The sequence below is a fragment of the Streptomyces ziwulingensis genome (genome assembly GCF_039542605.1).
Taxonomy (GTDB): Bacteria; Actinomycetota; Actinomycetes; order Streptomycetales; family Streptomycetaceae; genus Streptomyces; species Streptomyces ziwulingensis.
On record NZ_BAABIG010000023.1, the window covers coordinates 56,999 to 107,696 of the forward strand.

Consider the following 50,698-nt stretch of genomic DNA (forward strand, 5'->3'; position numbering starts at 1 on the left):
CCCCGGCCCGGAACGAACCCGTCCGGCCGTACGCGTCCTTCCCGGGCGCCCGTTCCGGTGGCTTACCCCGCGGCCCGCCGGGAAACTGGGAGGCGTGCGCACTCTCACCGCAACGACCGCCGCCGTCACCGCGGCCCTGGCCGCCGGAGCGGCGAGCGTCGCCGCCGGCCGCCTGGCCGGCGACGCCGCGCTCAAGGCGTCCCCCGGCCGGCCCCTGCCCACCGAACCCCGGCTCAGGGTGCACGGCACCGCCGCCGGGCAGATCACCCTCACCCGCCACCTCGCCGCGCTGCGACCCGGCCGGTACGGCCTGGCCGGCGACGGCTCGCACGCCGTCGTGGGCCCCGTCCTGACCGCCGCCCCGCACCCGCCCGACACCGTCGTACGCCGCCTCGAAGGCGTCACGCACGGCACCCTGGCGGCCGGCGAAAAGGCGTGGCTGACCGCCAACGTGCACGTCGGCGACCCCGGCACCGCCCTCGGCCTGGCCCACACCGACGTCGAGGTCCCCGGCGACCACGGCCCGCTGCCCGCCTGGTTCCTGCCGGGCGCCCGCGCCACCTGGATCATCGCCGTGCACGGCCTGGGCACCACCCGGGAGCACGCCCTGAACCTCACCGGCCTGCTGCACGGCCTCGACTTCCCGGTCCTGGCCCTCGCCTACCGCGGCGACCTCGGCGCGCCCCGGTCCCCGGACGGCCTGCGCCACTTCGGCGAGAGCGAGTGGCACGACCTGGACTCGGCCGTCCACCACGCCGTCGCCCACGGCGCCCGCAAGGTCGTCCTGCTCGGCTGGTCCACCGGCGCCACCATGGCGCTGCGCACCGCCGCCTCCTCCCGGCTGCGCGACCGCATCTCCGGCCTCGTACTGGACTCCCCGGTCCTCGACTGGCAGGCGAGCCTGCGCGCCCTCGCCGCGGCCCGCCGCACCCCGGGCGCGCTGCTGCCGCTCGCGGTCCGCGCCGCCCAGGGCCGCACCGGACTCGACGCCGCCCGGCCCGTCGACCACGACCGCCTCGACGTCCCCGCCCTCGTCCTGCACGGGCCGGCCGACACCGTGGCCGACTGGCGGCTCTCCCGCCGGTTCGCCGCCGCCCACCCCCGCCTGGTCGCCTTCCACACCGTCGAGCACGCGCCGCACGGCGCCATGTGGAACGCCGATCCCGCCAAGTACGAGCAGACCCTGCAACGCTTCCTGACCCCGCTGATGTGACGGCCGGCCACGGTGCTCCCCGGCGGTCCTCCGGTCCGCCGCGCCCCCGCCGCCGCGGCACCCCGGCCGGCCCGCCGGAGGCCGCCACCGGCCCGCTGTGCCATTCCGTTTGGGTTTTCGGACGGTCAACCGGAAGACTGCACCCGTGACGTCCCGTATCCCGCGCGACTCCAGGCTTCGACTCGTCCGCCCGCGACCCCTGGCCGCCGCCCCCAGAGCGATGAACACCCAGCGCCCGCGCCGCGCCGCCCCGCGCCCCCCGGAGGGCACACCGGTCCGCTCGGAGCTGGCCCGAATGGCCCGCTCCGGCCTGGCCGGCGCGGCCCGTGTCGCCCGCTGGGCCGACACCGAACTCGGCCCCGGCCGGGAGAGCGGCACCACCGACGGCACCGCCACCCTCTCCGACGCGACCGCCGAACGCGCGGGCCGCGAACTGGGCCTGACCACGGCTCAGATCCGCGCCGACTGGGACACCGCCCGCCTCGCCGGACTGGTCGAGGTGCACGGCGACAGCGCCCGCCCCGGCTGGCGGCTGCGCGCCTGGAACCGCGACGACAGCGCCGTCCTGCGCGGCTGGGTCGCCCTCTTCGACGCCTGGTCGCTCGCCCACCCCGAGCCCGAGGGCCACGAGGCGGCCGGCGTCGCCGAGGTCGTCTCGGCCATGCCCCAGGTGCTCTCCTTCCTCCAGCTCTCCGCCGGGCCGGTCCCGGTCGCCCAGCTCCTCGACCTCCTCCAGCAGCGGGTCACCGAACTGCGCACCGAGCGCTGCGAGGTCCCGCTCGGCCCCCGGCCCGAGCCCCTCCCGCGCCCGGTGACCGACGACACCCCGCTCGGCCCGCTGCTGGAGTGGGCCCTCGAAGCCCTCGCCTCCGTGGGAGCGCTCACCTGCGGCGACGGCCAGGCCACGCTCACCCCGCTGGGGAGCTGGGCGGTCTGGGTCAAGCTGGAGCAGATCTGCGTCGCCGCCCAGAGCCCGGCCGGCAACATCGAGCAGGCGGCCGAGGACATGCTCCGCGGCTGCGCCCAGCTCCGCCCCAACGCGGCCCGCGCCGAGTACCGCGCCTGGCTCGCCGCCCGCCCCGTCGGCAGCGCCGTCACCGAACTCCTCGCCGCCGCCCGCGGCGAGGACGCCCTGCTGCGCGGTCTCGCCTTCGAGGCGCTGCGGGTGGTCGGCGCCCCCGCCGAGCCCGACGTACGGGCCGTCGCCGAGGAGTCCACGCTGCGGCCGTACGCCCTGCTGTGGCTGGCCGAGCACGACGGTGCCGACCCCGAGGACGCGCACGAGGTGCTCACCCGGCAGGAGGCCACCTGGCTGTGGGTGGACACCGCCGCCGCGGTCGCCGACCACGGCGAGGCCCCGCTGCTCGTGCGGCACCTGGAGTCCGCGGTGCAGGCGACGGTCCCCGCCCTCCTGGACGAGGTGCGGGCGGTCGGGCATCCGCGCACCGTGCAGGTCCTGGTGGCGCTGGCCGCCGCGCACCCCGACCCGGCCCTCGCCAAGGCCGTGCGCCGGGCGGCGTTCCAGGTGCACACCGGACGCGGCTGAACCGGCGGCCGGCTCGGGGGAGGGGCGCGGAGCGGAGGCGGGAAAAGTGCTTGCATGCCCCCGTTAGACTGGCCCCATGGCCATTCTCCTCGCGCATTAGACGGCGGGAACGCCCTCAGCCGTCCATCCCGCCACCCACCTGCCCTGGAGTCTGTCCGTGATCTCCGCCTCCGGCATCGAGCTGCGCGCCGGTGCCCGCGTCCTCATCGAGAACGCCACCTTCCGCGTCGCCAAGGGCGACCGCATCGGCCTGGTCGGCCGCAACGGCGCCGGCAAGACCACCCTCACCAAGTGCCTCGCCGGCGAGGGCGTACCCGCCGGGGGCACCATCACCCGCTCCGGCGAGGTCGGCTACCTCCCGCAGGACCCCCGCACCGGCGACCTCGACGTCCTCGCCCGCGACCGCATCCTCTCCGCCCGCGGCCTGGACACCCTGATCCGCAAGATGCGCGAGAACGAGCAGCGCATCGCCAACGGCCAGGGCGGCACCCGCGACAAGGCCATGCGGCAGTACGAGCGCCAGGAGACGGAGTTCCTCACCAAGGGCGGGTACTCCGCCGAGGCCGAGGCCGCCACCATCGCCGCCGCGCTCAACCTGCCCGACCGGGTGCTCGGGCAGCCCCTGCACACGCTCTCCGGCGGTCAGCGCCGCCGGATCGAGCTGGCCCGCATCCTCTTCTCGGACGCCGACACCCTGCTGCTCGACGAGCCCACCAACCACCTCGACGCCGACTCGATCATCTGGCTGCGCGACTACCTCAAGACCTACCGCGGCGGCTTCATCGTGATCTCCCACGACGTCGACCTGGTCGAGACGGTCGTCAACAAGGTGTTCTACCTGGACGCCAACCGCTCCCAGATCGACGTCTACAACATGGGCTGGCGGCTCTACCAGCAGCAGCGCGAGGCCGACGAGAAGCGCCGCAAGCGCGAGCGGCAGAACGCCGAGAAGAAGGCGTCCGCGCTGCACTCGCAGGCCGACAAGATGCGGGCCAAGGCGACCAAGACCGTCGCCGCGCAGAACATGGCCCGCCGCGCGGACAAGCTGCTGGCCGGCCTGGAGGCCGAGCGCAAGTCCGACAAGGTCGCCAAGCTGCGCTTCCCCGAGCCGTCCCCGTGCGGCAAGACCCCCCTCATGGCCGAGGGCCTGTCCAAGTCGTACGGCTCACTGGAGATCTTCACCGACGTCGACCTGGCCATCGACAAGGGCTCGCGGGTCGTCATCCTCGGCCTCAACGGCGCGGGCAAGACGACTCTGCTCCGCCTGCTCGGCGGCGCGGAGAAGCCCGACACCGGCCGGGTCATAGAGGGCCACGGCCTCAAGCTCGGCTACTACGCGCAGGAGCACGAGACCCTCGACCCGGAGCGCACGGTCCTGGAGAACATGCGTTCGGCCGCCCCCGACCTGGACCTGGTCGAGGTCCGCAAGACGCTCGGCTCGTTCCTCTTCTCCGGTGACGACGTCGACAAGCCGGCCGGGGTCCTCTCCGGCGGCGAAAAGACCCGGCTGGCGCTGGCCACCCTCGTGGTGTCCTCGGCCAACGTGCTCCTCCTCGACGAGCCCACCAACAACCTCGACCCCGCCAGCCGCGAGGAGATCCTCGGCGCGCTGCGCACCTACAAGGGCGCGGTGGTCCTCGTCACCCACGACGAGGGCGCCGTCGAGGCGCTCCAGCCGGAGCGCATCATCCTGCTGCCGGACGGTGTCGAGGACCTCTGGGGCTCCGACTACGCGGATCTCGTCGCCCTCGCCTGACCGTCCACCTCGCCTCACCGTCCACCTCGCTTGATCGAATGGATGATCCACGGCGTATGGATCATTCGGCCGATCCGTGATCCACCATCTGTGTGAGATCTCCTCGTACCGAGGTGTGTCCTACATCGATTTCGCGGCCGGGCCCCCGTTCCTCGGGGGCCCGACCGTTTCGCCGTCCTGACCAGGTACTTCGTGAAAGAACCCGTTCGGGTGTACGGACGCGACGCGCTGGAATGCGGGGTTCCGCTTGTGCGGACGGACTCCTGTCGTCACCACGTCGTCTCACCGACCTTGCCGAATGGGTGGCCATGTCGGCCCGGAGGGGTGATCATGAGGAGAACCAGAGCGCACTTCCCACGAGGAGGCACGGGTGGCCGAGACTCTGAAGAAGGGCAGCCGGGTTACCGGCGCCGCGCGCGACAAGCTCGCGGCAGACCTGAAGAAGAAGTACGACTCCGGTGCGAGCATCCGGGCGTTGGCCGAGGAGACCGGCCGCTCGTATGGCTTTGTGCACCGCATGCTCAGTGAGTCGGGTGTCACGCTGCGAGGGCGTGGCGGGGCGACCCGGGGCAAGAAGGCCACGTCGGCCTGACTGTCCCGGGTGGCCCCTCGGCTCCGAGGCTCCGATGGTGGCCACCCGGTCGGACGTGTGACCGACCGGGTGGTTACTGTGCAGTCACTTAGGGGTGGCGTACGGGATGTCGACGTCCCGTGCGGCACGCAGAGGACGATTGCACCCATCGGAGGCGCCCCATGGCTTCGCCCGCCCAGGACCACGGCACGGCAGGTCCCGCTCCCGCTCTCGACCGGGACGGTGTACGGCTCACCGTCGACGACGCGTTCGCCACGGTGACCCTCACCAACCCGGACAAGCGCAACGCGCAGAGCCCCGCTCTGTGGCGGGCGCTCACCGAGGCCGGGCGACTGCTGCCGGGCTCCGTCCGGGTCGTCGTGCTGCGCGCCGAGGGCAAGTCCTTCTCGGCCGGGCTCGACCGGCAGGCGTTCACCCCCGAGGGCTTCGACGGCGAGCCGTCGTTCCTCGATCTCGCGCGCGGCGGTGACGCGGAGCTGGACGCGGCCATCGCCGGATACCAGGAGGGGTTCACCTGGTGGCGGCGGAGCGACCTGGTCTCCATCGCCGCCGTGCAGGGACACGCCATCGGCGCGGGTTTCCAGCTCGCCCTCGCCTGTGACCTGCGGGTCGTCGCCGACGACGTGCAGTTCGCCATGCGCGAGACCAGCCTCGGCCTCGTCCCCGACCTGACGGGCACCCACCCGCTGGTCGGCCTGGTCGGATACGCCCGTGCGCTGGAGATCTGCCTGACCGGCCGGTACGTCCTGGCCGAGGAGGCCGTGAGCAGCGGCCTCGCCAACCTCGCCGTGCCCGGGGACCAGCTCGACGGCGCGGTACGGGACCTGGCCTCGGCGATCCTGGCGGCGCCGCGCGACGCGGTCGTCGAGACCAAGGCGCTGCTCCAGGGCGCCTCGGACCGGGACCTCCACGCCCAGCGCGCCGCGGAGCGCGCCGCCCAGGCCCGCCGCCTGCGCGACCTGGCCGGCCTCGGCGAGTAAGCGCCCCAGCAGCCACCGCAGCAGCCACTTCGGTCACCACCTCAGCCCGTACGGCCTGCCCCGCCCGCCCGGTCGACGGCGGTCACCAGTACCGCCACCGACGGGTGGTCCGGCAGGGCCTGGGAGACGGCCGTGCGCAGGCGCCGGGCCACCTCCACGGTCCGGCGCTCCGCGTCCACCGCGCACTCCAGGCGGACGTGCCGGCGGGGCAGCGCCGCTCCCTCGCGTCCGGGTGCCGAGAGGTCGACCGGGCGGCCCAGCGTGTCCGTCAGCCGGGTCACGCCCTCGACCTCCAGCGCGGCCCGCGCCACCCGGCCCTCGTCGCCGTCGCCGGCTCCGGCCGCCCGTACCGCCCGCGGCTGCGGCTCGGGCGTCGGCTCGGGGGCCGACTCCAGCAGCGCGGTCACCCGCAGATCCACGTCGGTCACGGTCAGCCCGAGCCGGAGCGCCGCGGCCTCGGCGAGGGTGACCCGTACCCGCGAGGCCGCCGCCGGAAGCGGCTCCGACGCCGTCGCCGCGAGATCGGCCGTCAGCCGCAGCGGGCCCGGCGGCAGGGCGCTCGGCGGGGCCGGCACGGCCGGCTCGCAGGCCGCCGCCGGATCGGCGAGCGCGAGCCGCAACCCGTCCAGACGCACGCCGGGCAGGGCGCGCGCCGCCTCCAGCAGCACCTCGCGCGCCGCCCGCTCGGCGATCCACGCACCGTCCCGCTCCCCGCCGAGCGGCAGGAATCTGCCGAGTGCCAGTTGCTCCCGCACCGTCCGTGTCCACCGGTCAGCCGTCGTCATTCCTCCAGCCTGCCGTATCCCTGGCGCGGGATCGCGCAGCCGCACTTACGGTGGGGGGAGGACGACGACCGAAAGGGACGTACGGCGATGAGTGAGACAACCGAACGCAACCGCCCCGGACAGGACATCGGAACGGAAGGCGGCCTGGGCAAGGGACAGTCGGGCAGGCGCGGTGGCGGGGACCCGGGTTCCCGGGGACGGACCACCATCGCCGACGGCGTCGTGGAGAAGATCACCGGAATGGCCGCCCGCGACGTGGCGGGCGTGCACGCCATGGGCAGCGGCGCGGCACGCACCTTCGGGGCCATGCGCGACCGGGTGCCCGGCGGCACCAAGTCGGTCACGCGCGGCGTCAAGTCCGAGGTGGGCGAGACGCAGACCGCACTCGATCTGGAGATCGTCGTCGAGTACGGCGTGTCGATCACCGATGTCGCCCGCGACGTGCGGGAGAACGTGGTCGCGGCGGTGGAGCGGATGACCGGACTCGAAGTGGTCGAGGTCAACATCGCGGTGAGCGACGTGCACCTGCCGGACGAGGAGGACGAGGAGGAGCCGGAGCCGCGGATCAAGTGACGCGTCCCCGACACCCCCTGCCTGCTCCGACTCCTCCGACTCCTCCGCCTACTCCGACTCCTCCGACTACTCCGACTGCTCTGACTGCTCCGACCGAGGAGAGCGCACCATGAACATGGCCGTGGTCGGCATGATCGCCGGCATGGCGCTGGGCTTCGCCGGTTACTTCGGCGGGTTCGGTGCCTTCTTGCTGGTGGCGGCCCTGGGGGCCGTCGGTTTCGTCGTCGGCCGGTTCGTCGAGGGCGACCTCGAACCGGGCGACTTCTTCCGCAGCCGCGACGACCGCCGGCGGTGACCGCGGTGAGCAGTACGGCCACCGCGCCCGCTGAGCCGTCCGGCTCCCCGCCCGCCGTCCCGCCCGGCGACCGCGGCGCCACCCGGATCGCCGACCGGGTCGTGGCCAAGGTGGCCGCACAGGCGGCGCGCGAGGCGGTGGGCTCGCTCCCGGCGGGCGCCACCCGCCCCCACGCGAGCGTGGCCGTGCACCACGGGGCCGCACGCGTCCGCGTCCACCTCGAACTCGACTACCCCTGCGACGTCGGCGCCCGCTGCGCCCGGGTGCGCCGCCGGGTCGCCGAGCGGGTCCGCGCCCTGGTGGGCATGTCGGTGCCGGAGGTCGCCGTCCAGGTGGAACGGCTGCACCCGGCACCGGAGTACGGCGCGCCCCAGGGAAGGACGCGATGAGCGAACCCGAAGAGCCCGAGGGCGCCACCGCCCGGCTGCCGCTGCTCGACCAGGACACCGGCTCGCACTCCGGCAAGGACTCCGACCCGGCATCCGACCCGGCGTCCGGCGTGGAGTCCGGCCCGGAGACCGGCGCGCGGCAGAAGCCGCCGCCCGGCCCGGCGGGCAGGAAGGGACGGGCCGGCCGTTTCTGGTCGGCGCGCCGCGTTCCCGCGGGCATCGTCGCCCTGCTGCTCCTGGCCCTCGCCGGTGTCTTCCTCTACGACGTCGTCTCCGTCCGGGCCGGCCGCGAGGCCCTCGCCCCGCGCCGCGAACTCGCCCGCCAGCTCGCCCAGCGGCCCCTGGACGACACCTGGGTGCTGGTCGGCGCCGGCCTCGCCGCGGCCCTCGGCCTCTGGCTGCTCCTGCTCGCCCTCACCCCCGGGCGGCGGCGGGTCCTGCCGATGCGCCGCACCCATCCCGACGTACGGGCCGGACTGCACCGGGACGCGGCCGCCACGGTGCTGCGCGACCGGGCCATGGAGGTCGCCGGGGTGCAGTCGGCGCGGGTGCGCGCCGGCAGGTCGAAGGCGCGCGTCCGCGCGGTGGCGCACTTCCGCGACCTGGACGACGTACGAGGCGACCTGCACGCCGTGCTCTCCGACACGGCCGGGAGGCTGGGGCTCGCCCGGCCGCCCAAGCTGTCGGTACGGGTGCGGCGGCCCGGACGGAAGGGATGAGGACGGCGATGCGAACCCTCAACCGCGTACTGCTCACCGTCGTGAGCCTGGTCCTGCTGGCCCTGGGCGGCTCCGTGCTCGCCGTGGGCCTCGGCGCCCCGGCGCCCTCCTGGTGGATCCACGACAGCAGGCACGACGTACTGCTCAGCGAGGCCGAGCGGACCCGGTGGCGGGCGGAGGGCTGGTGGTGGCCGGTGGTCATCGCCGTCCTCGCGGTCCTGCTGCTGCTCGCCCTGTGGCGGCTGGTCGCGGTCCTGCGCCGCCGCCGGCTCGCCGAGGTACTGGTCGACACCGGTGACGGCGAGGGCGCCGTGGTGCGCGGACGGGCCGTGGAGGACGCCTTCGCCCAGGAGGCGGAGCACATCGACGGCGTGCGGCGCGCCCGGGTCCGGCTCACCGGCCGCCGCACCGCCCCCGGGGCCCGGGTACGGCTGCTGCTCGAACCGCACGTGGACCCCGGGACCGCGCTGGAACATCTCACCGACGGCGCGCTGGCCCACGCCCGCGGCTCGGCCGGTCTCACGGAGCTGCCGACCGAGGTCCGCCTCACGGAGGCCAAGCACGAGGCGGAACGGGTGAACTAGGGCCGGTGGTGGCCGGGGGAGGCGGGGCTCAGAAGCCGTGCCGTACCCCGCCGTCCACCGGCAGCATCACGCCGGTCACGTACGACGCCGCCGGCGACAGCAGGAACGCCGCCGCGCGGCCGAACTCGGCCGCGGCGCCGTAGCGGCGCAGCGGGATGCGGGACTCGGCCGCCGTACGGGTGGCCACCGGGTCGGCGGACAGGCCGTCCAGCTCGCGGACCCGGTCGGTGTCGATCCGGCCCGGCAGCACCCCGACGACACGGATGCCGCGCGGGCCCAGCTCGTCCGCGAGGGACTTCGCGAACCCGGCGAGCCCCGGCCGCAGGCCGTTGGAGATGGTCAGGCCGGGCAGCGGCTCGTACACCGAGCCGGAGAGCACGAAGCCGATGACCCCGCCTTCCGACAACTGCGCCGCCGCCGTGCGGGCCAGCCGCACCGCGCCGAGGAAGACGGACTCGAACGCCGCCTGCCACTGCTCGTCGGTGTTGTCGGCGAGGAAGCCGGGCGGCGGGCCGCCGACGCTGATGAGGATGCCGTCCACGCGGTGGAAGTGCTCACGCGCGGTGGCGACGATCCGCTCGGCCGCCTGCGGGTCGGCGTTGTCGGCGGCCACCCCCAGCGCGTTCGGTCCCAGTTCCCGGGCCGCCTCGGCGACCCGCTCCTCGTCCCGTCCGGTGACGATCACCTTCGCGCCGTCGGCGACCAGTTCACGCGCGGCGGCGTTGCCCAGCCCCCGGGTGGCTCCGGTGACGACGTACACCCGGTCCTTCAGTCCAAGATCCATGGTCCCTATCCTGCCTCGTCGCCGTTGTCCGCGTCCGGGCCGTTGTCCGCGTCCCCGTCCCCGGAGAGCGCCAGGGCGGTGTGCACCAGGCCGATGTGGCTGAACGCCTGCGGGAAGTTGCCGAGCTGCCGGCCGGCCACCGGGTCGTACTCCTCGGAGAGCAGGCCCACGTCGTTGGCGAGCCCCACCAGCCGTTCGAACAGCTCGCGGGCCTCCTTGGTCCGGCCGGACATGTGCAGGGCGTCCGCGAGCCAGAAGGAGCACACCAGGAAGGTGCCCTCGGCGCCCGGCAGCCCGTCCACCGCGTCCTCGGCCTCGTCGTCGTCCGCCGTGCTGTAGCGCTGCACCAGGCCGTCCCGGGTCAGCTCCCGGGCGACCGCGTCGATCGTGCCGACCACCCGGGGGTCGTCGGGCGGCAGGAAACCGACCCGGGGGATGAACAGCAGCGCCGCGTCCAGCTCCCGTGAGCCGTAGTACTGGGTGAAGGTGTTCCGCTCCGGGTCGTAGCCCTGCTCGCAGACCTCGCGGTGGATCTCGTCGCGCAGCGCGCGCCAGCCGTCCAGGTCCCCTTCCAGCTCCGGATGGTCCTCCATGGTGCGCACCGCCCGGTCCGCGGCCACCCACACCATCACCTTGGAGTGCACGAACTGCCGGCGCCTGCCGCGCACCTCCCACAGCCCCTCGTCCGGCTGCCGCCACGCGTCGCGCAGGAAGTCCAGCAGCGCCCGCTGCAGCTCCCACACCTGCGGCACGGCGGACATCCCGGCCTCGCGGGCCAGCGACAGGGTGTCCATGACCTCCCCGTACACGTCGAGCTGGAGCTGGTTGACGGCGTCGTTCCCGATCCGCACCGGCCGGGACCCGTCGAAGCCGGCCAGCCACGGCAGTTCGTACTCCGGCAGCCGGCGCTCACCGGCCAGGCCGTACATGATCTGGAGGTCGGCCGGGTTTCCGGCGACCGCGCGCAGCAGCCAGTCGCGCCACGCCTCCGCCTCGTCGACGTAGCCGGCCGCGAGCAGGGCGGCCAGGGTGAGGGTGGAGTCGCGCAGCCAGCAGTAGCGGTAGTCCCAGTTGCGCACGCCGCCCGGCTCCTCGGGCAGCGAGGTGGTCGCGGCGGCCACGATGCCGCCGGTGGGCTTGTACGTCAGCGCCTTCAGGGTGATCAGCGAGCGGACCACGGCGTCCCGGTACGGGCCGTCGTAGCGGCACCGGGCGGCCCAGGCCCGCCAGTCGGCCACGCTGTGCTCCAGCGCCTCGTACGGGTCGACCAGCGCCGGCCGGGGCTCGTGCGAGGGGTGCCAGGTGAGGACGAAGGCCACCTTCTGGCCGGCGGCCACGGTGAACTCCGCGTGCGTCCCGAAGTTTTCGCCCCAACTGTGCACCTCGGGCTCGCTGCGCAGCCACGCCGAGTCCGGCCCGGCCACGGCCACCCGGTGCCCGTCGGTCCTGCGCACCCAGGGCACGACCGAGCCGTAGTCGAAGCGCAGCCGCAGCGCGCTGTGCATGGTCACCTCGCCGCGCAGCCCCTCCACGACCCGGACCAGGTCCGGGGACCGGTCGCGCTGGGGCATCAGGTCGGTGACGCGCACCGCGCCCTCGGCCGTCTCCCACTCGGTGTCCAGGACGAGGGTGTCGGGCCGGTAGGCGCGGCGGGTGCAGCGGTCGGCGCCCTTCGGCGCGAGCCGCCAGTGGCCGTTGTCGTCGTCGCCGAGCAGCCGGGCGAAGCAGGCGGCGGAGTCGAAGCGGGGCAGGCAGAGCCAGTCCACGGAGCCGTCCGTGCCGACCAGGGCGGCGGTCTGCTCGTCACCGATGAGCGCGTAGTCCTCGATACGGGGGTGCACGGTTGTCCGTCTGCCCTGCCGGAGCCGGGGGCAATCAAGGCGCGCGGGAACGGCCGGGGGCGGTACCGGTCCTGCGGCTAGACCGCGGTCGCGGACGCCGCCGCGGCGCCTTTCCCGCCGCCACCCCCGCCGCCACCTCCGCCGTCGCCCTCGCCCTCGCCCTGCGCCCGGTCGCGGACCTCGCGGCGGACCAGGAACCACCAGCCGACCGGGACGGCCGCGGAGAACAGCCACCACTGGACGGCGTACGCGAAGTTCAGCGCCGCGTCCTCGTCGCCGGGCCGGCCGATGAGCTGGGGGGTGCCGTCCCTCGGCTCGGGCGCGGTGAGCACGACGTAGCCGCCGAGCACCTCGGCGCCCAGCCGGTCGGCCTCCTGCGCGCTGTTGATGAGCATGACCTGGCGCTCGGGCAGGCCCTTGAGGTTCTTGATGCCGCTCGCCTCGGTCGTCTCGTCGGGCATCATCCGCCCGGTGACGGTGAGCTCACCGGCGGGCGGCGCGGGGACCTTCGGGAACGAGGTCTGGCTCGGGGCGTCCGCGGCGATCCAGCCCCGGTTGACCAGCAGCACCTTGCCGTCGTCCAGGACGAACGGGGTCAGTACGTGGTAGCCGACCGCGTCGTCGGCGTTGGTGCGGCGCCGGACGACGACCTCGCCGGCCGCGTCGAAGTGCCCCTTCGCGGTGACGTTGCGGTACCGCTCGGTGGTGGTGATGCTCGCGCCGGGCGAGGTCAGCCGCTCCACCGGCACCGGGTCGGCGCCGAGCGCCTCGGCGACCAGGTCGTTGCGGGCGGTGCGCTCCTCGTAGCGATGCATCTGCCAGAAGCCCAGCCTGATCATCGTGGGGATCAGGAGGAGGGCGATCAGCGTGAGGATCACCCACTGCCGGGACAACAGGAAGCGGTACACCCCACGACCGTACAACTCGGTCGCGGGGCGCTCTCCGGCGGGTGCGGGCCGGTCACCGGCCTGTCGCCCGGGTCACACCTTGTCGATGACGCCCGTCCTCCCCTCCGAGCGGGCGCAGTGGGCGCCGCAGTACCAGTGGCCGTCGACCTCGACGCCCTGCCCGATGATCTGCACCCGGCAGTGCTCGCAGATCGGGGCCATCCGGTGGATGGCGCAGGAGAAGCAGTCGAAGACGTGCACCGCGCCCTGCGCGTGCACCTCGAAGCTCATGCCGTAGTTGTTGCCGCAGACTTCACAGGTCGCCATGGGCCACAGGGTGGGCCGTCGCCGGGGTGCGGGCGAGCGGGTGCCGGGCGAGTCGTCCGGCATTCACCCGTCCGACGCCCGGACAAGTGTGACGAACGGGCGGGCCCGGATCAGCCGTCGGCCGGCGTGGCCGGTTCGACGTCCCGCAGCAACTGCCCGAACCCCGCCTCGTCCACCACCGGCGTCCCGTACTGCCTCGCCTTGACCACCTTCGACGTGCCCGAGTCCGGGTCGTTGGTGACCAGCAGGCTGGTCAGCCGGGAGAGGCTGGTGGCCACGTGCAGACCGGCCTCGGTGGCCCGGTCCTCCAGCAGTTCCCGCTCGGTCGACGTGTCACCCGAAAAGGCGATCCGCATGCCCTGCTTGAGCGGTTTGCCGTCTACGTACCGACCTGGGTTGGGATGGGGGCATGCGGGCCTTTTGCGGGACGGGCGCCAACCACCGCCGCGATAGCCGCCGGAGCCCGCCTGACGGCCGATCCTGGCGGTCGGCCGGTCCGTCCACTCGGTCAGCGGCAGGCATTCGAGCAGCGGCAGCCGCAGCCTCCCGGCCGCCGCGGCGAGCAGGCTCGGCCGGAACGCCTCGGCGAGCACCCGCGCGTCGTCCAGCGCGTGGTGCGCCCGCTGCTGCACCACGCCGAAGTGCGCGGCGAGCGACTCCAGCTTGTGGTTGGGCAGTGGCAGGGCCAGTTCCTTGGCGAGCGCGATGGTGCACAGACGCTGGCGGACCGGGGCCTCACGTTCGGCCCGCGCGTACTCGCGGGCGATCATCTGCCAGTCGAAGACGGCGTTGTGCGCGACCAGCACCCGGCCGTCGAGCCGGGCCGCGAACTCCTCCGCCACGTCCCGGAAGAGGGGCGCCCCCGCCAGCACGTCGCTCGTCAGGCCGTGTATCCACACCGGCCCCGGGTCCCGCTCCGGATTGACCAGGGTGTACCAGTGGTCCTCGACCTCGCCGCGCGCGTCCAGCCGGTAGACGGCCGCGGAGATGATGCGGTCGTCGCGGGCCAGGCCGGTGGTCTCTACGTCAACGACCGCGTATCCCTGCGGATACGCGGCCGGCCACGCTGTGGAGGAGGACGCCTCGGTCGTCGTGTGGTCTTCGAGCATGGTCACTGAGGATACGGCCCAGCACTGACAGCCCCGCCCCGCAGGGCACCCGCGCCGCTCACCGGAACCGGTCACTCCGTCAGCTCCGGGCGCGGCGGCGCGGGTTCGGGGACGGCGGTTCCCGCACGTCCGCCCGCGCCACCGCGGTGACGCGGGCGGACAGGGCGGGGCGGCCACCCGGCCGCCGTCACGCGGTCGCCGCTACCCGGCCACCGCTACCCGGCCGCCGTCACTTGGCGACCGTCACTTGGTCACCGCGTCCAGGGCGTCCGCCGTGCCCCAGCCGTAGAACCCGTTGCGGTTCTTGGAGCCCTCGCAGACCGCGTCCACCTCGCCGTCGCCGTCGATGTCGTACGGCTCGGTGCAGGCGGTGGCGTCGGCCTCGGCGTACAGCAGGGCCTTGACCAGGGCCGGAGGCGCGTAGGGGTGTGTCGACTTGATGAGGGCGGCGACCCCCGCGACGTGCGGCGACGCCATCGACGTACCCGCCATGTAGCCCCAGTTCCCGCCGGGCAGGGTGCCCAGGATCAGGCCGCTGGTGGCGGGCGGGGCGGGGGTCTGGTAGGCGGTCGAGTCGCCGCCGGGCGCGGCGATGTCGATGACGCCGAGGCCGTGGTTGGAGAAGGACGACTTGATGCCCTTGGCGCCGGTGGCGGCGACCGTGACGACACCCGGGAGCTGGGTCGGGATGTCGTAGCACTCGGACGGGTCGATCACCCGGTCCGAGGGCGTGGAGTCGTTGGGGGAGACCGGGTCGGTGATCTCGTCGGCGGCGAGGTCGTAGTTCTCGTTGCCGGCCGCGGCGACGTTGACCGCGCCCTTCTTCTCCGCGTACCGCGACGCCCGGGTGACCGCGTCGACGAGCGCCTTCTGGTCGGGGTCGTTCTTGCAGTTGAAGTACCACGGGTCGGTGTAATAGCTGTTGTTGGTCACGTCGACGCCGTGCTCGGCCGCCCAGACGAAGCCGCAGACCACGGCCTCGGTGTAGAAGAAGCCGTCCGGGTTGGAGACCTTGATGCCGGAGACCTTCACGCCGGGCGCCACGCCCGTCATACCGATGCCGTTCTTCGCGGCGGCTATCTCACCGGCGACGTGGGTGCCGTGCGGGCTCTCCGCCGCGCCCGGCCGCCAGGCGCCGTCGGTGGTGTCCGGTTTGCCCGTCACGCAGTTGACGGACGCGGCGCGGTCGAAGTTGGGCGCGATGTCCGGGTGGGTGTCGTCCACCCCGGTGTCGATGACGGCGACGGTCACCTTGCTGGAGCCCAGCGACTTCTCGTGCGCCTTGTCCGCCTTGATGGCGGGCAGGTCCCACTGGAGGCCCTCCAGCGGGTCCTGGCCCGCGGCGGCCTCGGCGGCGGCCAGTTCCTTCTTGCCGAGCACCCTCGGGGTGCCCTCGTCGGTCGTCGCCGCCGACGGCAGCGGCGCGGTGCGGGTGGCACCGGCCGAGTCCACGCCGCGCACCGTGCGGACGGACGCGGCGAAGGCCGGGTTCGACGAGTGGACGACGATCACGCCGATACGGTCGTACGACGTGACGATCGTGCCGCCCGCCTCGGCTATCGCGCGCTTCACCTTGGCCGAGGGCTTGCCGGAGGCGACGTTGACGACGTAGCTCAGCGGGGTCCCGTCGGCCGCCGAGGCCGCCGCGGGTGCCTCGGCCACCGCGGCGGCCGGGACGTCGGGCAGGAGGGCGAGGGCCGCCGCCACGGCCAGGCCGGCCGGTATCGCGAGCGCGCGGCGGTGGCGCGGGAGGAACGCAGTCATGGATGAACTCTCCGGTTTCTTCCGTGGCGCACGTGTGCGTGTGCTGCCAGTGGTGCGCGTACTGCCTGTGGTGCCGGGTCGCGGGTGCCGGGTCCGGTGGGCGGGAAGGTCACTTCACCGCGCGCAGCGCGTCGACGATGCCGGAGCCGTAGAAGCCGTTGGCCCGCGCGCCGCCCTCGCAGACCGCGTTCGGTGTGCCGTCGCCGTCCGGGTCGTAGGAGGCCGGGCAGGCGTGGTCCGTCGCCTGGGCCTTCAGCAGCGCCTGGAGACGGGCCGGCGAGGCCGAGGGGTGGGTGGACTTCAGCAGGGCGGCGACGCCCGCGGCGTGCGGGGAGGCCATCGAGGTGCCCTGGAGGAAGGCGTACTGGTTGTTCGGCATCGTGGACAGGATGCGGCCGTCCTTCGAGGGCGTGTCCGGGATCTGGTAGAGCCGGTCACCGCCCGGCGCGGCGACGTCGATGACGCCCGCGCCGTACGTCGAGTAGTACGACTTGGCGTCGTTCACGCCCGTCGCGCTGACCGTGACGACGCCCGGGAGCTGGGTGGGCACGTCCAGGCACTCGTGCGGGTCGACGGTCCGCGGCACCGGCGTGGAGTCGTCGGGGCTGGACTCGTCCACGAGGGCGTCGGCGGCCAGGTCCTGGTTGGAGTTGCCGGCCGAGGCCAGGTGCAGGGTGCCCTTGCGCTGGGCGTAGAGCTGGGCCCGGTTCACCGCGTCCACGATGGCCCGCTGGTCGGGGTCGTCCAGGCAGTTGTAGAGCCACGGGTCGACGTAGTAGCTGTTGTTGGTGATCTCCACGCCGTGGTCGGCGGCGAAGACGAAGGCGCAGACCACGCTCTCCGGGTAGAAGAGTCCGTTGTCCGGGTCGCTCACCTTGATGCTGGACACCCGCACGCCCGGGGCGACGCCCGCGACGCCGACGCCGTTGCGGGCCGCGGCGATCTCACCGGCCACATGGGTGCCGTGGTAGTCGGCGGCGGTGTAGGGCCGCCAGGCGCCCTCGCTGGTGTCCGGGCGGCCGCCGACGCAGTTGGCGGACTGGGACGCGGAGAAGTTCGGGGCGAGGTCCGGGTGGGTGTCGTCCACGCCGGTGTCGATGACGGCGACGGTCACCTTCCGGCTGCCCGGGTCGACGGCCGCGGCCCGGTCGGCGCCGATCGCCCGCAGGTCCCACTGGTCCGCCTCCAGGGGCTCGCTCGCCCCGGCCGCCGCGGAGGCCCGCGCGGTCTCGGCGGCCTGCTCCCGGGTCAGGATCTCGGCGGCGCCCTCGGCCGTCGCGCCGGCGGCGGTCAGCGGCGCGGTGCGGGTGGCGCCCGCCGAGCGCACCCCGCGCACCGCGCGCATCCGCGCCGCGAAGCCGGGGTCGGCCGAGTGCGCGACGAGGACACCGATCCGGTCGTAGACGGCGACCACGCTGCCGCCGGCCGCGACGACGGCCCGCTTCACCGAGGCGATCGTGCGGTGGTCGGTCCGGGTGTTGACGACGTACGCGAGCCGTGGCGCGTCCGCGGCCGCGGCCCGCGCGACGGGCGCCGCGGCCGGCGCCGCCGACGCGGCGGCGGGCAGGAAGCCCAGCGAGGCGGTCAGCGACAGCACGACCGGTACGGCCAGGGCCAGCCGACGTCTGGAATGAGGCATGGGATCTCCACATCATCCGGAAACGAGACCGGCCCGAGACACAGGTGGTGATCGGGCAGGTACATGTCGGGTGGTGCAGGCTGAAGCTATCCCCCGAAGTCGCTGGCCAGCAATGACCGGCCGGGGGTGACTTCGGAAAGTCCCGGGAGAGGGTGAACCGGGCCCCGGGGGGCGCCGTGTCGTTGGTCAGGCAGCACACCCGTCCGGCCCCCTGTCGGATCACGTCCGGAACGCCTACCATCGCGGCTTCGGATTGTGTGATCCAGATCACTTCGAGGTATCAGCCGTCATGTCCGTCGTACGAGGAGACTCCGTGGCCGCCGACGCACCGCCCCCTTCGCAAGAGCAACACCGGCTTCCCTCTCCCGAGGAGTTCGCCGAGGTGCAGCAGAGCGCGGACTTCGGTGAACTGCGCCGTTCCTTCCGCTCCTTCGCCTTCCCGCTGACGATCGGTTTCGTCGCCTGGTACCTGCTCTACGTGCTGCTCTCCAATTACGCGGGCGGCTTCATGGGCACCAAGCTGTTCGGCAACATCAACGTCGCCCTCGTCTTCGGCCTCGCCCAGTTCCTCACCACGTTCCTCATCGCCTGGTGGTACTCGCGGTACGCGGCCGCGAAGCTCGATCCCAAGGCGGCGGCCATCAAGTCCCGGATGGAGGGCGGCGCATGAGCCCCGCAGCACACCCGTTCCTCGCCACCGACCTCGCCACCGGCCTCACCACCGATCTCGCCACCGGCCTCGCCGCCAACGAGGCCAGCGAGCACCGGCCGCTGATCATCACGCTCTTCGCGGTCTTCGTGGTGGCCACCTTGGTGATCACCGTCTGGGCGGGCCGCCAGACCAAGGACGCCGCCGACTTCTACGCGGGCGGCCGCCAGTTCAGCGCCTTCCAGAACGGCCTCGCGGTCTCCGGCGACTACATGTCCGCCGCGTCCTTCCTCGGCATCGCCGGCGCCATCGCCATCTTCGGCTACGACGGCTTCCTGTACTCCATCGGCTTCCTGGTCGCCTGGCTGGTCGCCCTGCTCCTGGTCGCCGAGCCGCTGCGCAACTCCGGCCGCTACACGATGGGCGACGTCCTCGCCTACCGCATGCGCCAGCGCCCGGTGCGCACCGCCGCCGGCACCTCCACGATCGTCGTCTCCATCTTCTACCTGCTGGCCCAGATGGCGGGCGCCGGCGTCCTGGTCTCCCTGCTGCTCGGCATCACCTCCGACGCCGGCAAGATCCTCATCGTCGCCCTGGTCGGCATCCTGATGATCGTCTACGTCTCCATCGGCGGCATGAAGGGCACCACCTGGGTCCAGATGGTGAAGGCCGTGCTGCTCATCAGCGGCACCCTGCTCATCACCTTCCTGGTGCTGCTGAAGTTCGACTTCAACATCTCCGACCTGCTCGGCACCGCCGCCGAGAACAGCGGCAAGGGCGCCGCCTTCCTGGAGCCCGGCCTCCAGTACGGCGCCACCGGCACCTCCAAGCTCGACTTCGTCTCGCTCGGCATCGCCCTGGTGCTCGGCACGGCCGGCCTGCCGCACATCCTGATCCGCTTCTACACGGTCCCCAACGCCAAGGCCGCCCGTAAGTCCGTGAACTGGGCCATCGGCATCATCGGCGCCTTCTACCTGATGACCATCGCCCTCGGTTTCGGGGCCGCGGCGCTCATCTCGCAGAAGGAGATCATCGAGTCCAACCCGTCCGGCAACACGGCGGCGCCGCTGCTCGCCCTGCACGTCGGCGGCGTCGACTCGGCCTGGGGCGCGATCCTGCTCGCCACCATCTCGGCGGTGGCCTTCGCCACCATCCTCGCCGTGGTCGCGGGCCTCACCCTCGCCTCGTCCTCGTCCTTCGCGCACGACATCTACGCCAATGTCATCCGCCGGGGCCGGGCCACCGAGAAGGAGGAGATGCGGGCGGCCCGCTGGGCGACCCTCTTCATCGGGATCGTCTCCATCGGCCTCGGCGCCCTGGCCCGCGACCTCAACGTGGCCGGCCTGGTCGCCCTGGCCTTCGCGGTCGCGGCCAGCGCCAACCTGCCGACCATCCTCTACAGCCTGTTCTGGAAGCGGTTCACCACCCAGGGCGCCCTGTGGTCGATCTACGGCGGACTGGTCGTCGCCGTCGGCCTGGTGCTGTTCTCCCCGGTCGTCTCCGGCGACCCCAAGGCGATGTTCCCGGGCGTCGACTTCGCCTGGTTCCCCCTGAAGAACCCGGGCATCATCTCCATCCCGTTCGGCTTCCTGATGGGCTGGCTCGGCACGCTCCTGTCCAAGGAGGAGCCGAACGCCGCCAAGTACGCGGAGCTGGAGGTCCGGTCCCTGACCGGCACCGGAGCCCACTAGAGCAGTCAACCGGAGCAGTCAACCGGAGCAGTCCACCGGAGCAGTCCACCGGAGCAATCCACCGGAGCGAACCCTGATCCCCCCGGCGCGCCGGCCCCGTCGTAGCTCCCTACGACGGGGCCGGCGCGTTCCTGGTGGCTTCGGGCCGCTGTCGATGTCGGCGGGGTCACGTAGGCTCGGAGGAGTCGGGGGACAGCAGTTCCCGCCGATCCGCGTCGAGGGAGGGGGCCCACGTGCTCATCGACACCTACGGCCGAGTGGCCACCGACCTGAGGGTCTCGCTCACCGACCGCTGCAACCTGCGCTGTACCTACTGCATGCCCGAAGAGGGCCTGCAGTGGCTGGCCAAACCCGATCTGCTGACCGACGACGAGATCGTCCGGCTGGTCGGCATCGCGGTCACCTCGCTGGGCGTCACCGAGGTCCGCTTCACCGGCGGCGAGCCGCTGCTCCGCCCCGGCCTGCCCGGCATCGTCGAGCGCGTCACCGCCCTCGGCCCGCGCCCCCAGACCTCCCTGACCACCAACGGCATCGGTCTGAAGCGCACCGCCGCCGCCCTGAAGGCCGCGGGCCTGGACCGGGTCAACGTCTCGCTGGACACCCTGCGCCCGGACGTCTTCAAGACCCTCACCCGCCGCGACCGCCACAAGGACGTCCTGGAGGGTCTGCACGCGGCCCGGGAGGCCGGTCTGACCCCCGTCAAGGTCAACTCGGTCCTGATGCCGGGGCTCAACGACGACGAGGCCCCCGACCTGCTCGCCTGGGCCGTCGCGCACGACTACGAGCTGCGCTTCATCGAGCAGATGCCGCTGGACGCCCAGCACGGCTGGCAGCGCGAGGGCATGGTCACCGCGGGCGACATCCTGGCCTCGCTGCGCACCCGCTTCGAGCTGACCGAGGAGGGCGCCGACGAGCGCGGCTCGGCCCCGGCGGAGCGCTGGCTGGTCGACGGCGGGCCGCACCGGGTCGGCGTCATCGCCTCGGTCACCCGCCCGTTCTGCGCCGCCTGCGACCGCACCCGGCTGACCGCCGACGGCCAGGTCCGCACCTGTCTCTTCGCCCGCGAGGAGACCGACCTGCGCGCCGCCCTGCGCTCCGGCGCGCCCGACGAGGAGATCGCCCGCGTCTGGAAGCTGGCCATGTGGGGCAAGAAGGCCGGCGCCGGCCTCGACGATCCCACCTTCGTCCAGCCGGACCGTCCCATGTCGGCGATCGGCGGCTAGCCCGCCCCGGCCCCGGCCCCGGCCCCGGGGCCGTCGCCCCTCAGCCCTGCTGCTCCTGCCCCTGCTGCCCGTCCCCCTGCCGCTCCCGCTCCGCCCACTCCTGGAGCGGTACGACGTCCTTCAGGAAGCTCCGCACGCCGAGGAACTGGGAGAGATGCTCCCGGTGCTCCTCGCACGCGATCCACGTCTTGCGCCGCTCCGGGGTGTGCACCTTCGGGTTGTTCCACACCAGCACCCACACGGCGGTGGCCCTGCAGCCCTTGGCGGAGCAGATCGGGGTCGTCTCGTCACTCACAGGTCGGTCTCGTCACTCACAGGTTCGGCTCGCGGCTCGCGGCGCGGAGAACGGCTCGGCGGCCGACGCGGGAAAAGGCGACGCCGAGCAGCCACGGGGGGAGCTGCCCGGCGTCGGTCCGTCGCTCCGACGGGGGATGCGGAGCGCGTACGAAGTATGTCACGGGAGGCCCACCGGCCGGGACCGGAACAACATGATTGATCTGAGGTTTTCCTGAGCTTGGCGAAGAGCTGACCCTCGCCCGAACGCGCCGTGTCCGCGCACCCGGTGGCCTGGAACGATCACTGACGGTCGCGTGGTTCACTTCGTGCGCCCGTCACCCGGTCGGACGCGACATCTTCCGGGACGGGTTCCGCGAAGCCGCCGTCCTTGCGCGGCGCCTCGATCATCGGCGGCAGCGGCGCCGAGACGAACGTGCTCGGCAGCCCCGGCGCGTTCTCGCGCCCGGCGTTGGCGATGACCACCGCGACGTAGGGCAGCACCACGCCGAGGACCAGTGCCACGATCGCGACGTGCCGTTCCACGTTCCACAGGGTGGCCGCGAGGATCACCGACAGGGTGCGTACCGACATCGAGATGATGTACCGGCGCTGCCGTCCGCGTACATCCTCCTCAAGACCCGTCCTGGCCCCGGTGATCCGGAACACCTGGACGTTCCCGCCGCCGCTCTGCTTCCGCATCGCATTCCACCATCCGCCCGCATCGGACTCAGCCCGCCCGCGCCCGCCCGCGGCCCGTTCGGGGACGCCGGTCCGGGACAGCCTCCACGTTACGCCGCGGGTGCGCCGCCCACGAGACCGGGTGGCCCGGTCCCCGCGTGACCGGACTGCGCCGCGGGGCCCGGGTACGTCCCCCGTTCGGGCGTACCGGCCGTGCGCCGTACGCGGTACGGACCAACACTGGACGCAATGCGCACATGGCGCCGTACGAGGAGGCAGGGATGGGCTGGTTGTGGGCGATCATCGTCGGATTCGTACTCGGTCTGATCGCCAAGGCGATCATTCCGGGCAAGCAGCACAGCCCGCTGTGGCTGACCACCATCTTCGGCATGCTCGGTGCCATCGTCGGCAACGCCGTCGCGCGGGCGGCCGGTGTGGCGGCCACCTCCGGCATCGACTGGTGGCGGCACATCTTCCAACTGGTGGCCGCGATCATCATCGTCGCCCTCGGCGACATGGCCTACATGGCGGTACGCGGCAACAAGCGGCAGCGGGCCTGACCGGAGCGCGGCGAGGGGCGGCACCCGGAGAAAACGGGTGCCGCCCCTCGCCGTACCCGGGCCCCGGGTGTCCGGGTACCCGGGTGTCCGGTCAGGCGCCGGTGACCTCCACCGCGGCCAGGTTCTTCTTGCCGCGGCGCAGCACCAGCCAGCGTCCGTGCAGCAGGTCCTCGGCGGCCGGTACGGCGTCCTCGGCGGCCACCTTGGTGTTGTTCACGTAGGCGCCGCCCTCCTTCACCGTGCGGCGGGCCGCCGACTTGCTGGCCACCAGGCCGACCTCGGCGAAGAGATCGACCACGGGGCCGGCCTCGGCCACCCGGACGTGCGGCAGCTCCGAGAGCGCCGCGGCCAGGGTCCGCTCGTCCAGCTCCGCCAGGTCGCCCTGGCCGAACAGGGCCCTGGACGCGGCGATCACCGCGGCCGTCTGGTCGGCGCCGTGCACCAGCGTCGTCAGCTCCTCGGCCAGCGCGCGCTGCGCGGCCCGCGCCTGCGGACGCTCCTCGGTCTGCCGCTCCAGCTCCTCCAGCTCGGCGCGGGACTTGAAGGACAGCATCCGCAGGTAGCCCGAGACGTCCCGGTCGTCCACGTTCAGCCAGAACTGGTAGAACGCGTACGGCGTCGTCATCTCCGGGTCCAGCCAGACGGCGCCGCCCTCGGTCTTGCCGAACTTGGTGCCGTCCGCCTTGGTCATCAGCGGCGTCGCGTAGGCGTGCGCCGCGGCGGCCGGCTCCAGGCGGTGGATCAGGTCCAGGCCCGCCGTGAGGTTGCCCCACTGGTCGCTGCCGCCCTGCTGGAGCACACAGCCGTACCTGCGGTAGAGCTGGAGGAAGTCCATGGCCTGCAGAAGCTGGTAGCTGAACTCGGTGTAGCTGATCCCCTCGGAGGACTCCAGGCGGCGGGCCACGGAGTCCTTGGTGAGCATCTTGTTGACCCGGAAGTGCTTGCCGATGTCCCGCAGGAACTCGATCGCGGAGAGCCCCGCGGTCCAGTCCAGGTTGTTGACCATCACGGCCGCGTTCTCCCCCTCGAAGGCGAGGAACGGCTCGATCTGGCCGCGCAGCCGCTCCACCCAGCCGGCGACGGTCTCCGGCGAGTTCAGCGTGCGCTCCGCGGTCGGGCGCGGGTCGCCGATCTGGCCGGTGGCGCCGCCGACCAGCGCCAGCGGGCGGTGCCCGGCCTGCTGGAGCCGGCGCACGGTGAGCACCTGCACCAGGTGTCCCACGTGCAGCGAGGGCGCGGTCGGGTCGAAACCGCAATAGAACGTCACGGGCCCGTCCGCGAGCGCCTTGCGCAGAGCGTCCTCGTCGGTGGACTGGGCGAACAGCCCGCGCCACTTCAGCTCGTCGACGATGTCCGTCACGGTTCTCGTGTCTCCTCGATGGATCTCGGGTGCGGGTACGAAGTACAAAGTACGAAGTACGGGGTACGAGGTTATACGCCCTGACTGACAGAGCTCATGTTGAATTCCGGCACCCGCAGCGCGGGCATCGCGGCCCTGGTGAACCAGTCGCTCCACTCCCTGGGCAGCGTCTTCTCCGTACGCCCGGCCTCCGTGGCCCGGCCCAGCACGCCGACCGGCGACTCGTTGAACCGGAAGTTGTTCACCTCGCCGACCACCTCGCCGTCCTCGACGAGGTAGACGCCGTCCCGGGTCAGACCGGTCAGCAGCAGCGTCGCCGGGTCGACCTCGCGGATGTACCACAGGCAGGTCAGCAGCAGCCCGCGCCGGGTGGCGGCGACCATCTCCGCCAGCGAGCGGTCGCCGCCGCCGTCCAGGACGAGGTTGCCGATGGCCGGCGCCACCGGCAGACCGGTCAGCGCGGCGCTGTGCCGGGTGGTCGTCAGGCGGTGCAGTTCGCCCTCGCGGACCCAGTCGGTCGCCGCCACCGGCAGCCCGTTGTCGAACACCGACTGATCGCCGCCGGAGGAGTGCGCCACGACGAAGGGCGCGCTCTCCAGACCGGGCTCGTAGGGGTCGCTGCGCAGGGTCAGCGGCAGCGCGCCGAGCCGGTCGCCCACCCGGGTTCCGCCGCCCGGTGTGGAGAACACCGTCCGGCCCTCGGCCGCGTCCCGCCCCGACGCCGACCAGAGCTGGTAGATCAGCAGGTCGGCGACGGCGGTCGGCGGCAGCAGCGTCTCGTAGCGGCCCGCCGGCAGGTCCACCCGGCGTTCGGCCCAGCCGAGCCGGACGGCCAGTTCGGCGTCGAGCGCGGCCGGATCGACGTCCCGGAAGTCCCGGGTGGAGCGCCCGGCCCAGGCCGACCGGGTGCGGTCCGGCGACTTGGCGTTCAGTTCCAGTGTCCCGGTGGGCTGGTCGTGGCGCAGCCGCAGCCCCGTGGAGGTGCCCAGGTAGGTCGAGGTCAGCTCGTGGTGGGCGAAGCCGTACAGCTCCCGGCCACCCGCCGCCGCGCGTGCGAACGCCTCCCCGAGCGCCGGGGCGAAGTCGGCGAACACGGAGGAGGACGTCTCGGCGGGCGCTTCGGTGAAGTCCGCGGCCACCGGTACCCCCGTGACCAGCGGCTGCGCGTCCTCGGCGGGGCCCGCGCCGCGCGCGGCGGCCTCGGCGGCGCGCACCAGGGGTTCCAGTTCGTCCACGGTCACGGCCGAGCGGGACACCACTGCGGAGGCGGTGCCCTCCCGGCCGTCGACGGTGGCGACGACCGTGAGCGTGCGCCCGCGCGTGACACCGTTGGTGGTGAGCGTGTTCCCCGCCCAGCGCAGATTGGCGGACGACTCCTCGTCGGCGATGACGACACAGCCGTCCGCGCGGGACAGCTCCAGCGCCCGCTCGACGATCTCGTGCGGCTTGGGGGAACGGGACGGACGGGATGCACGGGACGTACGGGCGCTCATCGGCCGGCCTCCTGCGTGGTGTTCAGAATGTTGACTCCCCTGAAGAGGGCGGACGGGCAGCCGTGCGACACGGCCGCGACCTGCCCCGGCTGAGCCTTCCCGCAGTTGAACGCCCCGCCCAGGACGTACGTCTGCGGGCCGCCGACGGCCGCCATGGACCCCCAGAAGTCGGTGGTCGTCGCCTGGTAGGCCACGTCCCGCAACTGCCCGGCGAGCCGCCCGTTCTCGATCCGGAAGAACCGCTGTCCGGTGAACTGGAAGTTGTAGCGCTGCATGTCGATCGACCAGGACCGGTCGCCGACCACGTAGACGCCCCGCTCCACACCGCCGATCAGATCCTCGGTGGACAGCCCGCCGGGGTCCGGCCGCAGCGACACGTTGGCCATGCGCTGCACCGGCACATGGCCGGGGGAGTCGGCGTAGGCGCACCCGTTGGACCGGTCGAAGCCGGTGAGGCGCGCGATGCGCCGGTCGAGCTGGTAGCCGACCAGGGTCCCGTCCCGCACCAGGTCCCAGCTCTGCCCCTCGACGCCCTCGTCGTCGTACCCGATCGTCGCCAGCCCGTGTTCGGCGGTGCGGTCGCCGGTGACGTTCATCAGCTCGGAGCCGTAGCGCAGCTTGCCGAGCTGGTCGAAGGTGGCGAAGGAGGTGCCGGCGTAGGCCGCCTCGTAGCCGAGCGCCCGGTCCAGCTCGGTGGCGTGCCCGATGGACTCGTGAATGGTCAGCCACAGGTTCGACGGGTCCACGACCAGGTCGTACAGACCGGGCTCCACGCTCGGCGCCCGCATCTTCTCGGCCAGCAGCTCCGGCATCCCGGCCAGCTCGGCCTCCCAGTCCCAGCCGGTGCCGGTCAGGTACTCCCAGCCCCGGCCGGCCGGCGGCGCCAGCGTCCGCATCGAGTCGAACTCGCCGCTGGAGTCGTCCACCGACACCGCGGTCACCACCGGGTGCAGCCGCACCCGCTGCTGCGTGGTCACGGTCCCGGCGGTGTCGGCGTAGAACTTGTTCTCGTGCACGGTGAGCAGCGAGGCGTCCACGTGATCCACGCCGTCGGCCGCCAGCAGCCGCGCGCTCCACTCGGCCAGCAGCCCCGACTTCTCGGTGTCCGCCACGGTGAACGGGTCGGTCTCGTACGAGGAGACCCAGGTGCGGTCGGCGTGCACGGGCTCGTCGGCCAGCTCGACCCGCTCCCGGGACCCGGCCGCCCTGATCACCTGCGCGGACAGCTTCGCCATCGCCACCGCCTGCGAGGCGACCTTGGCGGCGGCGTCCGGGGACAGGTCCACTCCGGAGGCGAACCCCCAGGCGCCACCGTGCACCACGCGTACCGCGTATCCGAGGTCGGTGGTGTCCGAGGACCCGGCCGGCCGGGCGTCCCGCAGCCGCCAGGAGGCGCCGCGCACCCGCTCCAGCCGGAAGTCGGCGTGCTCGGCACCGAGCGAACGGGCACGGGCCAGGGCGGTGTCGGCGAGGGGGCGCAGGGGGAGGGCCAGAAAGGACTGATCGATGTCATGGGGCACGGGCGGAGATCCCTTCGGGCGCTTGTGGTGCCTGGAGGGGCAAGGGTAGGCGGGCACAGACCGGCGGGCGGGCACGGGATACGCTCCCGTGCCCGCCCGCCGACGTTTCCGTACGCCGCGAACTCAGCCGACCGGCGACGAGCCCCCAGCGAGCGAGGTGAACGCCGCCCAGGCGCTCCGCGTGACGACGAGGGGGCGGACGCGCCTGTCCTTGGAGTCGCGGATGTGGACGGCCTCGGGGCGCACGGCGACCTCGACGCAGTTGTCGTTGTCGCTGCCGCTGTAGCTGCTCTTGCACCAGCTCAGCTCGTCGGTGGGACTCATAGCGCTCCTCGCATCTGTTCCAGCAGCGCCACGGTAGCCCGACAATCCAGGGCCTGCGAACGCAGCTTGCCATAGCGCTGGAGCAGGATGCTCACCTCCTTGGGCGCGGAAATGAGGCTGCTCGACCGCTGGCCTTCGGTGTAGCCGAGCCACTGATGCGCAGTTGTCTCCGCGAGGTACATCTGACCGTCGATGCCGCAGTGGTCCTCCTGAACGGTGGGCATGATCTGGATCTCGACGTTGCGCCGCGCGCTCGTCTCCAGGAGGCCATCGATGACTTGCCGGGTGACATCGCGTCCTCCCATACGCCGGGCGACGACGCTCTGTTCGATGACAAAACTGAACGCGGTGCTTTGATTGGCGGAGATGAGCTGCTGTCGCTCCAGTCGCGACGCGACCTTGCGTTCGATCTGCTCCTCGGTCGCAGGCGGCAGCCGCCGGTCGAAGATTGCCCGGATGTATGCCTGAGGCTGGAGCAGCCCCGGAACCGCTCGGCATTCGTACGTGTAGAGAGAGATCGCCTCCTCCTCGATCCCCGCCCACTGCCGAAACCAGGAAGCCAACACCGCCCTCTTCGTCAGACTCTTCGCCGCCGCCGTGAGGACCTTGAGGGCGACCGGCCCCAGTACCTCCTGCGCCCGCACGGGCAGGTCCGTCGGCGGGAACCGCTTCCCCTGCTCGATCTTGGCGATGTACGCGGCCGAGTACCTCACCCGCAGCGCGAACTCCTCCTGGGTCAGGCCGGATTCCTCGCGCAGTGCCTTGAGGACCACGCCGAAAGTCTTCAGACTGTCGGAGACTTCCGCTTCCGTACCGCTCGTGTCGCCGTTGTCCGCCCTCATCGCCGCCCGCCTCCCGTGCTCATGCCTCTGCGAACCCCGACCAACCAGTCAGAGTCACGGCGAGTCATCCACCCAGTCCAGAGTGTGTACTGGTACAGCCGTGCCTGTATGGGTGTCGTCCCTGTCGGGGCCGAGGCGGGGGTCGGGACGCTGGGCGCATGCCAGCGCCACGGGCCCGAGAGGCCGTTACCGTAAGTGTGTTCGTCCAGCGCTTCTCCGCCACGCGGCGCGGCGCGCGTCTCGCCCGCAGACTCGCCACGCACCGGCTCGACCAGTGGCACCTGCCGTACGGCAGCCCGGCCTCCGACACCGTCACCCTCGTCGTGGCCGAACTCGCGGCCAACGCGGTCCTGCACGGCCGCGTCCCGGGACGCGACTTCGAGCTGCGGCTCGCGTACGACCGGACCGCGGGGCTCGTCCGCGTCGAGGTGTCCGACACCCATCCGGACCACCCCGGGCCCGCGCTCCGGCCCCCCGCGGACGCCGACAGCGGGCGGGGCCTGTTCCTGGTGGAAGCCGTCGCCGCCCGCTGGGGCGTGGCGGAGCGGACGGGGCCGGGCAAGACCGTGTGGGCGGAGTGCGCGATCTTCGCCGACGGCGGCCCGCCCGTACGCCGGTCCGCGCGGAGTGAAGTGCCGCGCCCGGTCGGTGAACTGTAGGGACCCGACAGCGCGGCCCGTAAGCCACTGTGGGCGCCCGAGTCTTTGCCGGTGGACGGGGACCGATAGGTTTTCGAGGAAGCCGCCTGTCATCGCCGCCTGTCACACGGGTGCCCGGGCGGGTACCACACCGCTATCGAAAGGGTGATCCGTTGAGCCGCTCGGTTCTCGTCACCGGAGGCAACCGGGGCATCGGCCTCGCCATCGCCCGCGCGTTCGCCGAGGCCGGCGACAAGGTCGCCATCACATACCGCTCGGGTGAGCCGCCGGCCGCCCTGACCGAGCTGGGCTGCCTCGCCGTCAAGTGCGACATCACCGACAGCAAGCAGGTGGAGCGGGCCTACAAGGAGATCGAGGACACGCACGGCCCGGTCGAGGTGCTGGTCGCCAACGCCGGGGTCACCAAGGACCAGCTTCTGATGCGGATGTCCGAGGAGGACTTCACCTCTGTCCTCGACACCAACCTCACCGGCACCTTCCGTGTCGTCAAGCGCGCCAACCGCGCCATGCTGCGGGCCAAGAAGGGCCGCGTCGTACTGATCTCCTCGGTCGTCGGCCTGCTCGGCTCGGCGGGGCAGGCGAACTACGCCGCCTCCAAGGCCGGCCTGGTCGGCTTCGCGCGCTCCCTGGCCCGGGAGCTGGGGTCGCGCAACCTCACGTTCAACGTCGTCGCGCCGGGTTTCGTCGACACCGACATGACCAAGGCCCTCACCGACGAGCAGCGTGCGAACATCGTGTCGCAGGTGCCGCTCGGCCGGTACGCGCAGCCGGAGGAGATCGCCGCGACGGTGCGGTTCCTCGCCTCGGACGACGCCTCGTACATCACTGGAGCCGTCATCCCGGTTGACGGCGGACTGGGAATGGGTCACTGATCACCATGAGCGGAATTCTCGCGGGCAAGCGCGTCCTGATCACAGGCGTGCTGCTGGAGTCCTCCATCGCCTTCCACGCCGCGAAGCTGGCCCAGCAGGAGGGCGCGGAGATCATCCTCAGCGCGTTCCCGCGGCCCACGCTGACCGAGCGGATCGCCAAGAAGCTGCCGAAGCCCACCAAGGTCATCGAGCTGGACGTCACCAACGACGAGCACCTCGGGCGGCTGGCCGACGTCGTCGGCGCGGAGCTGGGCGGCCTCGACGGCGTCGTGCACTCCATCGGCTTCGCGCCGCAGGACGCGATGGGCGGCAACTTCCTCAACACGCCGTTCGAGTCCGTGGCCACCGCCATGCATGTCTCGGCGTTCTCCCTGAAGTCGCTCACCATGGCCTGCCTGCCGCTGATGCAGAACGGCGGCGCGGTCGTCGGCCTCACCTTCGACGCGCAGTACGCCTGGCCGCAGTACGACTGGATGGGCCCGGCCAAGGCCGCCCTGGAGGCCACCAACCGCTACCTCGCCCGCGACCTGGGCAAGCAGAACGTGCGCTCCAACCTGATCTCGGCCGGACCGATCGGCTCGATGGCCGCCAAGTCCATCCCGGGCTTCTCCGAGCTGGCCTCGGTGTGGGACAACCGCGCTCCTCTGGAGTGGGACCTCAACGACCCCGAGCCGGCCGGCCGCGGTGTCGTCGCCCTGCTGAGCGACTGGTTCCCGAAGACCACGGGCGAGATCATCCACGTCGACGGCGGGCTGCACGCCATCGGCGCCTGAGCGCCCGGCACCCGCCTCCTCCGTACGTGACGAGGGCCCGCATCCCGCAGGGTGCGGGCTCTCGCCGTGTCACCCGTTCGGTCCAGCCGGCCGGGCGGCGCGGCCGGTGACCGCGCACTCTGGGAACCCTCCCCACCAAACCCCACCAGACGTTTTCCTCCCGAGCACCCCCGCACGGCCGAGGAGGTCCCCCTTGTGCGCTTCGCCCGCCGCTCGGCCGCAGCGACCGCCGCCGTCGCCCTCACCCTCGCGCTGCCGTACGAGGCGTGGCCGCACGCACGCGTGGCGAACGACGGGGGCGGGGACCCACCGGCGTCGCAGGGCCCCTTCGGCGCCGAGTGCCGGCTCCGGTACGACGGGTCCGAGGTGACCGCGTACTGCCACAACCCCTATCCGGAGCCCGACCGGGTGAGCCTGCACATCGAGTGCGCCCGCTGGTGGGACCTGGACAGCGACGGCCGGGCGGTCGAGGCGGGCCCCGCGCAGACCGTACGGCTGACCGGACGGTGCTGGGAGCGGATCGGCTCGGCCTGGGTCAGTCACCGGCGGACGGAGTGAACCCGCCCGGACGGCACTGGAACGGATAACCCGCCGCCTCCGCCTGCGCCCGCTCGGCGTCACCCGCGCGGATCGCGTCGACCAGCCGCGTGTGGTCCATGAGCGTCTCCGGGGTCAGTTCCGCGCCGATGTCCTCCCGGAGCCAGTCGCGCATCACCTCGCCCAGGTCCGCGTACATCGCCGTCATCACGTCGTTGTGCGAGGCGGCCACCACGGCCAGGTGGAAGGTGGCGTCGGCCGCCACGAACGCCTCCGCGTCGCCCGAGTCCCACGCCTCCGTCCGGCGCGCCATCAGGGCGTCGAGCTGCTTGAGATCCTTCTCCGTGCGCCGCTCGGCGGCCAGCCTGGCGGCGGCCGACTCCAGGGTGGAACGCAGTTCGGCGACGTGCCGGGGGTCGGCGTCCGCGAACCGCCGGTGCATCACACCGGCCAGCTCACTGGTGGCGACGACGTACGTGCCGGAACCCTGCCGGATGTCCAGCAGCCCGTTGTGGGCCAGGGCACGGACGGCCTCCCGGACCGTGTTCCGGGCCACCCCGAGCTGCTCGACCAACTCGGGCTCGGTCGGGACGCGGGAGCCGACCGGCCACTCACCCGAGGTGATCTGCTGGCGGAGCGCGGCGATGACCTGCTCGGACAGGGCCGAACGGCGGGGATGGCTCAGAGGCATGGCACACCTTCGCTCGGGGATCGACGTCGGTCAACCACAGCGGTCGGCCGGAGCGTCCACCGCTCGGCCACCACTGGACAGCCAATCATCCCATGATTCTATGATGGGTCTCATGGCTAGTGAGGAACCCCGGACGGCGACGTCCACGACCGTCAGCGAACCGGCCGCGCCCGCAGCCCCGGCCCCCGAGCCGCCCACGGCGCCCGGCGCGGCCGCCACGCGCGCGTGGACCACCTGGACGACCCGCCTGCTCGTCCTCGGCATCGTGCTGGCCGCGCTGAACCTGCGCCCCGCCATCACCAGCCTCGGCGCGCTCCTGGAAGAGGTCCGCGACGGACTCGGCATGAGCGGCAGCGTCGCCGGACTGCTCACCTCGGTGCCCCCGCTGTGCTTCGCCGTCTTCGGCTTCACCGCCCCGCGGCTCGCCCGCCGCTTCGGCCCCGGCGCGGTGGTCTGCGTCGGCATGGCCGCCCTCACCGCCGGTCTGCTCCTGCGCCCCTACGCGGGCGGCACGGCCGGCTTCCTGGCCGCCACCGCCCTGGCGCTCATGGGCATCGCGGTCAGCAACGTCCTCATGCCGGTGATCGTCAAACGCTTCTTCCCCGACCGGGTCGGCTCGATGACCGGCCTGTACTCGATGGCCCTGGCCTGCGGTACGTCCATCGCGGCCGCGACGACCGTGCCGCTGACCGACGCGCTGGGCGGCGACTGGCAGCCCGGCCTCGCGGTGTGGGCGGCCCTCGCGGCGGTGGCCGTCCTGCCCTGGCTCCCCTTCCTCCGCCCCCGCGCCACCGGCCCGGCACCCGCCGCGGCCGGGCAGCCGCGGCAGCCGTCCGCCGCGGCCGGCGTCGGCACGCGTGGGGAACAGCCCGCCCTGCGCATCACCCGCAGCCGCACCGCCTGGGCGCTCGCCGTGTTCTTCGGGCTCCAGGCCACCGCCGCCTACATCACCATGGGCTGGATGGCGCAGATCTTCCGCGACGCGGGCGTCTCCGCCGGGACCGCCGGACTGCTGCTCGCCGTCACCATGGCGATGGGCATACCGCTGGCCTTCGTCATCCCGCGGGTGGCCACCCGGCTGCCCCGCCAGGGCCCGATCGTGCTGGTGCTCGGCCTCTGCGGCCTCGCGGGCTACGCCGGCCTCTACTTCGCCCCCGCCGGCGGCGCCTGGGCCTGGGCCCTGCTCCTCGGCGTCTCCAACTGCGCCTTCCCCCTCGCCCTGACCATGGTCGGGATGCGGGCCCGCACGGGTCCCGGCGTCGTACAACTGTCGGCGTTCGCCCAGAGCACCGGGTACCTGATCTCCATCCCCGGCCCGCTGCTGGTGGGCGTGCTCTACCAGCACAGCGGCGGCTGGGGCCTGCCGATCGCGCTGATGGCCGCCCTGATGGTGCCGCAGATGCTGGTGGGCGTCCTGGCGGGCCGCGACCGTACGGTGGAGGAGGAGGCGGCCCGCTGACCCCGGTGCAGCCCGGTGCCGCCCGGGGATGGGAGACTGGCGCCATGCCAGTCCTCGACCCGAACCCCCAGAACGGCCAGAAGAAGATGCTGATCGTCTTCGGCGCCTTTCTCGCGATCTTCGTCGTCATCGCCGTCGTGGCGACCCTCGCCTCCCCCTGAGTACCAGCGCCTCCCCTGAAGAAGGAACGGTGGGGCTGACCCCCCATCCCCTAGGGGGCGGGGCTCAGGGTCAAGTGGGTGGGTCTCCGGATGGGGCGGTGCCCCCGCGTTCCGTAGTTTCGAGGTGTGACCGCGACCGGCCCGGCGACGGGCGGCCCGCGGACCGCCACAGCACGGACCACGGACACCCGAAGACCCGCGGAGGCACTCATGCCGGTACCGACGCAGCCCCGGCCCCACCCGGCCTCCCGGGGCGGCGTGGAGGTGCGGCTCCCCTGGTGGGCCCTGGCCCTGCCGGTCCTCGCCTTCGGGACGCTGCTCGCCCTGATACTGGACCCGTCCCGCGCCCAGGCGGCCACCGCCGACCCCGCGGTCACCCACCTGCTGGAGTGGCTCCGCGACCTGATCATGAGGTAGAGCGGTGAAACCGCAAGTCAACTCCCTGCGCCTCATGGCCTGTTTCATGCGAAGCTGGGATTTATGAGCGTCGCAGAACCTCGCAGGATCGTTCTCTTCCGGCATGCGAAAGCCGACTGGCCACAGGTGACCGACCATGAGCGGCCGCTCGCCGAGCGGGGCCGCATGGACGCCCCGAAGGCCGGACGCCGCCTGACCGACACCGGTCTCTCCTTCGACCTGGCTCTGTGCTCCACGGCCGCGCGGACCCGCGAGACCTGGAAGCTGGCCGTCCAGGAGTTCCCGCACCGGCCGAAAACGGTCTATGAGGAGCGGATCTACGAGGCGTCGCCGGGCGAGCTGATCGCCGTCCTCAACGAGACCCCCGACGACGTGCGGAACGTGCTGCTGATCGGCCACAACCCGGGCGTGCAGGCACTCGCCGACATCCTGACCGGCGCCGCCGACGGGGACGTGCGCGAGCGGATGGGCGACCGGGGGTTCCCGACCGCGGCCTTCGCCGTCCTGTCCTTCCCCGGCCGCTGGAAATCCCTGGAGCCCGGTGCCGCGACGCTACGGGACTACTGGGCGCCCACGGACTGAACGGCGGCGGCCCCGCCGGCCGGGAAGGAGCCGTCGGACCGCTCAGCACTCGTCGGAACGCTCAGCGCACCTCGGCGGGGTCGTGACCGAGCAGACGCTGATCGAGGGTGTCCGCCGCCTCGACCTCCTCGCGGGTGATGCCCAGCAGATACAGCACGGTGTCCAGGAAGGGCACGTTCACCGCGGTGTGCGCGGCCTGACGTACCACCGGCTTGGCGTTGAAGGCGACGCCGAGGCCGGCGGCGTTCAGCATGTCCAGGTCGTTGGCGCCGTCACCGATCGCCACGGTCTGCGACAGCGGTACGCCCGCCGCCGCGGCGAACCGGCGCAGCAGCCGCGCCTTGCCCGCCCGGTCCACGATCTCCCCGGTGACCCGCCCGGTCAGCCTGCCGTCGACTATCTCCAACGTGTTGGCCTGGGCGAAGTCGAGGCCGAGCCGCTCCCGAAGGTCGTCGGTGACCTGGGTGAACCCACCCGAGACGACACCCACCTGGTAGCCGAGCCGCTTCAGCGTACGGATCAGGGTGCGCGCGCCCGGTGTCAGCCGCACCTCGCTGCGCACCTTGTCCACGACCGACTCGTCCAGCCCCTTCAGCAGTGCCACACGCGCGTGCAGCGACTGCTCGAAGTCCAGTTCCCCGCGCATCGCGGCGGCCGTCACCTCGGCGACCTCGGCCTCGCAGCCGGCGTGCGCGGCGAAGAGTTCGATCACCTCGTCCTGGATGACCGTGGAGTCCACGTCCATGACGACCAGGCGCTGCGCCCGGCGGTGCAGCCCCGAGGGAACGACCGCTATGTCGACGCCGAGGGCCCCCGCGTTCGTCACCAGAGAGGTGCGCAACGCCTCGGTCTCCACGCCGGAGACCGCGAACTCCACCGCCGTCACCGGGTACTTCGCCAGCCGGAAGATGCGGTCGATGTTGCCACCGGCCTCGGTGATCCGGGCGGCGATCGACGCGGTGGCCTCGGAGGTCAGCGGGTGGCCGAGGACGGTGACCAGGGAGCGGCCGAGGCCGCGCGGCCGGTTGTCGCCGTGCCCGGAGATGATCTCCGCCTGCAACTTCAGTGACTCCGCCCAACTGTGGACGGTCGCCCGCAGGTCGCCCTCCAGGCCCCCCTGCGGCTGGGTCACCAGTGCGCACAGCACGATCCGGCCACGGGTGACGACCTGCTCGATGTCCACGACATCGACGGAGTAGGCGGCGAGAGTGTCGAAGAGGCCCGCCGTGATACCCGGCCTGTCCTTGCCGAAGATCTTGACGAGAAGCGTGGGAACGTCGGAGGTCTGCGAAGCGCTCATGGTGCTCCCACGGTATCCGCAGCGGCGCTGCCCGCGCGCCCGAGGTCCGTCCTGCGGACACGGAACTCTGCGTGTCCGTTCGGTTACGCGGACGTGTCTCGGGGTCGGTGAGAGGGGCACTCATCCTCGATGGTCCGGCCGCCGGGGCGGCCGGGGCGGCGCCGGGGGCGGCGGCGGTGGGGGCGGCGGCCGGGCCGGCCGGCGCGGCGGCGGCCGCGCCCTCGCGCCGGGGGGCCGCCGAGGGAGCGGTGTGACGGGTCCGGCGACGGTGGGTGCCCCATAGATGTCGTCCCCGCCGACCCCGTCCCCGCCGACCCCGGCCCCGCCGGCCCCGGCCCCGTCGTCGTGGTCATCGGATCCCTGCCGGTTCCCAGGGCCTTGCCCTCGGTCCTCCGGGCCCGGCCCGTGCGGTCCGTCCGGCGCTCGTGAGTACGGATTCGTGCCGGGGTCCGGCGGCCGGTAGGGCGTGCCGGAACGGTAGGGACCGGACGGCTCCAGCGCTCCGCCCCGCCTCCCGTCCCCGCCGCCGAGCCCGCTCAAGGCGCCCCTCCGGATGCCGTCCCCCTGTGCCGGTGGCACCGTACGCACGGCCAACGGGGCCGCCCGGCGTCCGGCCGCCCCCGTCGCGCGGGCGAGCAGCGCCCCGGCCGCCCCCGCCCCCGCGCCCCACCCGGCGCCCAGAAGGCACGCCGTCGCGAGGCGCCCGCTCAGCTCCGTCGCCGCCCCGGACGTCTCGATGCCGAGGACGGAGAGCGACGCGTTCACCGACACCTCCGTCAGCCACACCAGCAACGGCAGCGCCGACGCGGTCGCGATGCCCAGCCGCAGCGCACAGCGGCCGGCGAAACCCACCGATTCCACCCGCCCTACCGACTCCAGCGGCCCCACCGGCGTCCGTACCGCCGTCAACACCCCCGCCAGCAGCATGACCAGGGCCGCCGCCACGGCCAGCAGCCACACCCGGCCGTCCAGCTCCGCCAGCCGCCCCACCGTGACCGGTTCGCCCGCCCGCGTGCTCAGCAAGTCGTCCAGCGGACCCGGCAGCAGGCCGGCCGACGCCCCCGTCGCCCGCCCGTCCCAGGGCACGAACAGACCGACCCCCACGCCGAGCCAGCCGCCGTTCGGCGCCCCCAGCAGCGCCGCGCCCGCGATCCGCCGGGGGTGGTCGTCACCGATCGCCGCGTACGCCGCCGCGGCCCACCCCGCCGCCACCGCCAGCAGCGCCACCGCGACCAGGGCGGACCCGGCCGGCCGCACCACCCGGTGCACGGCGTCCCAGCCGCGCGGCAGCGGAGTGCGGCGCGAGGCCAGCAGGGCGATCAGCAGGACCCCCGCACACCAGCCGAGCCCGCCGAGCAGGGTCGGCCCGGTGTCCACCGTGAAACCGACCGCCGCCTCGGCGTCGACGAGGTCACCGATCCGGTCCGGCGACAGCCCGCCGACGTCCCCGATGTCCCCGACGTCTCCCAGTCCCGGAATCTCGACGCCGCCGCCTCCGCCGGACAGGTCGCCGTCCAGTCCCAGCGCACCCCCGTCGATCGTGACGACGCCGTGGCCGGCCCAGGCCAGCCCGCCCGTCATCGCCACGAACAGGGCGACCGTCGTGCCCGCGCGGGCGAGGAGTTCGGCCGGCGCGAGGATCGCTCCGGACGCCCGCAGCGACCGTAAGAAGAAGAAGGAGAGCAGCAGCGCACCGGCCAGGCCGACACCCAGTGGCGCGATCTCGATGGCGGTCCTGGCCTCGGCGCCCTCCAGCCCGAACGCGGACATCTCGCCGGACGGCGTGACCGAACCACCCGCCCCCAGCGCCACCACCGCCGCCGTCATCGGGCCGAGCGAGCCCGCGAAGTCCGCTTCGAGCAGACGCAGACCGAGCGCCGCGGTCCCCGCCATCCCGATCAGCGCCCAGCTCACGGCCGCGATCGCGGACAGTACGACATCCGTCCACGGCGCTTTCGGGCCGCACTGGGCGACCGTGCTCGTCGGCGCGCTCATGGCAGACCCCCCGATCCGCTGCGCGGCCGGGTCGCCGCGCATGTCCCCCTCGCGTGGATTACCACTCTCCGGGCAGGTTTCCACCCCGTCAACGGAAACGACGGAAACGTCCGGTCCGCTGCGACCGGCCCGCGCAAGGCCCAGCTTTCGGTCAGGTGGGCGTACCTGTAATAGTTCCCCCCGATGTTCGACATCCCTACACTCCCCGTGACCGACCGGGGTACATCGGGGGACAACTCATGGGGTATGGAGTGCCGGAACTCGTACTGGAAGCAAACGGACGGACCTGGACGCTGGACCCGTCCAGGTCCTACGCCCTCGGGCGTGATCCGCAGGGGGACCTCGTGTTCGACGACGCCAGGGTCTCCTGGCGGCACGCCACGATCAGTCACCAGGGCCGCGGCTGGGTGCTCGACGACCACGGCAGCACCAACGGCACCTTCGTGCGGGGGCGGCGGGTCCAGCAGGTGGAACTCGGCGCCGGCACGACCGTGCACCTGGGCAACGCGAATGACGGACCGCGGCTGAACCTCTCCGGCGCGGCCGCCCCCGTCGCCACACCAGCGGCCCAGGCAGCGCGGACGCAGGCACCACCGGCCCAGGCACCGCAGGCCCAGGTGGCTCAGGCGCAGGCACCTCAGGTCCCGCAGGCGTCACCGCCCCAGCAGCCCCAGCAGCCCCACCAGTCCCAGCAGCCCGCCCCGCATCTCCCGCATCTTCCGCACCAGCAGGGCCCCGGCAGCGGCGCGGCGGGCGCGCCGCCGGTCCACGGGGACCGCAGTCCGACCACGTTCCACCAGTTCGCGCTCGGCCGCGTGATGCGCATCGGCCGCGCCCTGGAGAACGACCTGGTCGTCTCCGACCTCCAGGTCTCCCGCAACCACGCCGAGTTCCACGCGACGCCCGACGGCCGCATGGAGATCCGCGACCTCGGTTCGCACAACGGCACGTACGTCAACGGCCAGCCGATCGACAAGGGCGGCGTCCGGCTGCTCGGCCCCGCCGACATCGTCGGCGTCGGCCACTCGACGTTCCGGATCGTCGGCGACCGCCTGGAGGAGTTCGTCGACACCGGCGAGGTCTCCTTCTCCGCGCGCCACCTGACCGTCACGGTCGACGGCGGCAAGCAGATCCTGAAGGACGTCTCCTTCGGCATACCCGAGAAGTCGCTGGTCGCGGTCATCGGCCCGTCCGGTTCCGGCAAGTCGACGCTGCTCAAGGCGCTCACCGGCTACCGCCCCGCCAACCAGGGCGAGGTCCTGTACGACAACCGGGACCTGTACAAGCAGTTCGCCGAGTTGCGCCAGCGCATCGGTCTGGTCCCGCAGGACGACATCCTGCACAAGGAGCTGACCGTCAAGCGGGCCCTGAAGTACGCGGCCAAGCTGCGTTTCCCCGCCGACACCACCCGACAGGAACGCCAGGCCCGGATAGACGAGGTCCTGCGCGAGCTGAAGCTCGACATCCACAAGGACAAGAAGGTCACCTCGCTCTCCGGCGGCCAGCGCAAGCGCGTCTCGGTCGCCCTGGAGCTGCTCACCAAGCCGTCGCTGATCTTCCTGGACGAGCCGACCTCCGGCCTCGACCCGGGCATGGACCGCGATGTCATGCAGTTGCTGCGGAGCCTGGCCGACGACGGCCGCACGGTCCTCGTCGTCACCCACTCGGTGGCCGAGCTAGCGATCTGCGACAAGCTCCTCGTGATGGCGCCGGGCGGCTCGGTCGCCTACTTCGGCCCGCCCGGGGAGGCGCTGAACTTCTTCGGCTACGACTCCTGGGCCGACGTCTTCTCCGCCTTCGAGAACTACCGCGACTACGACTGGGCGGGCCGCTGGAAGGGCTCGCAGCACTACCAGATGTACGCGGCGGATCTCGACGCCGTCGCCCCGCAGTCCGTACCGACGCCGCCGATGCAGGCGCTGAAGCCGCCGAAGCCGCAGGGCTGGCTGTCGCAGTTCGTCACCCTGGTGCGCCGTTACACCTCGGTGATCGCCTCCGACAAGGGCTTCCTCGCCCTGATGGTGATCCTGCCGGCCGTGCTCGGCGCGGTGAGCCTGCTCATCGACGCCGACAAGGGGCTGCTGCCCAACCCGGCCAACCCGCAGACCGGCCGGATCGTCCCGAACGGCACCGCCACCACGGTCCTGCTGATACTCGCCGTCGGCGCCTGCTTCGCCGGTGCCGCCAACTCCGTCCGCGAGCTGATCAAGGAACGGGTCATCTACGAGCGGGAGCGGGCGACCGGCCTGTCACGCTCCGCGTACCTGATGTCCAAGGTGTTCGTGCTCGGCATGATCACCGTGTTCCAGGGCCTGCTGGTCGGCGTGATCGGCTTCTCCAGCCGGGAGATCCCGGCGGAGGGCCTGGTCCTCGGCAAGCTCACGATGCTGGAGCTGTCGATCCCGATCATGGCGCTGGGCTTCACCTCGATGATGTTCGGCCTGATCATCTCCTCGCTGGTGAAGACCGCCGAGAAGACCATGCCGCTGCTGGTGATGTTCGCGATCATCCAGGTCGTCTTCACCGGCTGCCTCTTCGCCCTGAACGGCACGGTCGGCGTCAACCAGTTCTCGTACCTGATGCCCTCGCGCTGGGCGGTCGGCGCGGCGGGCGCCACGCTGGACTTCAACCGGATCAGCCCGCCCGCGGACGCCGGCGGCGACGACCCGCTGTGGGAGCACACGGTCGCCGCCTGGGGCATGGACATGGCCGCCCTGATCGTCCTCGGCGTGATCTGCGGCTTCTTCGTGGCGCGCTTCCTGCGCCGCCACGAGCCCGAGGTCATGCGCAAGTAGTCACCGTCCGGCCCGCGGAGCCCCGAAGGGCGGCACCCGTGACCGGGTGCCGCCCTTCGGCGTGACGGTGTCCTCGCAGCGCCGCGAAGAGGTCCGCGCCGACCTCAGTACGCGCTGTTGACGTTGTCGATGGTGCCGTACTTGTCGGCCGCGTAGTTCGCCGCGGCGGTGATGTTGGCGACCGGGTCGTAGATGTTCCAGGACGTGCCCTTGACGTGGTACGCCTCGAACGTCGGCGGGATGACCTGGAGCAGGCCCTTGGACGGGACGCCGTTGACGGCGTTGACGTCCCAGTCGTTGATGGCCTTCGGGTTGCCCGAGGACTCCCGGATGATGTTCTTGTGCAGGCCGTTGTAGGAGCCCGGTATGCCCTTGTCCTTCATGATGTCCAGGGCTTCGGTGATCCAGCCGTTCAGGTTGTTCGGGTAGCTCTTGGCGGCGACCTGCTCGACCGAGGCGCGCGCGGCGGACCGGCTCGCGGTCTGCTCGGCGGCGCGCTCCTTCGCGGCCTTGGCGGTGGCCTGCTTCTTCGCCTCGGCCGTCTTCGCCTTGGCCTCGGCGGCGGTCTGCGTCTTGGCCTCGATCGCCGCGACCTTCACGCTGGTGCCGGCGAGCTGGTCGGTGACGCTGGCCTTCACGTCCGTGAGCCGCTGCGAGCTGTATGCCACCTTGGCCGCCGGAGCGGCCTCGCTCGTGGTCGCCTGACCGCTGGCGGGCACCGCGGAGATCGCGAGGGCGGCGGCACCGAGGGTGCCGACACCGGCTATGGCGATCTTGTGGTTGCGGGTCAGGGAACGACTGGGGCCACGGGTGAGGAAGTTCTTGGGCATGGCGGGAAAGACCTCTTCGTATTGCGCGGAGGTCGCTCTCGTCCTGCGGGGGACAAGGTGCATCGGGCACGTCACCGTGAGGCGAACCCACGGCGCTGAGCGACGAGAGCAATTCTTAGCGGCCGCAAAATCTGCTGGCAAAGGTGTGACGTACGAAGCCGGATAGTGGATCAGGCGGGGGAGGAACTGGACAGAATGGCCCATCTGCCCCGGTCAAAACGGACTACTCGTACTCCTAATCCCTTTCGTACGTGATCTGAGCCCTATGCGCGGGCTCACACGGGGACCCCTCCCATCTCACCGAATGTGCTTGAGCAATGCTCTGCGTAAGGGGGATTCCGGGTGTGTCCCGCCGCTCCCGCGGGCCCGGTCCCCCGCGCGGCCGGGACCTCGGTCCTAGGCCCGACCCGGGTCCGGCCTAGGCCCACCGGACCGGGCCCGCGCCGCCGTGCGGCCGATCCGCGCGCTCACCCCCGCCGGTACCGTGAGGACATGAGTCACGGCCCCCGGTCCGGCCTCGCCGCGGTGAGTTCCGCGCTGCTGGCCATGAGCAGGCACCTGGAGGTGCGCGACGTCCTCAAGACGATCGTCGCCTCCGCCCGCGACCTGCTCGACGCCCAGTACGCCGCCCTCGGCGTCCCCGACGACCACGGCGGCTTCGCCCAGTTCGTCGTCGACGGCGTCAGCGACGCGCAGTGGAAGGCCATCGGCCCCCTGCCGCGCCAGCACGGCATCCTCGCCGCGATGCTGCGCGACGCCAGGACCGAGCGCCTCGCCGACGTCCGCGAGGACCCCCGCTTCGAGGGCTGGCCCGCGGCCCACCCCGACCTCGTCGACTTCCTCGGCCTGCCGATCCGCGACGGCGACGAGGTCATCGGCGCCCTCTTCCTCGCCAACAAGAACCGCGACCGGCGACACGGCGGCTGCGGCTTCACCGAGGAGGACGAGGAACTCCTCGGCATCCTCGCCCAGCACGCGGCGATCGCCCTCACCAACGCCCGCCTGTACGAGCGCAGCCGCGAACTCACCATCGCCGAGGAACGCACCCGCCTCGCCCACGAGCTGCACGACGCCGTCAGCCAGAAGCTGTTCTCGCTGCGCCTGACCGCCCAGGCGGCGGCCCGCCTGGTGGACCGCGACCCCACCCGGGCCAAGGGCGAGCTGCAGCAGGTGGCGGCGCTGGCCGCCGAGGCCGCCGACGAGCTGCGCGCCGCCGTCGTCGAGCTGCGCCCCGCCGCCCTCGACGAGGACGGCCTCGTCGCCACCCTCCGCACCCAGATCCAGGTCCTCGACCGCGCCCACACCGCGCGCGTGACCTTCACCGGCCACGGCGTCCGGGCCCTGCCCGCCGCCCAGGAGGAAGCCGTGCTGCGGGTCGCCCAGGAAGCGCTGCACAACGCCCTGCGGCACTCCGGAGCCGGGCACGTCGACGTCACCCTGGAGCGCCGCGGCACCGGAGCCGAGCTGCGGATCACCGACGACGGCGGCGGCTTCGACCCGGGCACCGTGCGCCGCGCGGGACGCCATCTCGGCCTCGTGTCGATGCGGGACCGGGCGGGCGGGGTCGGCGGCACGCTGACCGTGGAATCGGCGCCCGGCAAGGGCACCACGATCGGGATGGAGGTCCCCGGTGGCTGAGGCGATCAAGGTGCTGCTCGTCGACGACCACCAGGTGGTCCGCCGCGGCCTGCGCACCTTCCTCGAAGTGCAGGACGACATCGAGGTCGTCGGCGAGGCCGCCGACGGCGCCGAGGGAGTCGCCCGCGCCGAGGAACTGACCCCCGACGTGATCCTCATGGACGTCAAGATGCCGGGCATGGACGGCGTCGACGCGCTGCGCCGGCTGCGCGAACTGAACCACCCCGCGCGCGTGCTGATCGTCACCAGCTTCACCGAGCAGCGCACAGTGGTCCCCGCCCTGCGCGCGGGCGCCGCCGGGTACGTCTACAAGGACATCGACCCCGACGCCCTGGCCGGCGCCATCCGCTCGGTGCACGCCGGGCACATCCTGCTCCAGCCCGAGGTCGCCGGCGCCCTGCTCTCCGCCGAGAGCCCCACCTCCGGCCACGGCCGGGCCGGCTCGCTGACCGAACGGGAGCGCGAGGTGCTGGCCCTGATAGCGGACGGCCGCTCCAACCGGGAGATCGCCCGCGCCCTGGTCCTGTCCGAGAAGACGGTGAAGACCCACGTCTCCAACATCCTGATGAAACTCGACCTCGCCGACCGCACCCAGGCGGCCCTGTGGGCCGTACGCCACGGCAACGCGGAGAGTTCCGCACCGGACTGAGATTCATACCGTCGTGGGAATGTCACCCACATGGCGCATCCTCCGGCGTGCGCCGGCGTTCTCCAGGGCGTGCCGCGGCGCACCTGCCGCGGTGATCCCAAGGGAGGGCTCGACAATGAAGAACCTGAAGAAGGCGACGGCCGTGACGATGGCGGCCGGCGGTCTGCTCGCCGCCGGCGCCGGCCTGGCCTCCGCCGGTGGCGGCGCCGCCGCGCACGGCGAGGCCGTCGGCTCCCCGGGCGTCGCCTCCGGCAACGCCGTCCAGGCGCCGATCCACATCCCGGTCAACGCGGTCGGCAACAGCGTGAACGTCATCGGCGTGCTGAACCCCGCCTTCGGCAACCTCGGCCTCAACCGCTGACCTCGGTCGCGTGATCCCGACGACGCCGGTCGGTGCGGCCCGCCCGCCCGGCGTCCGAGGACCACCCGTCCGTCACCGCACCCCGCGCTCCCGCTCCTCCACCACCGCGTTGTACGCCGCGACCTGCGCCCGCCGGGCCGTGCGCTCCACCGGCCGCAGCGCGGCCCCCCGCCCCGCCATCTCGGAGGCGCTCACCGCACCCCCGGGCCCGTTCTCGTACGCCAGCGAGACCAGCATCCCCACCCGCTGCGCCAGCTCCAGCACCCGTACGGCCCGCTGCGGGTAACCCGGCGCCAGCACCTCGCGCCCCGCCTCCGCCCGCGCCCGGTACGCCGCCAGCGCCGCCTCCGCCACCGGCCCCGACCCGGCCACGTCCAGCCGCGTCAGCACCTCGGTCGCCTCCCTGAGCGCCTCCGCCAGTTCCCGCTCGGCCTCGCCCAGCGACGGCACGTCCGCGGGCGGCGCCTCCCGCACCGGCAGACAGTGCCAGACGACCTCCACATGGACATCGCCCTGCGGCCCCGCCTCGAAGACCTCGGGCACCAGCCCGAACGCGGCGCCGTGACAGACCACCGCCTCCTCCGCCTCCAGCGCCCGCGCGTTGAACTCCGGCGGCCCGCTCAGCCCCAGCGGATGCCCCGGCGCGGGCAGCGCGATCCGCAGTCCGGTCACGCCCAGCGACCGCAGCCTCCCCAGCGCCAGCGTCAGCCCGACCGGCGCCGCCTCGCCCGGCAGCCCCGCCACCCGGTGCACCGCGTCCGCCCCCACGATCGCGATCACCGCGTCATCAGGAGAGACGAGTCCGGCAAGAAGGGCATTTCCCCATGAAGTAAGACGTCCTGCACGTGGTTCGGAGAGCATCCCCCCACCCTAAGGACCGGACCGATGGAACGGTTGTCCCGACCGGTGGCGTAGATTTCGCAGGGGGCTGCGCCCACCGGCGCGGACCGAGCCACAGGCGTAAGCGACAGCCGGAACCGGCCACACAGCAAGGGGAGACAACGCGCTCATGAGCGATGTTCTGGAGCTTCAGGACGTATCCGTGGTCCGCGAGGACCGGGCTCTGGTGGACCAGGTCTCCTGGTCGGTCAAGGAGGGCGAACGCTGGGTCATCCTCGGCCCCAACGGCGCCGGCAAGACCACCCTCCTCAACCTCGCGTCCAGCTACCTCTACCCCAGCACGGGCACCGCCACCATCCTCGGCGAGACCCTCGGCAGGCCCGGCACCGACGTCTTCGAGCTGCGCCCCCGCATCGGCGTGGCCGGCATCGCCATGGCCGAGAAGCTCCCCAAGCGCCAGACCGTCCTGCAGACCGTGCTGACCGCCGCCTACGGCATGACGGCCGGCTGGCAGGAGGACTACGAGGACATCGACGAGCAGCGCGCCCGCGCCTTCCTCGACCGCCTCGGCATGACCGAGTTCCTCGACCGCAAATTCGGCACCCTCTCCGAGGGCGAGCGCAAGCGCACCCTCATCGCCCGCGCCCTGATGACCGACCCCGAGCTGCTCCTCCTCGACGAGCCCGCCGCCGGCCTCGACCTCGGCGGCCGCGAGGACCTCGTGCGCCGCCTCGGCCGCCTCGCCCGCGACCCCATCGCCCCGTCGATGATCATGGTCACCCACCATGTCGAGGAGATCGCCCCCGGCTTCACCCACGTCCTGATGATCCGCCAGGGCAAGGTGCTCGCCGCCGGACCGCTGGAGCTGGAACTCACCTCCCGCAACCTCTCCCGCTGCTTCGGCCTCCCGCTCATCGTCGAGCAGGTCGGCGACCGCTGGACCGCCCAGGGCCTCCCGCTGTCCTGACCGGCGTCCGCACCGCCTGCTTCTCGCCGCCCCCCCCTTGCGCCCTGTCCCGCAGCGACCCGCGGACCTACCATGACCATGTGAACGACATCGACGCATGGGTGTGGTGGCTCGTCGCCGCGGCAGCACTCGGAATCCCGCTCGTCGTCACCGCGATGCCGGAGTTCGGGATGCTCGCCGTGGGCGCCGTCGCCGCGGCGACCGCCTCCGGGCTCGGTGCCGGCCTCGTCCCACAGGTCCTCGTCTTCGCCGTCGTCTCGGTCGCCCTCATCGCCGTGGTACGCCCCATCGCCGCGCGCCACCGCAGCCAGCGCCCCCAACTCGTCACCGGCGTGGAGGCGTTGAAAGGCAGACAGGCCGTCGTCCTCGAACGCGTCGACGGCACCGGCGGCCGGGTCAAACTGGCCGGGGAGATCTGGTCGGCCCGCGCCCTCGACAGCGGGCGCTCCTACGACGTCGGCCAGGAGGTGGACGTCGTGGACATCGAAGGTGCCACGGCCCTCGTGATCTGACCCCGCGCCACAACAAGTGGCAAGAACCCCTCCCGGGGCGGGCGACGGTCTGTCAGACTCGACCAGCAAGATCCTCAACAGCCGTATGATCTGCAGTCATCACAGGATCTGCCGAGAGCGCCGAGGCGGAGAAGGGTACGGGGAGCCACGATGGAACCGGTCATCATCGTCTTGATCATCCTGGTGGTGTTGGTCTTCATCGCCCTGATCAAGACCATCCAGGTCATTCCGCAGGCGAGCGCCGCCATCGTCGAGCGCTTCGGCCGCTACACGCGGACACTGAACGCGGGCCTCAACATCGTGGTCCCGTTCATCGACACCATCCGCAACCGCATCGACCTGCGCGAACAGGTCGTCCCGTTCCCGCCGCAGCCGGTGATCACCCAGGACAACCTGGTGGTCAACATCGACACGGTCATCTACTACCAGGTCACCGACGCGCGCGCCGCGACCTACGAGGTCGCCAGCTACATCCAGGCGATCGAGCAGCTCACCGTCACCACGCTGCGCAACATCATCGGCGGCATGGACCTGGAGCGGACCCTGACCTCCCGCGAGGAGATCAACGCGGCCCTGCGCGGCGTCCTCGACGAGGCCACCGGCAAGTGGGGCATCCGCGTCAACCGCGTCGAGCTGAAGGCCATCGAGCCGCCCACCTCCATCCAGGACTCGATGGAGAAGCAGATGCGCGCCGACCGCGACAAGCGCGCCGCGATCCTCCAGGCCGAAGGTGTCCGGCAGTCCGAGATCCTGCGCGCCGAGGGCGAGAAGCAGTCCCAGATCCTGCGCGCCGAGGGTGAGTCCAAGGCCGCCGCCCTGCGCGCCGAGGGCGAGGCCCAGGCCGTGCGCACGGTCTTCGAGGCGATCCACGCCGGCGACCCGGACCAGAAGCTGCTCTCCTACCAGTACCTCCAGATGCTGCCGAAGATCGCCGAGGGCGACGCCAACAAGCTCTGGATCGTGCCCAGCGAGATCGGCGACGCCCTCAAGGGCCTCTCCGGCGCCGTGGGCAACCTGGGCGGCCTGGGCGGCGCCCCGACCGCCGGCACCGTCCCCGCCCAGGAACGTCGCGAGAAGCCGTCGATCGACTGACGTCACGTGACGTCACGCCGCGTCCAGCACCAGCCACTCGGGCAGCGCGGCGAAGTCCTCCCGAGCCAGCGCCAGCAGCATCGCATCGGCCGGCGTCGGCTCGAACGGCTCACGCAGCAACGGCATCCCCGCCTGCTCCGGCGTCCGGTTCGCCTTGCGGTGATTGTCCTCGGCGCACGAGGCCACCGTGTTCAGCCAGGTGTCCTGACCACCGTGCGACCTGGGCACCACATGGTCCACGGTGGTCGCCCGCCTGCCGCAGTACGCGCACCGGTGCCGGTCCCTGATCAGCACGCCCCGCCGGGACCACGGAGCACGTCTTCGGAACGGCACCCGGACGTACTGGCGGAGCCTGATCACCCTGGGCGCCGGTATGTCGAGCGCGGCTCCGCGCATCCGCAGCGCGGGATGGGCCTGTTCGACGACGGCCTTGTCCTGGAGCACCAGAACGACGGCTCGGTTCAGCGTCACCGTCGACAACGGCTCGAAGCTCGCGTTCAGCACCAGCGTGTCCCGCATGTCAGCCCACCTCCCGTGCGCACCGGCCCACTCCCTGGCGGGCTGGATCAACTCTGGCCGGGCACGCCGAGATGGACAACGCAATATCTGCTGCTCCACGGGGGGAACGCCCCCCGCGGCCCCCGGCAACAAAAATGCCCGTCCCTGATCCATTCCAAGACCAGGGACGGGCAAACGTTCCGTGAACGCTGGGCTCACTCAGCCCTCGGCGGGCACCTCGTACTCACCGATGAGCTGAGCGCGCGCGATCGTGTGGAACCGCAGGTTGAAACCGACGAACGCCGCGGTGGCGTCCGCGTCCGGTCCCAGCTTCTCCTCGTCCACCGCGTACACCGTGAAGACGTACCGGTGCGGGCCGTCCCCGGGCGGCGGCGCGGCACCGCCGAAGTTCTTGGTGCCGTAGTCGTTGCGCACCTGGACCGCGCCCGCCGGCAGCCCCTCGAACGTGCCGCTGCCCGCGCCCGCCGGCAGCTCGGTCACCGAGGCCGGGATGTCGAACACGACCCAGTGCCAGAATCCGCTGCCGGTGGGTGCGTCCGGGTCGTAGCAGGTCACGGCGTAGCTCTTGGTCTCCGGCGGGGCACCTTCCCACCGCAGTTGCGGTGAGGTGTCCCCGGCCGCGTGGACCTGGGCGTCCTTGAGCGTCGCGCCCTCCTGGACGTCCGCACTCGTCACCGTGAACGACGCCACGGGCGGGTGGAAGGCATGGGGGAGCGGACGCCGCTTCACCTCGGTCACCTCGGTACCTCCTGAATCATGTGGTGCACGGACCACCGAGCCTAGAACCTAGAACCAGCTTCGCTTGCTGCCGACCTCGGAGAGCCACTGGTTGAGGTACCCGACCCAGTCGGTGCCCTGGTAGTCGCCCAGTCCGACCGTGAAGGAGCGGAACGTGTCGCTGCCCTCGCTGAACAGCCCCGGCCTCTTGTCCATCTCCAGCACCACGTCCATCGCCTGCTCGTCGGCGACGAAGCTCAGCTCGACCTGGTTCAGCCCCCGGTACTGCTGCGGCGGGTGGAACTCCAGCTCCTGGTAGAACGGCAGCTTCTGCCGGGTGCCCCGGATGTGCCCGCGCTCCATGTCCGCGTTCTTGAACCGGAAGCCGAGCTGGAGGAACGCGTCCAGGATCGCCTTCTGGGCCGGCAGCGGGTGCACGTTCACCGGGTCCAGGTCACCGGAGTCCACGGCCCGCGCGATCGCCAGCTCCGTGGTCACCCCGATGTGCATCCCGCGCAGCTCCTGCCCGTCGATCGTCGTGATCGGCGTCTCCCAGGGGATCTCCAGCCCGAACGGCACCGCGTGCACGGCCCCCGCCTGCAGCTCGAAGGCCCCGCCGAGGCTCACCTTGGTGAACTCGATGTCCTGCTTGTACTCCTGGTCGCCGCTCTCCACCTCGACCTTGGCCTGGAGCCCGACCGACAACCCCTCGATCTGCTGGTTGACGGACCCGCCCTGGATCCGCACCTCGCCCTGGACGACCCCGCCCGGAACGACGTTGACCTCGTTCAGCACCGTCTCGACCGAGGCCCCTCCGGCCCCCAGGCTCGCGAGCAGCTTCTTGAACGCCATGTCTCTCCCTCTCCAGGCTTCACGTGTGGACCCTTGACCCCTACAAACGCGATCCGGCCGTGGCCGGTTCCGCGCACTCACCCCGGCAGGCCGTCCACCCCGTCGCGCCGACCCGGCTGCGTTACGCTCGGACGGCATGATCGCGACCCCTGACCGTACGCCCCTGCCGAGGGAGTTCTTCGACCGCCCCGTCCTGGAGGTGGCCCCCGACCTCCTGGGCCGCATCCTCGTCCGCACCACCCCGGACGGCCCGATCTCCCTGCGCCTGACAGAGGTCGAGGCGTACGACGGTCAGAACGATCCCGGCTCCCACGCCTATCGCGGCCGCACCCCCCGCAACGACGTGATGTTCGGTCCTCCCGGGCATGTGTACGTCTACTTCACCTACGGCATGTGGTTCTGCATGAACCTGGTGTGCGGTCCCGAGGACCGGGCGAGCGCGGTACTGCTCCGCGCCGGCGAGATCATCGAGGGCGCCGAACTCGCGCGAACCCGTCGCCTCTCGGCCCGTCATGACAAGGAACTGGCCAAAGGCCCCGCCCGCCTCGCCACCGCGCTCGGCGTCGACCGTTCCCTGGACGGAACGGACGCCTGCACCGCCGGCGACACTCCGCTCCGCGTCCTGACGGGCGCTCCGGTACCGCGCGACCAGGTAAGCAACGGCCCCCGTACCGGTGTCTCCGGTGCCGGAGGGGTGCACCCCTGGCGTTACTGGATCGCCGACGACCCGACGGTGAGCCCGTACCGCGCCCACGTCCCCAGGCGACGCCGAAGTTGACGCCACCTTGCGCGGAGCGTAACGTGGCCCGAGCCGCTGAACCGGGCAGGGCGTTCGCCTGAGCCGGAAGCGGCCAACCCACTACTCACGACCACCCCTCAGCGGGGTCCAATTCGGCGTGCCCGCATGCCTGAATTAGAACTCGCGAGAGCCGATTATGAATCGGCAGGGGAGTCCGCTAACGTAGTGAATGTCGAAAGGCCGACAGGCGAAAGCCCAAGACCTCAAGGCAATCCCGCCGACAGGGAATCGGATCGGAAAAACGATCTGATAGAGTCGGAAACGCAAGACCGAAGGGAAGCG

53 protein-coding genes are annotated in these 50,698 nt (G+C 72.3%); 30 read left to right on the forward strand and 23 right to left on the reverse strand.

Annotated elements, in window-relative coordinates; genetic code table 11:
• Positions 1 to 94: 94 nt before the first annotated feature.
• The 5 genes from ABEB00_RS13510 (at position 95) to ABEB00_RS13530 (ending at position 6,087) form a co-directional block, all read left to right on the forward strand.
• Positions 95 to 1,213 (forward strand): alpha/beta hydrolase family protein, encoded by a 1,119-nt coding sequence (locus tag ABEB00_RS13510; protein WP_345619753.1) that lies wholly within the window; start codon positions 95 to 97, stop codon positions 1,211 to 1,213.
• Positions 1,214 to 1,358: 145 nt separating this feature from the next.
• The gene (locus ABEB00_RS13515; protein ID WP_345619754.1) at positions 1,359 to 2,759 is read left to right on the forward strand and encodes a hypothetical protein; all 1,401 of its coding nucleotides are present in this window, start codon (positions 1,359 to 1,361) and stop codon (positions 2,757 to 2,759) included.
• 157 nt (positions 2,760 to 2,916) lie between these two features.
• Positions 2,917 to 4,515, forward strand: coding sequence for an ABC-F family ATP-binding cassette domain-containing protein (locus ABEB00_RS13520; protein ID WP_345619755.1), 1,599 nt, complete (start codon positions 2,917 to 2,919; stop codon positions 4,513 to 4,515).
• 370 nt (positions 4,516 to 4,885) lie between these two features.
• Complete coding sequence (locus ABEB00_RS13525) at positions 4,886 to 5,107, forward strand: helix-turn-helix domain-containing protein (protein ID WP_009337982.1); 222 nt, start codon at positions 4,886 to 4,888, stop codon at positions 5,105 to 5,107.
• 161 nt (positions 5,108 to 5,268) lie between these two features.
• Entirely contained in the window at positions 5,269 to 6,087 is an 819-nt protein-coding gene (locus ABEB00_RS13530; RefSeq protein WP_345619757.1) for an enoyl-CoA hydratase/isomerase family protein, read from the forward strand.
• A gap of 41 nt (positions 6,088 to 6,128) precedes the next feature.
• On the opposite strand, the gene ABEB00_RS13535 is transcribed toward ABEB00_RS13530, so the two are convergent.
• The gene (locus ABEB00_RS13535; RefSeq protein WP_345619758.1) at positions 6,129 to 6,872 is read right to left on the reverse strand and encodes a nucleopolyhedrovirus P10 family protein; all 744 of its coding nucleotides are present in this window, start codon (positions 6,870 to 6,872) and stop codon (positions 6,129 to 6,131) included.
• Between the two features lie 87 nt (positions 6,873 to 6,959).
• Here ABEB00_RS13535 and ABEB00_RS13540 point away from each other — a divergent pair, with 87 nt between their 5' ends.
• The 5 genes from ABEB00_RS13540 (at position 6,960) to amaP (ending at position 9,432) form a co-directional block, all read left to right on the forward strand.
• On the forward strand, positions 6,960 to 7,445 hold the full coding sequence (locus ABEB00_RS13540; RefSeq protein WP_345619759.1) for an Asp23/Gls24 family envelope stress response protein: 486 nt from the start codon (positions 6,960 to 6,962) through the stop codon (positions 7,443 to 7,445).
• Positions 7,446 to 7,554: 109 nt separating this feature from the next.
• Positions 7,555 to 7,740, forward strand: coding sequence for a hypothetical protein (locus ABEB00_RS13545; protein ID WP_345619760.1), 186 nt, complete (start codon positions 7,555 to 7,557; stop codon positions 7,738 to 7,740).
• A complete protein-coding gene (locus ABEB00_RS13550; RefSeq protein WP_425586481.1) occupies positions 7,737 to 8,129 on the forward strand; it encodes a hypothetical protein in 393 nt (130 codons plus the stop codon). Before ABEB00_RS13545 ends, ABEB00_RS13550 begins: the two co-directional genes overlap by 4 nt.
• Positions 8,126 to 8,848 (forward strand): DUF6286 domain-containing protein, encoded by a 723-nt coding sequence (locus ABEB00_RS13555; protein WP_345619763.1) that lies wholly within the window; start codon positions 8,126 to 8,128, stop codon positions 8,846 to 8,848. The genes ABEB00_RS13550 and ABEB00_RS13555 overlap by 4 nt, the downstream gene beginning before the upstream one ends.
• An 8-nt stretch (positions 8,849 to 8,856) precedes the next feature.
• Entirely contained in the window at positions 8,857 to 9,432 is a 576-nt protein-coding gene (gene amaP, locus ABEB00_RS13560; protein ID WP_425586482.1) for an alkaline shock response membrane anchor protein AmaP, read from the forward strand.
• Between the two features lie 28 nt (positions 9,433 to 9,460).
• On the opposite strand, the gene ABEB00_RS13565 is transcribed toward amaP, so the two are convergent.
• From ABEB00_RS13565 to ABEB00_RS13595, 7 genes are all read right to left on the reverse strand, one after another.
• Positions 9,461 to 10,216 carry an SDR family oxidoreductase gene (locus ABEB00_RS13565; protein ID WP_345619767.1) on the reverse strand — a complete coding sequence of 252 codons (756 nt, stop codon included), beginning with the start codon at positions 10,214 to 10,216 and terminating at the stop codon, positions 9,461 to 9,463.
• Between the two features lie 5 nt (positions 10,217 to 10,221).
• Positions 10,222 to 12,057: a glycoside hydrolase family 15 protein gene (locus ABEB00_RS13570; RefSeq protein ID WP_345619769.1), complete on the reverse strand. Its 1,836-nt coding sequence runs from the start codon at positions 12,055 to 12,057 to the stop codon at positions 10,222 to 10,224.
• A 77-nt stretch (positions 12,058 to 12,134) separates the two neighbouring features.
• Positions 12,135 to 12,965, reverse strand: a complete 831-nt coding sequence (locus tag ABEB00_RS13575; RefSeq protein ID WP_345619771.1) for an SURF1 family cytochrome oxidase biogenesis protein — start codon at positions 12,963 to 12,965, stop codon at positions 12,135 to 12,137.
• A 72-nt stretch (positions 12,966 to 13,037) separates the two neighbouring features.
• Positions 13,038 to 13,271 carry a hypothetical protein gene (locus tag ABEB00_RS13580; RefSeq protein WP_345619773.1) on the reverse strand — a complete coding sequence of 78 codons (234 nt, stop codon included), beginning with the start codon at positions 13,269 to 13,271 and terminating at the stop codon, positions 13,038 to 13,040.
• Between the two features lie 110 nt (positions 13,272 to 13,381).
• Positions 13,382 to 14,380 carry a DEDDh family exonuclease gene (locus ABEB00_RS13585; protein ID WP_345619774.1) on the reverse strand — a complete coding sequence of 333 codons (999 nt, stop codon included), beginning with the start codon at positions 14,378 to 14,380 and terminating at the stop codon, positions 13,382 to 13,384.
• A gap of 243 nt (positions 14,381 to 14,623) precedes the next feature.
• The gene (locus ABEB00_RS13590) at positions 14,624 to 16,144 is read right to left on the reverse strand and encodes a S8 family peptidase (RefSeq protein WP_345619775.1); all 1,521 of its coding nucleotides are present in this window, start codon (positions 16,142 to 16,144) and stop codon (positions 14,624 to 14,626) included.
• 109 nt (positions 16,145 to 16,253) lie between these two features.
• Positions 16,254 to 17,783, reverse strand: a complete 1,530-nt coding sequence (locus ABEB00_RS13595) for a S8 family peptidase (RefSeq protein ID WP_345619777.1) — start codon at positions 17,781 to 17,783, stop codon at positions 16,254 to 16,256.
• Between the two features lie 313 nt (positions 17,784 to 18,096).
• Between ABEB00_RS13595 and ABEB00_RS13600 the strand changes: the two genes are divergently transcribed.
• From ABEB00_RS13600 to moaA, 3 genes are all read left to right on the forward strand, one after another.
• Positions 18,097 to 18,453, forward strand: a complete 357-nt coding sequence (locus ABEB00_RS13600; RefSeq protein WP_345619779.1) for a DUF485 domain-containing protein — start codon at positions 18,097 to 18,099, stop codon at positions 18,451 to 18,453.
• A complete protein-coding gene (locus ABEB00_RS13605; protein ID WP_345619780.1) occupies positions 18,450 to 20,123 on the forward strand; it encodes a solute symporter family protein in 1,674 nt (557 codons plus the stop codon). Before ABEB00_RS13600 ends, ABEB00_RS13605 begins: the two co-directional genes overlap by 4 nt.
• 233 nt (positions 20,124 to 20,356) lie before the next feature.
• Positions 20,357 to 21,346, forward strand: coding sequence for a GTP 3',8-cyclase MoaA (gene moaA / locus ABEB00_RS13610; protein WP_345619782.1), 990 nt, complete (start codon positions 20,357 to 20,359; stop codon positions 21,344 to 21,346).
• Between the two features lie 40 nt (positions 21,347 to 21,386).
• Here moaA and ABEB00_RS13615 read toward each other — a convergent pair whose 3' ends face one another.
• Positions 21,387 to 21,641 carry a hypothetical protein gene (locus ABEB00_RS13615; protein WP_345619783.1) on the reverse strand — a complete coding sequence of 85 codons (255 nt, stop codon included), beginning with the start codon at positions 21,639 to 21,641 and terminating at the stop codon, positions 21,387 to 21,389.
• A 281-nt stretch (positions 21,642 to 21,922) separates the two neighbouring features.
• Positions 21,923 to 22,321 (reverse strand): DUF3099 domain-containing protein, encoded by a 399-nt coding sequence (locus ABEB00_RS13620; RefSeq protein ID WP_345619784.1) that lies wholly within the window; start codon positions 22,319 to 22,321, stop codon positions 21,923 to 21,925.
• A gap of 260 nt (positions 22,322 to 22,581) precedes the next feature.
• Here ABEB00_RS13620 and ABEB00_RS13625 point away from each other — a divergent pair, with 260 nt between their 5' ends.
• On the forward strand, positions 22,582 to 22,860 hold the full coding sequence (locus ABEB00_RS13625) for a GlsB/YeaQ/YmgE family stress response membrane protein (protein WP_345619826.1): 279 nt from the start codon (positions 22,582 to 22,584) through the stop codon (positions 22,858 to 22,860).
• A 91-nt stretch (positions 22,861 to 22,951) separates the two neighbouring features.
• Here ABEB00_RS13625 and tyrS read toward each other — a convergent pair whose 3' ends face one another.
• From tyrS to ABEB00_RS13650, 5 genes are all read right to left on the reverse strand, one after another.
• Entirely contained in the window at positions 22,952 to 24,220 is a 1,269-nt protein-coding gene (gene tyrS, locus ABEB00_RS13630) for a tyrosine--tRNA ligase (RefSeq protein WP_345619785.1), read from the reverse strand.
• A 71-nt stretch (positions 24,221 to 24,291) separates the two neighbouring features.
• Positions 24,292 to 25,713, reverse strand: a complete 1,422-nt coding sequence (locus ABEB00_RS13635) for a metallopeptidase TldD-related protein (RefSeq protein ID WP_345619786.1) — start codon at positions 25,711 to 25,713, stop codon at positions 24,292 to 24,294.
• Positions 25,710 to 27,233 (reverse strand): TldD/PmbA family protein, encoded by a 1,524-nt coding sequence (locus ABEB00_RS13640; protein WP_345619787.1) that lies wholly within the window; start codon positions 27,231 to 27,233, stop codon positions 25,710 to 25,712. Before ABEB00_RS13640 ends, ABEB00_RS13635 begins: the two co-directional genes overlap by 4 nt.
• 123 nt (positions 27,234 to 27,356) lie before the next feature.
• Positions 27,357 to 27,557, reverse strand: coding sequence for a DUF397 domain-containing protein (locus tag ABEB00_RS13645; RefSeq protein WP_345619789.1), 201 nt, complete (start codon positions 27,555 to 27,557; stop codon positions 27,357 to 27,359).
• Positions 27,554 to 28,399: a helix-turn-helix domain-containing protein gene (locus ABEB00_RS13650; RefSeq protein ID WP_345619790.1), complete on the reverse strand. Its 846-nt coding sequence runs from the start codon at positions 28,397 to 28,399 to the stop codon at positions 27,554 to 27,556. Before ABEB00_RS13650 ends, ABEB00_RS13645 begins: the two co-directional genes overlap by 4 nt.
• A 158-nt stretch (positions 28,400 to 28,557) precedes the next feature.
• Here ABEB00_RS13650 and ABEB00_RS13655 point away from each other — a divergent pair, with 158 nt between their 5' ends.
• From ABEB00_RS13655 to ABEB00_RS13670, 4 genes are all read left to right on the forward strand, one after another.
• Positions 28,558 to 29,058: an ATP-binding protein gene (locus ABEB00_RS13655; RefSeq protein ID WP_345619792.1), complete on the forward strand. Its 501-nt coding sequence runs from the start codon at positions 28,558 to 28,560 to the stop codon at positions 29,056 to 29,058.
• A 152-nt stretch (positions 29,059 to 29,210) separates the two neighbouring features.
• Positions 29,211 to 29,930 (forward strand): 3-oxoacyl-[acyl-carrier-protein] reductase, encoded by a 720-nt coding sequence (gene fabG / locus ABEB00_RS13660; protein WP_345619793.1) that lies wholly within the window; start codon positions 29,211 to 29,213, stop codon positions 29,928 to 29,930.
• A 5-nt stretch (positions 29,931 to 29,935) separates the two neighbouring features.
• Positions 29,936 to 30,703, forward strand: coding sequence for an enoyl-ACP reductase FabI (gene fabI, locus ABEB00_RS13665; RefSeq protein ID WP_345619794.1), 768 nt, complete (start codon positions 29,936 to 29,938; stop codon positions 30,701 to 30,703).
• Positions 30,704 to 30,898: 195 nt separating this feature from the next.
• Entirely contained in the window at positions 30,899 to 31,261 is a 363-nt protein-coding gene (locus ABEB00_RS13670; protein ID WP_345619795.1) for a hypothetical protein, read from the forward strand.
• Here the strand turns inward: ABEB00_RS13670 and ABEB00_RS13675 are convergent.
• Positions 31,239 to 31,931 carry a FadR/GntR family transcriptional regulator gene (locus ABEB00_RS13675; protein WP_345619796.1) on the reverse strand — a complete coding sequence of 231 codons (693 nt, stop codon included), beginning with the start codon at positions 31,929 to 31,931 and terminating at the stop codon, positions 31,239 to 31,241. The two genes, ABEB00_RS13670 and ABEB00_RS13675, sit on opposite strands and share 23 nt — an antisense overlap.
• A 112-nt stretch (positions 31,932 to 32,043) precedes the next feature.
• On the opposite strand from ABEB00_RS13675, the gene ABEB00_RS13680 reads away from it, so the two are divergent.
• The 4 genes from ABEB00_RS13680 to ABEB00_RS13695 all read left to right on the forward strand — a co-directional run bounded on the left by ABEB00_RS13680 (position 32,044) and on the right by ABEB00_RS13695 (position 34,550).
• Positions 32,044 to 33,390 (forward strand): CynX/NimT family MFS transporter, encoded by a 1,347-nt coding sequence (locus tag ABEB00_RS13680; protein WP_425586483.1) that lies wholly within the window; start codon positions 32,044 to 32,046, stop codon positions 33,388 to 33,390.
• 44 nt (positions 33,391 to 33,434) lie between these two features.
• A complete protein-coding gene (locus ABEB00_RS13685; RefSeq protein WP_345619799.1) occupies positions 33,435 to 33,551 on the forward strand; it encodes an SGM_5486 family transporter-associated protein in 117 nt (38 codons plus the stop codon).
• Between the two features lie 210 nt (positions 33,552 to 33,761).
• Positions 33,762 to 33,968, forward strand: a complete 207-nt coding sequence (locus ABEB00_RS13690) for a hypothetical protein (protein WP_345619800.1) — start codon at positions 33,762 to 33,764, stop codon at positions 33,966 to 33,968.
• A 63-nt stretch (positions 33,969 to 34,031) separates the two neighbouring features.
• On the forward strand, positions 34,032 to 34,550 hold the full coding sequence (locus tag ABEB00_RS13695) for a SixA phosphatase family protein (RefSeq protein ID WP_345619801.1): 519 nt from the start codon (positions 34,032 to 34,034) through the stop codon (positions 34,548 to 34,550).
• Between the two features lie 61 nt (positions 34,551 to 34,611).
• On the opposite strand, the gene serB is transcribed toward ABEB00_RS13695, so the two are convergent.
• On the reverse strand, positions 34,612 to 35,850 hold the full coding sequence (gene serB, locus ABEB00_RS13700) for a phosphoserine phosphatase SerB (protein WP_345619802.1): 1,239 nt from the start codon (positions 35,848 to 35,850) through the stop codon (positions 34,612 to 34,614).
• 120 nt (positions 35,851 to 35,970) lie between these two features.
• Positions 35,971 to 37,845 carry a streptophobe family protein gene (locus ABEB00_RS13705; RefSeq protein WP_345619804.1) on the reverse strand — a complete coding sequence of 625 codons (1,875 nt, stop codon included), beginning with the start codon at positions 37,843 to 37,845 and terminating at the stop codon, positions 35,971 to 35,973.
• Positions 37,846 to 38,084: 239 nt separating this feature from the next.
• Here ABEB00_RS13705 and ABEB00_RS13710 point away from each other — a divergent pair, with 239 nt between their 5' ends.
• Positions 38,085 to 40,640: an ABC transporter ATP-binding protein/permease gene (locus ABEB00_RS13710; RefSeq protein ID WP_345619805.1), complete on the forward strand. Its 2,556-nt coding sequence runs from the start codon at positions 38,085 to 38,087 to the stop codon at positions 40,638 to 40,640.
• Positions 40,641 to 40,744: 104 nt separating this feature from the next.
• Here ABEB00_RS13710 and ABEB00_RS13715 read toward each other — a convergent pair whose 3' ends face one another.
• Positions 40,745 to 41,470, reverse strand: coding sequence for a transglycosylase SLT domain-containing protein (locus tag ABEB00_RS13715; RefSeq protein ID WP_345619806.1), 726 nt, complete (start codon positions 41,468 to 41,470; stop codon positions 40,745 to 40,747).
• A gap of 492 nt (positions 41,471 to 41,962) precedes the next feature.
• On the opposite strand from ABEB00_RS13715, the gene ABEB00_RS13720 reads away from it, so the two are divergent.
• The 3 genes from ABEB00_RS13720 (at position 41,963) to chpE (ending at position 44,118) form a co-directional block, all read left to right on the forward strand.
• Entirely contained in the window at positions 41,963 to 43,108 is a 1,146-nt protein-coding gene (locus ABEB00_RS13720; RefSeq protein WP_345619807.1) for a GAF domain-containing sensor histidine kinase, read from the forward strand.
• The gene (locus tag ABEB00_RS13725; protein WP_345619808.1) at positions 43,101 to 43,757 is read left to right on the forward strand and encodes a response regulator; all 657 of its coding nucleotides are present in this window, start codon (positions 43,101 to 43,103) and stop codon (positions 43,755 to 43,757) included. The genes ABEB00_RS13720 and ABEB00_RS13725 overlap by 8 nt, the downstream gene beginning before the upstream one ends.
• Before the next feature lie 115 nt (positions 43,758 to 43,872).
• A complete protein-coding gene (gene chpE / locus ABEB00_RS13730; RefSeq protein ID WP_345619809.1) occupies positions 43,873 to 44,118 on the forward strand; it encodes a chaplin ChpE in 246 nt (81 codons plus the stop codon).
• Positions 44,119 to 44,190: 72 nt separating this feature from the next.
• Here chpE and ABEB00_RS13735 read toward each other — a convergent pair whose 3' ends face one another.
• Positions 44,191 to 44,979, reverse strand: a complete 789-nt coding sequence (locus ABEB00_RS13735) for a hypothetical protein (protein ID WP_345619810.1) — start codon at positions 44,977 to 44,979, stop codon at positions 44,191 to 44,193.
• Positions 44,980 to 45,127: 148 nt separating this feature from the next.
• On the opposite strand from ABEB00_RS13735, the gene ABEB00_RS13740 reads away from it, so the two are divergent.
• From ABEB00_RS13740 to ABEB00_RS13750, 3 genes are all read left to right on the forward strand, one after another.
• On the forward strand, positions 45,128 to 45,925 hold the full coding sequence (locus ABEB00_RS13740) for an ABC transporter ATP-binding protein (RefSeq protein ID WP_345619811.1): 798 nt from the start codon (positions 45,128 to 45,130) through the stop codon (positions 45,923 to 45,925).
• A gap of 80 nt (positions 45,926 to 46,005) precedes the next feature.
• Positions 46,006 to 46,437, forward strand: coding sequence for an NfeD family protein (locus ABEB00_RS13745; protein ID WP_345619812.1), 432 nt, complete (start codon positions 46,006 to 46,008; stop codon positions 46,435 to 46,437).
• Positions 46,438 to 46,587: 150 nt separating this feature from the next.
• The gene (locus tag ABEB00_RS13750; RefSeq protein WP_345619813.1) at positions 46,588 to 47,529 is read left to right on the forward strand and encodes an SPFH domain-containing protein; all 942 of its coding nucleotides are present in this window, start codon (positions 46,588 to 46,590) and stop codon (positions 47,527 to 47,529) included.
• A gap of 12 nt (positions 47,530 to 47,541) precedes the next feature.
• Here ABEB00_RS13750 and ABEB00_RS13755 read toward each other — a convergent pair whose 3' ends face one another.
• From ABEB00_RS13755 to ABEB00_RS13765, 3 genes are all read right to left on the reverse strand, one after another.
• Entirely contained in the window at positions 47,542 to 48,048 is a 507-nt protein-coding gene (locus ABEB00_RS13755; protein ID WP_345619814.1) for an HNH endonuclease, read from the reverse strand.
• Positions 48,049 to 48,246: 198 nt separating this feature from the next.
• On the reverse strand, positions 48,247 to 48,786 hold the full coding sequence (locus ABEB00_RS13760; protein WP_345619815.1) for a YbhB/YbcL family Raf kinase inhibitor-like protein: 540 nt from the start codon (positions 48,784 to 48,786) through the stop codon (positions 48,247 to 48,249).
• Positions 48,787 to 48,834: 48 nt separating this feature from the next.
• Positions 48,835 to 49,617, reverse strand: a complete 783-nt coding sequence (locus tag ABEB00_RS13765) for a sporulation protein (protein ID WP_345619816.1) — start codon at positions 49,615 to 49,617, stop codon at positions 48,835 to 48,837.
• Between the two features lie 136 nt (positions 49,618 to 49,753).
• Between ABEB00_RS13765 and ABEB00_RS13770 the strand changes: the two genes are divergently transcribed.
• Positions 49,754 to 50,395, forward strand: a complete 642-nt coding sequence (locus ABEB00_RS13770) for a DNA-3-methyladenine glycosylase (RefSeq protein ID WP_345619818.1) — start codon at positions 49,754 to 49,756, stop codon at positions 50,393 to 50,395.
• Positions 50,396 to 50,698: the final 303 nt, after the last annotated feature.

Coding starts and splice junctions, on each gene's coding strand:
- ABEB00_RS13530 (WP_345619757.1), top strand. CDS start 5,269: ATGGCTTCGCCCGCCCAGGACCACGGCACGGCAGGTCCCGCTCCCGCT.
- ABEB00_RS13535 (WP_345619758.1), bottom strand. CDS start 6,872: ATGACGACGGCTGACCGGTGGACACGGACGGTGCGGGAGCAACTGGCA.
- ABEB00_RS13540 (WP_345619759.1), top strand. CDS start 6,960: ATGAGTGAGACAACCGAACGCAACCGCCCCGGACAGGACATCGGAACG.
- ABEB00_RS13545 (WP_345619760.1), top strand. CDS start 7,555: ATGAACATGGCCGTGGTCGGCATGATCGCCGGCATGGCGCTGGGCTTC.
- ABEB00_RS13555 (WP_345619763.1), top strand. CDS start 8,126: ATGAGCGAACCCGAAGAGCCCGAGGGCGCCACCGCCCGGCTGCCGCTG.
- amaP (WP_425586482.1), top strand. CDS start 8,857: ATGCGAACCCTCAACCGCGTACTGCTCACCGTCGTGAGCCTGGTCCTG.
- ABEB00_RS13565 (WP_345619767.1), bottom strand. CDS start 10,216: ATGGATCTTGGACTGAAGGACCGGGTGTACGTCGTCACCGGAGCCACC.
- ABEB00_RS13580 (WP_345619773.1), bottom strand. CDS start 13,271: ATGGCGACCTGTGAAGTCTGCGGCAACAACTACGGCATGAGCTTCGAG.
- ABEB00_RS13585 (WP_345619774.1), bottom strand. CDS start 14,380: ATGCTCGAAGACCACACGACGACCGAGGCGTCCTCCTCCACAGCGTGG.
- ABEB00_RS13590 (WP_345619775.1), bottom strand. CDS start 16,144: ATGACTGCGTTCCTCCCGCGCCACCGCCGCGCGCTCGCGATACCGGCC.
- ABEB00_RS13595 (WP_345619777.1), bottom strand. CDS start 17,783: ATGCCTCATTCCAGACGTCGGCTGGCCCTGGCCGTACCGGTCGTGCTG.
- ABEB00_RS13605 (WP_345619780.1), top strand. CDS start 18,450: ATGAGCCCCGCAGCACACCCGTTCCTCGCCACCGACCTCGCCACCGGC.
- ABEB00_RS13620 (WP_345619784.1), bottom strand. CDS start 22,321: ATGCGGAAGCAGAGCGGCGGCGGGAACGTCCAGGTGTTCCGGATCACC.
- ABEB00_RS13625 (WP_345619826.1), top strand. CDS start 22,582: ATGGGCTGGTTGTGGGCGATCATCGTCGGATTCGTACTCGGTCTGATC.
- ABEB00_RS13635 (WP_345619786.1), bottom strand. CDS start 25,713: ATGAGCGCCCGTACGTCCCGTGCATCCCGTCCGTCCCGTTCCCCCAAG.
- ABEB00_RS13645 (WP_345619789.1), bottom strand. CDS start 27,557: ATGAGTCCCACCGACGAGCTGAGCTGGTGCAAGAGCAGCTACAGCGGC.
- ABEB00_RS13650 (WP_345619790.1), bottom strand. CDS start 28,399: ATGAGGGCGGACAACGGCGACACGAGCGGTACGGAAGCGGAAGTCTCC.
- ABEB00_RS13655 (WP_345619792.1), top strand. CDS start 28,558: ATGCCAGCGCCACGGGCCCGAGAGGCCGTTACCGTAAGTGTGTTCGTC.
- fabI (WP_345619794.1), top strand. CDS start 29,936: ATGAGCGGAATTCTCGCGGGCAAGCGCGTCCTGATCACAGGCGTGCTG.
- ABEB00_RS13675 (WP_345619796.1), bottom strand. CDS start 31,931: ATGCCTCTGAGCCATCCCCGCCGTTCGGCCCTGTCCGAGCAGGTCATC.
- ABEB00_RS13680 (WP_425586483.1), top strand. CDS start 32,044: ATGGCTAGTGAGGAACCCCGGACGGCGACGTCCACGACCGTCAGCGAA.
- ABEB00_RS13685 (WP_345619799.1), top strand. CDS start 33,435: ATGCCAGTCCTCGACCCGAACCCCCAGAACGGCCAGAAGAAGATGCTG.
- ABEB00_RS13690 (WP_345619800.1), top strand. CDS start 33,762: ATGCCGGTACCGACGCAGCCCCGGCCCCACCCGGCCTCCCGGGGCGGC.
- ABEB00_RS13695 (WP_345619801.1), top strand. CDS start 34,032: ATGAGCGTCGCAGAACCTCGCAGGATCGTTCTCTTCCGGCATGCGAAA.
- serB (WP_345619802.1), bottom strand. CDS start 35,850: ATGAGCGCTTCGCAGACCTCCGACGTTCCCACGCTTCTCGTCAAGATC.
- ABEB00_RS13705 (WP_345619804.1), bottom strand. CDS start 37,845: ATGAGCGCGCCGACGAGCACGGTCGCCCAGTGCGGCCCGAAAGCGCCG.
- ABEB00_RS13710 (WP_345619805.1), top strand. CDS start 38,085: ATGGGGTATGGAGTGCCGGAACTCGTACTGGAAGCAAACGGACGGACC.
- ABEB00_RS13715 (WP_345619806.1), bottom strand. CDS start 41,470: ATGCCCAAGAACTTCCTCACCCGTGGCCCCAGTCGTTCCCTGACCCGC.
- ABEB00_RS13720 (WP_345619807.1), top strand. CDS start 41,963: ATGAGTCACGGCCCCCGGTCCGGCCTCGCCGCGGTGAGTTCCGCGCTG.
- chpE (WP_345619809.1), top strand. CDS start 43,873: ATGAAGAACCTGAAGAAGGCGACGGCCGTGACGATGGCGGCCGGCGGT.
- ABEB00_RS13735 (WP_345619810.1), bottom strand. CDS start 44,979: ATGCTCTCCGAACCACGTGCAGGACGTCTTACTTCATGGGGAAATGCC.
- ABEB00_RS13740 (WP_345619811.1), top strand. CDS start 45,128: ATGAGCGATGTTCTGGAGCTTCAGGACGTATCCGTGGTCCGCGAGGAC.
- ABEB00_RS13750 (WP_345619813.1), top strand. CDS start 46,588: ATGGAACCGGTCATCATCGTCTTGATCATCCTGGTGGTGTTGGTCTTC.
- ABEB00_RS13755 (WP_345619814.1), bottom strand. CDS start 48,048: ATGCGGGACACGCTGGTGCTGAACGCGAGCTTCGAGCCGTTGTCGACG.
- ABEB00_RS13765 (WP_345619816.1), bottom strand. CDS start 49,617: ATGGCGTTCAAGAAGCTGCTCGCGAGCCTGGGGGCCGGAGGGGCCTCG.
- ABEB00_RS13770 (WP_345619818.1), top strand. CDS start 49,754: ATGATCGCGACCCCTGACCGTACGCCCCTGCCGAGGGAGTTCTTCGAC.